Raw genomic sequence first — 56606 nt, forward strand, 5'->3', positions numbered from 1 at the left:
CAGCTCTGCATAAGCCAGGCCCCGGTCGCGCAACTCCGTCCATTCGCTGGGCAGCAGCACCAGCAACCGGTTTTGTACCTCAATGAGCTTGGCCCAGTTCTTGTCGCTGCGGTAGACCTCCTTGAGGTTGGAGAGCATGCGCGCAATGATGTCGCGCGGGGTGGCGGCCTGCAAATACAGGCCCAGTGGCACATCGTCTTCATCGACGCGGTGAAACGCCTTTTGCATGGGCTCGAGCATCTCGGCGAGCATATTGCTGGAAAACGACTGGCCCGACAGCGGGTCCAGGACGATCTGCCCTTCTGCCACGCTCACCTTGAGCAGAAAATGGCCGGGAAAGCAGATGCCATGCGCGGGCAGCTGCAAAGCGGTGGCCAGCTCCAGCCAGATGACCGCCAGCGACACCGGAATGCCGCGCCGGCGGTGCAGCACGGCATTGAGGCAGCTGTTGTCGAGCGCATAGAAGTCATTGGGATTGCCTTGAAAACCCCAATCGGCATAAAAGCGGTGGTTGAGCGCCTTGAGCCGCGTCAGCGCACTGCGGCTGCTGGCATCGCGGCTCTCCATCAGCTGGCCCAGCAGCTTGTCGACCTCGTGCAGCACCTGCTGGGTGTCCAACTGCGGGTATTCGATGCAGGCCACGGCAGCGGCCGCTTCGAGCAGCGGAAAACCATCGTCACTGCTGACCAGCGATTCGAAATGCTCCAACGGTGTGGGGATAGAAAAGCGGAAGTCCATACACATCCCAACTACAGCGCCTTCGCATACATCGCTGGCACTCTCGGGCGCTGCCAGTGCCATGGTTTCCATGTATACCACCAGATGGGCTGGCCAGCAGGGTCTGCGTGATGGAAATCACGCAAAAGCCGCATATTCCCTAATAGAGGGAACTATTCTGTCAGCGGCGCAACATAGCGCGCAGCTTCAGGCCGGACAAGGCCAGCACGCCAAAGTACAGCAGCACGGCCCCCAGCATCCACAGCGCCAGCAGGCCCACGCGCTCGAGGCGTTGCGCGCCCAGCGCGACCCAATCGGTCATCTGCGCGCCCCAGGCCAGAAAGATGGCCAGCAGCGCGACGGCCAGCGACACCCGGGCCAGAAAGATCCACCAGCCCGGCCGGGGTTGGAAGCTGCCACGCCGGATCAAGCCCACCAGCAGCCACAGCGCATTGACCACCGCACCCAGGCCGATCGACAAGGCCAGCCCGGTATGGGCCATCGTAGGCACCAGCACCAGATTCAACAGTTGCGTCAGCACCAGCACACAGATGGCAATCTTCACCGGCGTGCGGATGTCCTGGCTGGCATAGAAGCCAGGCGCCAGCACCTTGATGGCCACCATGGCCAATAGGCCCACGCCATAGCCTTGCAGCGCCAGCGCAATCTGGCTCACGTCCGAGCCCTTGAGCGCGCCGTAGTGGAACAGCACAGCCACCAGGGGCTTGGCAAAGACCAGCAGGCCGGCGGCACAAGGGGCGGCCAGCAGCACCACAATGCGCAGGCCCCAGTCGAGCATGGCGCCGTAGCGCTCATCATCACCGGCCGCCTTGGCCGATGACAGCTGCGGCGTCAGCACCACCCCCAGCGCCACGCCCAGCAACGCGGTGGGGAACTCCATCAGGCGGTCAGCGTAGAACAGCCAGGTGACGCTGCCCGGCGCCAGGTAGGAGGCAATCTGGGTGTTGATCATCAAAGAGATCTGGGCCACGCCCACGCCCAGCAGGGCGGGTGCCATCAGCGACAGGATGCGGCGCACGCCGGCATCGGACCAGGCCTGCCTGATGACCGAGGGCCGGCACGAAATACGCGGCAGCATGCCGATGCGGCGCAGCGCAGGAAACTGCACGACCAGCTGCAGCACGCCGCCGGCCATCACGCCAACGGCCATGCCATAGATGGGCTCCAGACCATGGCTGCGCATCCAGGGCGTCAGCGCCAACGCCGCCACAATCATGCTGACATTGAGCAGCACCGGCGTGAAGGCCGGCACGATAAAGCGCTTCCAGGTATTGAGCACGCCCGCGGCCAGCGCCACCAGGGACATGAAGCCGATATACGGAAACATCCAGCGCGTCATCAGCACGGCAGCGTCATAGCTGTGCGGGTTCTGGCGCAGGCCACTGGCCAGCAGCCAGACCAACGCGGGCGCGGCCACCACCCCGATGACGCAGGTCAGCGCCAAGATCCAGAACAGCACCGTGGCCACGCTGTGCACCAAGTCACGTGTGCGCTCCTCGCCTTCCTTGGTCAGGGTGGTGGCCAACACCGGCACAAAGGCCTGGCTGAAGGCCCCTTCTGCAAACAGGCGCCTGAACAGGTTGGGAATGCGAAAGGCAACGTTGAACGCGTCGGTCAGTGCGCTGGCACCAAACATGGTGGCCATCAGCAGATCGCGGGCAAGCCCTGTGATACGCGAGAGCAGCGTAAACAGGGAGACGGTGGAGGCGGCTTTGAACAGTGACACCCGGGCAGTGTAGCCGCGCCGCTGGCGGGAAATTGGCGGCAATCTGGATTTCTGAGTAAACAGCGGCTATAATGCCCGATTCACTGAAAACATCCGCAGACTCAAAGGACACTCATCATGGCATCTAAGCCAGTCAAAAAGAACCCCCGTTTGGCATCCGGCCGCAAGCGCGCCCGCCAAACCATCAAGCTGAACGCCGCCAACACCTCGCTGCGTTCCAAGTACCGTACCGCTATCAAGAACGTGGAAAAGGCTGTTGCCGCTGGCGACAAGACCAAGGCCACCGAACTGTTTGCCAAGGCGCAATCCGTGCTGGACACGATCGCCGACAAGGGCATCTTCCACAAGAACAAGGCTGCTCGCGATAAGAGCCGCATTGCTGCCAAGGTCAAGGCCCTGGCACTGGCCGCCTAAGCCCATTAGGCAATCGCACGGGCAGGATCCCCTGCCCGCCGTTTGTAACGGGTGCGCTCTCAGTGAACTAAAAAGCCGTCGCAAGACGGCTTTTTTCGTTGTACCTGCCGTTTCTTTGCAGCGCCGGGTAAGAAGGGCCACCCTGCGCCCAGCCCAGCAGACTAGGCGCCCATGCATAGCGCCCATGGGGCAGCCGATGCACCGCTGGCACGCGCACCGCACCGCACCAAGCCATGCCAAATACTGGCCCGCAAAAAAGGCCTGAAAACTCAGGCCTTGGTGGTGGTGTTGCCGGTGCTGCCGGCCGGACTGGCGGGGCCGCCAGTGTGGCCTGGCGCCTCCGGAATCAGGCAGGCATCGGTGGTCTGCAGGCCATTGTCGCGCGCAAAGTTCATCACAAAGTCCCAGGCCATCGGCTCGTGCACCTGCAACTCCCGCTTGACGATCACGCATTTGGCGCCATTCATCGTCGTGGGAACACACCAGGGCGAATAGCCCAGATGACCACCACGGCGCATGCCGCCGGGACGAAACTGGCTCATCACCCCCGCCAGACGCTCCGCCCAGTCACTGGGGCGAAAGGTCTTGCCATTCTGGGTCAGGCCCAGAATGAAAACTTCTTGAGATGTGGGAGAAACCATGGGATGGAAGCCTCTGATAGACGCCTGAGCACAGGATCACTGCCTCAGGCCAAACCCGTATTTTAACTCTTATATAAGAGATACGCACGCGCAAGGCATAAGTTCAAAACATCATCAAATGCAAGAAGTGCATAACTTTGCGCAGCATGCCAGGGCCGCCGCAGCGGATATGCCCAAGCCATAGAACCTGTTCAAAGTCTCCTCGCGCCGCGACAGTGTCTTTGCGGGATGGGATGCTAGGCGCAACACCGCAGCAATAGCTCAGCTATTGCGAGGATTTGCAACAACGCAGACCGCCCCTGCCCGGGCGGCCGCAAAGCCACTGTCCCTACGGGTTGGAGTGAAATCGGGCGATTTCTGCGCGCTGGCCCTTGCTTGCACCCCGGTGCAAGCTGCGGACCAGCCCTTCGAACTCATCCCGGTTGCACTCCAACGCGGCTGCGTAGCGACTTTGACCAGGTTCTTAGCGCTGCGTAGTCTAGCCTGCCGAGATTGGGCCTCGCCCGCGCTCTGGCTCCACTGCGATTCTGTGATGCGCATTCTTCACTAGTCTGTCGCTACGCAGCCCCTAGAATGGGACTTCCGCTGGTGCCATGCCATAGGGGCGTGGGGCCATGGCGGATTTTTTGATTCTGTTTCTTTTTTCCGGAGATTTCCATGCAAGACACCGTCAAGCCTTCTGAGCCCCATGTGATGACTACCTATGGCCGCGTGCCGGTCGCACTGGAGCGAGGCCAGGGCGTGCGTGTGTGGGATGTCAACGGCAAGGAATACCTCGATGCGCTGGGCGGCATCGCCGTCAACACGCTGGGCCACAACCACGGCAAGCTGGTCGCCGCGCTGCACGACCAGATGACCAAGTTGATCCACACCAGCAACTACTACTATGTGCCCGGCCAGGAAAAGCTCGCAGCCCTGCTGGTCGAACGCTCGAAGATGACCAATGTCTTTTTCTGCTCCACCGGTCTGGAAGCGAACGAGGCATCGATCAAGATCGCGCGCAAGTACGGCGTGGACAAGGGCATCGAAAAGCCGGTGATCGTCGTGTTCGACCATGCCTTCCATGGCCGCTCGATTGCCACGATGAGCGCTACTGCCAACCCCAAGGTTCGCAACGGCTTTGGCCCGCTGCTCGACGGTTTTCTGCGCGTGCCGGCCAATGACTTCGTCGCGCTGCAGGAAGCGACCGAAGGCAACTCCAATATTGTCGGCGTGATGATGGAGCCCATCCAGGGCGAAGGCGGCCTGCACCCAATGCGCGCCGACTTCATGAAGCAAGTGCGTGCGCTGTGCGACGCCAAGGACTGGCTGTTCATTGTCGATGAAATCCAGGCCGGCATGGGCCGCACCGGCAAGTGGTTTGCCCACCAGTGGGCCGGCATCGTGCCCGATGTGATGTCGCTGGCCAAGGGCCTGGGCTCGGGCGTGCCAGTCGGCGCGGTCGTCGCCGGCCCCAAGGCGGCCAAGGTGCTGCAGCCAGGCAACCACGGCACCACCTTTGGCGGCAACCCGCTGGCCATGCGCGCCGGTGTGGAAACCATTGCCATCATGGAAGAAGAAGGCCTGCTGGCCAATGCCACCAAGGTGGGCGACTACCTCCAGGCCGCGCTGAACGAGGCGCTGGCGGGCACGCCCGGCTTTGTCGAAGTGCGCGGCCAGGGCCTGATGATCGGCGTGGAGCTGAACAAGCCTTGCGGCGAGCTGATCACGCGCGGCGTGCAAGAAGCCGGCCTGCTGTTCAGCGTGACCGCCGACACCGTGATCCGCATCGTGCCACCGCTGATCCTGACCGAAGCCGAGGCCGATGAGATCGTCGCCAAGCTCGTACCGCTGGTCAAATCCTTCCTGGCAGGCCAATAAGGCCAGAAGAGAACGCAATGAAACACTATCTGCAATTCCAGGATTTCACGGCTGACGAATACGAATACCTGCTCAAGCGCGCGGCGCTGATCAAGCAGAAGTTCAAGGGCTATGTGACCCACCACACCCTGGCCGACCGCACCTTGGCGATGATCTTCGAGAAGGCCAGCACGCGCACGCGCGTGAGCTTTGAGGCCGGCATGTACCAGCTGGGCGGCTCGGTGGTGCACCTGACCACCGGCGACAGCCAGCTGGGCCGCGCCGAGCCCATCGAGGACAGCGCGCGCGTGATCAGCCGCATGACCGATCTGGTGATGATCCGCACCTTCGGCCAGGACAAGATCGAGCGCTTTGCAGCGCACTCGCGCGTGCCGGTCATCAATGGCCTGACCAACGAGTTCCACCCCTGCCAGATCCTCGCTGACATCTTCACCTTTATCGAGCACCGCGGCTCGATCCAGGGCAAGACGGTCGCCTGGGTGGGCGATGGCAACAACATGGCCAACACCTGGCTGCAGGCAGCCAACCTGCTGGGCTTCAAGGTCCATGTCAGCACGCCCAGCGGCTACGGCATCGACGAGCAACTGGCCTTCAGCGGCCGCGCCTACGACAAGGACTGCTACCAGCTGTTCAGCGACCCGCAAGAGGCCTGCAAGGGCGCGGACCTGGTCACCACCGATGTCTGGACCAGCATGGGCTATGAAGAGGAAAACGAAAAGCGCAAGAAGGCCTTTGCCGACTGGTGCGTGGACCTCGACATGATGGCCGTGGCCAAGAAGGACGCCCTCTTCATGCACTGCCTGCCCGCCCACCGGGGCGAAGAGGTGCAGGCCGAGGTCATCGACGGCCCGCAGTCGGTCGTCTGGGACGAGGCCGAAAACCGCATGCATGTGCAAAAGGCTTTGATGGAGTACCTCCTCATCGGCAAGCAGGGTTAAACCGCCACGCCACCGCTAGCCCTGCTTGGACTGGCTGAGCCACCTCGGCCCCTCTAGATGTAGCAATGCCCCGAACCTTTCGGTATCGGGGCATTGTTATTTCAGCGCTGATCCGGCAGATCAGGCAGCCGGAGCCGTGGTGCGGATCAGGTGGTCAAACGCGCTCAGCGCGGCAGTCGCACCGGCACCTGCGGCGATGACGATCTGCTTGTACGGCACATTGGTGCAGTCACCAGCGGCAAACACGCCGGGCAGGTTGGTGTGGCCCTTGGCGTCGATCTCGATCTCGCCAAACGGGGTCAGCTGCACGGTACCCTTGAGCCAGCCGGTGTTGGGCAGCAGGCCGATCTGCACAAAGATGCCTTCGAGCGCGACGGTCTTGATCTCGTCGTTCGTGCGGTCCTTGTAGGTCAGGCCCGTCACCTTCTTGCCGTCACCGTTCACTTCGGTGGTCTGCGCATTCAGGATGACCGTCACATTGGGCAGGCTGCGCAGCTTGCGCTGCAGCACGGCATCGGCCTTCAGCTCGGCGGCAAACTCCAGCAAGGTCACGTGCTGGACCACACCGGCCAGGTCAATGGCCGCCTCGACACCGGAGTTGCCGCCACCGATCACCGCCACGGGCTTGCCCTTGAAGAGCGGGCCATCGCAGTGCGGGCAGTAGGTCACGCCCTTGGTGCGGTAGGTATCCTCACCGGGCACATTCATGTTGCGCCAGCGCGCGCCGGTCGACAGGATCACCGTGCGGGCCTTGAGCTTGGCACCCGATTCGGTCTCGATCTCGATCAGGCCACCTTCCTGCGCTGCGGGCGTCAGGGACTTGGCAGTCTGCAGATTCATGATGTCGACTTCGTAGTCGCGGATATGGCTCTCCATCGCGGCCGCAAACTTGGGGCCATCGGTCTTGCTCACGGAGATGAAGTTTTCGATATCCACGGTGTCGAGCACCTGGCCGCCCAGACGCTCGGCGGCAATGCCGGTACGGATGCCCTTGCGTGCCGCATAGATCGCAGCGGCTGCGCCTGCGGGGCCACCGCCGACAATCAGCACATCAAAGGCGTCCTTGGCCGAAATCTTCTGCGCCTCGCGGGCTGCCGCGCCGGTATCGACCTTGGCAACGATCTCGGCGAGCTCCATGCGGCCCTGGCCAAAACGCTGGCCGTTGACGAACACGGTGGGCACGCCCATGATTTCGCGCTCTTGCACTTCCTTTTGGAACAGGCCGCCATCGATCGCGGTGTGCGTGATCTTGGGGTTGAGCACGGACATCAGGTTCAGCGCCTGCACGACGTCCGGGCAGTTGTGGCAGGACAGCGAGTAGAAGGTCTCGAAGTGCAGCGGTGTGTCGATGTTCTTGACCTGCTCGAGCAGCTCAGCGGACTCCTTCGAGGGGTGGCCGCCCACTTGCAGCAGCGCCAGCACCAGCGAGGTGAATTCATGGCCCAGCGGCACACCGGCGAAACGCACGCCGACATCGGTGCCCGGGTTGGTGATCAGGAAAGACGGCTTGCGTACATCGGCCGCATTGTCTTCGACCACCGTGATCTTGTCGTTCAGTTCTTTGATATCGGCCAGCAGCTGGCGCACTTCCTTCGACTTGTCACCGTCATCCAGGGTCGCCACCAGCTCGACGGGCTTGGTCAAGCGCTCCAAGTAGGCTTTCAGTTGGGCTTTCATGGTGTTGTCGAGCATGGGACTTCCTTCAAACTTCTCGTGGCCCGCCTTGGGGCGTTGCAGCACTTTTCAAAAAAACAAAGCCCGGGCGCCAGGCACCCGGGCGTCTACTACGTTGGAATTGCAGCAGTGATTAACAGCTTAGATCTTGCCAACCAGGTCCAGCGATGGAGCCAGGGTCTTTTCGCCTTCTTGCCACTTGGCAGGGCAGACTTCACCGGGGTGCGATGCCACGTACTGGGCAGCCTTGATCTTGCGCAGCAGGTCTTCTGCATTGCGGCCGATGCCTTCAGCGGTGATTTCCATCGCCTGGATCACGCCTTCTGGATCAACGATGAAGGTGGCACGGTCTGCCAGGCCTTGGCCTTCGCGCAGGCAGTCGAAGTTCTGGCTGATTTGCCAGGTTGGGTCACCCAGCATGGTGTACTTGATCTTGGCGATGGTGTCCGAGGTGTCGTGCCAGGCCTTGTGCACGAAATGGGTGTCGGTCGAGACGGAATAGACTTCCACGCCCAGCTTTTGCAGCTCAGCGTAGTGGTCGGCCACATCGCCCAGTTCGGTGGGGCAGACAAAGGTGAAGTCAGCAGGGTAGAAGAAGAACACAGCCCACTTGCCCAGGACGTCTTTTTCGGTCACTTCGATGAACTTGCCATCCTTGAATGCTTGCGTCGCGAAAGGCTTGATCTTGCTGTTGAGTACGGACATGGTGGTTTCCTTCTGTTGAGTAAAAAACGATTGACAGGGGTCAGTGTAGAAAGATCTTCATAATTGAGCAATTCAATTAATACAATCATTTAGATTTAAACAAGCTATTATTCAAGCACTGACCCAAGGCAGATAGCTATATGCGGGCTGGTGCCTATTTTGCAAGCCTGCGCAGTGCAGCACGCCTTGTTCGCTGCAACTTAGCACAGCGCCATGACAGCGCAGTTGCGCTGCAGCAAGCCGCATCATGCAAGCAAGGGACGGGCTGCGTCAAATGAGAACACGACTCAGCCTTACACGCAGCCAGAGCAAAAGCACGGGGGATAAGCACCGCTGGGTTTGGTTGCTTGACCTTTCGCAAGGACAATAGCCCCAACACCCGTTAATGACACAAGAGAAGGAGCCCACCATGAAAGGCGATCCCAAAGCCATCGGTTTTCTGCAAGCGCAGCTGAAAAACGAACTCACCGCGATCAACCAGTATTTTCTGCATTACCGCATGTACAAGCACTGGGGTCTGGACAAGCTGGCCAAGAAGGAATACGAGGAATCCATTGGCGAGATGAAGCATGCCGACTGGCTGATGGACCGCATCTTCATGCTCGACGGCCTGCCCAACCTGCAGGACCTGGGCAAGCTGCAGATCGGTGAAGACGTGCCGGAGGCACTGGCCTGTGACCTGCGCCTGGAGCAAGCCGCCCAAGCCACCATCAAGGATGGCATCGCCCACTGCGAAAGCGTGCGTGACTATGTCTCGCGCGACCTGCTGCAAAAGATCCTGGACGACACCGAAGAGCACATCGATTTTCTCGAAACCCAGCTGGACCTGATCGACAAGGTCGGCATCCAGAATTACCTGCAGTCCATCATGGGCGAGGTCGAATAAGCCCCGCCTCCAGCAACGCCACGCAAAAAGGACCTTCGGGTCCTTTTTGTTGTATCTGCCGCACAAACCTGCTTGCATTGATGGTTAAACAATAATCATTCAAAACTTCTATTACACTGCGCGTTCATCTTTCTTCGCACGCCAGCATCGTTTGTTTACCGATGCCAGCCAGCGCACCGGGTCACCCCACACTGCCATGCTGCGTGCACGACTATCCCTTCGCCTCGCGGTCTACAGGCCGCAGTTGGACGCCTTGGATGCCAGCACCTGCATCCACAGCGCAGCCTCCCTGCATGGCAGCGGTCAGGCCCGGTAAAGCTCAAGTGCTGACCCTTTCAGCGCGCCGTTTTCCGCGTTCAACACCCGATTACCATGTCTGACACCGCTATCCCATCAGCCGCGCCGCGTGCGCTGCACACCGCTTTACACACGGCCATGTGGGCTGCCCTGGCCTGCTGGGGCGGCAACGCATTGGCACAAAGCACGCAACCGGTAACTGCTACTCCGGCAGAAACCACGCTCGCCCCCATCACCGTGCAGGGTGAGACCGAGGCCGAGACAGCCACCGGCCCGGTCAAAGGCTTTGTCGCCAAACGCGCCATCTCGGCCACCAAGACCGACACCCCGCTGATCGAGACCCCGCAAGCGATCAGCGTGGTGACGCGCGACCAGTTTGAAGCCCAGGGCGTGACGACCCTGCGCGAGACCACACGCTATGCAGCGGGCATCAACTCCAGCTATTTCGACAACCGCGTCGACAGCTTCAAGGCGCGCGGCGGCGATGTCAGCCAGTACCAGGATGGCCTGCTGCGCACCTATGGCACCTACAACAACATCAAGGTCGAACCCTATACCTTGGAGCGGGTCGAGTTTCTGCGCGGCCCCTCTTCGGTGCTGTATGGCCAGGGCAGCGTGGGCGGCGTGCTCAACCTGACCAGCAAACGCCCGCTGGACCAGCCCCAGCGCGAGCTGCAGGTTCAGCTGGGCAGCCACAGCCGCAAGCAGATTGCCAGCGATATCACCGGCCCCATCGACGACGACGGGCGCTGGCTCTACCGCCTGGTGGCGGTGGGCCGTGACAGCAACACCCAGGTCGACCATGTCAAGGACGACCGCCTGGTCATTGCGCCGTCGCTCACTTTCAAGCCCTTTGCCGGCACCTCGCTGACCTTGCAGGCCATGTACCACAAGGACAAGAGTGGCTCGATCACCCAGTTCTTCCCCTGGCAAGGCACGCGCCTGTCCAGCCCCTACGGCCAGATTCCGACCAACACCTTCATCAGCGAGCCCAACTTTGACAAGTACGATTCCGAGAACAAGTCCTTTGGCTACCTGTTCAGCCACCAGCTGAACGACAGCTGGACCCTGCGCCAGAACCTGCGCCGCACCACCAGCGAGGTGGACTACCGCACGCTCTACACCAGCTTTGCCGCCAACGCCGCAGCGGGCCGCCCTGCCCGGCCGGTGTTCGATCCCGATGGCCGCACCGTGCAGCGCGATGCCGTCTGGCAGGTCAATGGCGGCCGCATGCTGCTGGTCGATACCCAGCTCGAAGGCAAGCTGCAGACCGGTGATGTGCAGCACACGCTGCTGGCCGGTATGGACTGGCAGCGCAATACCACCAGCCAGGCGAGCTGGCGCGCGCTGGGCACACCGCTCGATGTCTACAACCCGGTCTACGGCTCGTTCACGCCGCCCACGGCATCGCAATTGGTGCAGGCGCCCAATGTGTCGCAGCGCCAGCTGGGCTTCTACCTGCAGGACCAGCTGCGCTGGGGCGACTGGAGCGCCACGGCGGGCCTGCGCCGCGACCATGCCAAGACCGAGACCGAAGGCCGGCCCGCAGCCGCTGCCGACGATTCGGCCTGGACCAAGCGCGTAGGCTTGACCTACCAGGCCGGCGGCGGCTGGGCGCCTTATGTCAGCTATACCGAGTCCTTCCAGCCACTGGGCGGCGTGGACTTTTACGGCACGCCCTACAAACCGCAGCGCGGCAAGCAGGTCGAAGCCGGTGTGAAGTGGATTCCCGAAGGCCGGGGCATCTCGGGCTATGCGGCCGTCTACAGCCTGCGCGAGCAAAACCGCAAGACCAATGACCCGGCCAACCCGCTCAACAGCCTGCAGCTGGGTGAAGTCAAGACCCAGGGCTTTGAAGCCGAGATGACCGCCAGCCTGGCCAAAAGCTGGGACTGGACCGTCGCCTATGCCTATACCGACGCCAAGATCAGCCGCAGCAATGCGGGCGACCAGGGCCAGCGCGTGGCTGCCGTCTCGCGCCACATGGCATCGAGCTGGCTGATGCACCGCTTTGCCAGCCAGGGGCGCGGCGGCTGGAGTGTGGGCGCGGGCATGCGCTACACCGGCTCGCAGTGGTCGGGCACCAGCGCCATCGACACGCCCTCCTCGCTGCTGACCGATGCGATGGTGGCTTATGACAGCGGTGACTGGCGCCTGGCCTTCCATGCCAACAACCTGACTGACAAGGTCGTGATCACACAGTGCCTCTCACGCGGCGACTGCTTCTACGGCGAGCGCCGCAACTTCCTGCTGACTGCGACCTACCGCTACTGATCACCACCGATCACCCTGGATCGCGGGCAGCAAAATGCCCGCGCGGTGGATGCAAAAAAGGCTGCGATGACAACCGCAGCCTTTTGCCTTTCTGGCCAGCCGGACCATCAGGCAGCCACCGGCTCCGTGGTCGCCAGAAAATCCTGGCCAATGCGGCCGCCCAGCGCATGCACGCGCTCCAGAAAGCGCACCAGGAAGGCATGCAGGCCGGTGGCCAGCAGCTCATCGATGCGGCCATACTGCAGCTCGGCCAGGAGCAGGCCGGCCTGGCGCTGGGTTTCGGCCGAGTGGTCGTTGGCAACGGCCTGCAGAATCTGCACCACCTCGTACATGCTGGCATGCAAGGAGCGCGGCATGTCGCGCCGCAGGATCAGCATCTCGGCCACACGCTCGGGCGTGATCACATTGCGGTAGACCTTGCGGTAGACCTCGAAGGCCGAGACGCTGCGCAAGATCGCGCTCCAGTGGTAGAAGTCCGAGGGCTGGCTGCCCTTGCCCGGCTGGTAGGAGCCGTGGTAGTCGTTCTTGACGGCATGGAAACGCACATCCAGGAGGCGGGCCGTGTTGTCGGCCCGCTCGATGAAGGTGCCCAGGCGCAAGAACAAAAAGGCATCGTCTTGCAGCATCGTGCCCGAGACCACACCGCGCGAGAGGTGCGAGCGGTGCTTGACCCACTCGAAGAACTTGGCCGGATCGGTCTCGAACTTCTTGGCCTTGAACAGCCGGTTCATATCGAGCCAGGTCAGGTTCTGCGTCTCCCAGGCCTCGGTGGTCAAGGCGCCACGCACGGCACGCGCGTTCTCGCGCGCGGCCAGCAGGCAGCTGTAGATCGATGAGGTATTGGTCTCGTCGCGCACCATGAAGTGCAGCACCCCATCGAGGGTGATCTCGTCATGGCGCTCATAGTAGGCAGGCAGCAGCTCGCTGATGGACAGCACGCTTTGCCAGGCCTTGGTCGCTGCGGTCGCGGACTGCGGCAGCATGGAGGTCTCGTAGCTCACATTGAGCATGCGGGCTGTGTTCTCTGCCCGCTCGGTGTAGCGGGACATCCAGTAGAGGTGATCGGCGGTTCGGCTCAACATAGTGACATTCTTTCGCTAGGCAGATGGATGGCTTTCAAACAAGAACCTCCGGGTTCACTGCTGCATGCCATCCCATTCGCTGTAATCGTCCTCCGGGCCGCGCAGCACCCAGGTGTCCTTGGTGCCCCCGCCTTGCGAGGAGTTGACCACCAGCGATCCATCCTTGAGCGCCACGCGCGTGAGGCCCCCGGGCACCATCTGCACCTCCTTGCCGCTCAGCACAAAGGGGCGCAGATCGATGTGGCGCGGCGCAATGCCGCTTTCCACATAGGTGGGGCTGCTCGAGAGGCTCAAAGTGGGCTGGGCGATATAGCCATTGGGCTTGGCCTTGAGCACCGCGCGGAAGGCCTCGATCTCGGCGCGCGTGGAGGCCGGGCCGATCAGCATGCCGTAGCCGCCAGCGCCATGCACCTCCTTGACCACCAGCTCATCGAGGTGGTCCAGCACATAGGCCAGGTCATCGGGCTTGCGACACATCCAGGTCGGCACGTTCTTCAGGATGGCCTCTTCGCCCAGGTAGAAGCGGATCATCGCCGGCACATAGGGGTAGACCGATTTGTCATCGGCCACGCCCGTGCCCACTGCATTGCAGATGGCCACATTGCCCTTGCGGTAGGCGCGCATCAAGCCGGCGCAACCCAGGGTGGAGCTGGAGCGGAAAACGGTGGGGTCAAGAAAGTCGTCATCGACACGGCGGTAGATCACATCCACCCGCTGCAGACCCTGCGTGGTGCGCATGTAGACCACATCATCGCGCACCAGCAGGTCCTGGCCTTCGACCAGCTCCACGCCCATCTGCTGGGCGAGGAAGGCATGCTCAAAGTAGGCGCTGTTGTACATGCCCGGCGTCAGCACCACCACCGTGGGGTTGTTGGCCGCCTGGTTGGGCGCACTGGCACGCAAGGTGTCGAGCAGCATATCCGGGTAATGCGCCACCGGCGCCACCGCATGGCTGCTGAACAGGCTGGGAAAGAGGCGCATCATCATGCGGCGGTTTTCCAGCATGTACGACACGCCCGAAGGCACGCGCAGGTTGTCTTCGAGCACATAGTAGGTGCCGCTGCCGTCCACCTCGGCTGCGCGCACGATATCGATGCCGGCGATATGCGCATAGGTTTCCAGCGGCACATGCACGCCCCGCATCTCGGGCCGGTACTGGCTGTTGTCCAGCACCAGGTCGCGCGGAATGATGCCGGCCTTCAGAATTTCCTGGTCGTGGTAGACATCGTGGATGAAGCGGTTGAGGGCGGCCACGCGCTGCACCAGGCCCTTTTGCATCTGGGCCCATTCCTGCGAGGGGATGATGCGCGGGATCAGATCAAAGGGAATCAGGCGCTCGGTGCCCGAGCCGTCTTCGTCCTTTTCGCCATAAACCGCAAAGGTGATCCCTACGCGGCGGAATATCAGCTCGGCCTCCTCGCGCAGGGCCTGCATCTTCTCGAAGGGCTGCAGCTGCAGCCATTTGGCATAGCTTTGGTAGTGCGCTCTTTCGGCACCTGCTGCATAAGGCAGGCCCTGGTACATCTCATCGAACTTTTGCATCGCAAAATCCTTTCTGGCACCAGCAGCTTAGCAAGTTTCGCGCCACCCAAAACTAAGTACTAACCTTCATCAAGAATTAGTGCTTGATTTGTTTTGTTAATATCCAATATGCCGCTTGTCTGGCCCTGCTGGGCAGCCTGGTGGCGCCAATAGCGCGGCCGCTTTTGCCGCTCGCACAGCAGCGTCTGGGGCTGGTCGGAGCGCCAGTGCGCCGCACCGCAATGGACCGTGTTGCGCAGCACAATCTGCATCTCTTGGTAACGCTGCTGCACCCGCGCAGCCGGGTGCCTGAAGCGGTTGCGGTAGCCCGTTTGTGCCACCACCCAGCGCGGGAGCACCGCCTCCAGCAGCGGTCGCGTGGATGAGGTGTTGCTGCCGTGGTGCGGAGCCAGCATCAGATCGGCGCGCAACACCGACGGCTCGCCCGCATAGCGCTGCACCAGCGCCCCCTCCTGGGCCCGCTCAATATCGCCGGGCAACAAGGCGCTGGCCGCATGGCCGCCACGCGCGGCCGCCTCGATGCGCAGCACGCAGCTGTGGGCATTGCCCGAGCTATCCCTTGGAATGGAACTGTCTGTGGCACCCAGCTCCTGCGCCCCCGGAAACAGAACGCTGAAATGCACTCCATCCCAGGTCCACGTCTGGCCCGCAGCACAGTCTTGCCAGGGCGCTTCGGCAATGCCCAGGCGCTGCCGCTCATAGGGCAGCAGCGAGCCCAGCACGCCCACCGGCTGGAGCTGCTCCACCACCGCCTGGGCACCGCCCGTATGGTCCACATGGGCGTGGCTGAGCACCAGCAGATCGAGCCGGCCGCTGTCCAGCCCGCGCACGCCCATCGCCCGCATTGCCGGCACCACCACCCGGTCGCCTGCATTGCTGCCAGACCCGTACAACGGGCCCGCGTCATACAGCAGGCTGTGCCTGGCCGTCTGCACCACCACCGCCTGGCCCTGGCCCACATCCAGCGCCCAGAGCGCAAACTGGCCATGGGGCGGCCGCAGCGGCTGCCAGAACAACGCGGGCAGCAGGCAAGGCAGGCCCAGCAGCCGCAGGCGCCAAGGCCAGGGCAGCACCAGCCAGATGCCCCCCAGCACGGCAACGAACGCTGCCCAGCCCGGCGCTGCGGCCAGCCACAACGCGGCATGGGGCCAACTGGCCAGCCACTGCAGCGCCACCATCAAGGGCTGCAGCGCCCAGGCTGCGGCCGTCCACAACGGCCGCAGCACGGCGCCCAGCAAGGCCAGCGGCGTGACCACCCAGGTCACCCAGGGGATGGCCAGCAGATTGGCCACAAAGCCGACCAGCGACACCTGGCCAAACAGCAGCAGGGACAAGGGCGTGATCGCCAGGGTCACCACCCACTGCTCGCGCAGCAGCTTGGCGGCGGCAGCGCAGGCGCCGCGCAGGCCGCGCTGCGCCCTGCCCTGCTCGGGCAGCGCAGCGCTGCGGCTGCTGCCCCCTCGGTCTGATGCAAACAAGATACCGACTGCCAGAAAACTCAGCCAGAACCCCGCCTGCAGCAAGGCCATGGGCTGGGCCAGCACCACGCAGACACAGGTCAGCAGCCAGCGCATATGCCAGGGCCATTGCCGGCCAGTCGATGCCAGCACGGCCACCACCACCAGCATCAGCACCGTGCGCTGCGCGGGAATGCCCCAGCCGCTGAACAGCGCATAGAGCCCCGCACACAGCACCCCGCCCCACAAGGCCACATGGGGTGCCGGCAGCCACAGACACAGCGCCGGGCTGCGCCGCCAGGCCATGCGGATCAGCGCCGCCGCCACCCAGGCAAACAAGGTGATATGCAGGCCCGATATCGCCATCAGATGGGCCACGCCGGTGGTGCGGAAGACGCGCCAGTCCTCGCGGTCAATCGCACGCTGCTCCCCGGTCACCAGCGCCACCAGCACGCCGGCGATGCGCGCCTGCTCTGCCGCCTGCGCCTGGCCCGGCGGGGCAAGGCGCTGCACCATCGCATCACGCACCGCCTGCCGCCAGCGCTCTACCACATGGCCTTGGCCGGAGGCCAGCAGCTGCGGCCCCTGGGCCTGGCCGTGGCGCACATAGCCCGTGGCCTGCACGCCCTGCTCCCACATCCACATCTCGTAGTCAAAACCATGCGGATTGAGGCTGCCATGGGGGGCACGCAAACGCAGCGGCAGCCGCCAGCGCTGCCCCGCCTGCAGCAGCGGAAGATCAGCGTCTGCCGACGCAGGCGGCTCGGGCGCCACACCCGAAAAAGCCCGGTGGTCGGCACGGTACCAGGACAGGTCGATCAGCGGCGGCACTGCCACCGGCGCACCCTTCTGCCCGCCTTGCCCAACCTGCCAAGCCTGCCCGGTCTTGAGCCGAAAGCGCTGGCCGCCGGTGATCGGCAAAGGCATGGCGACGATGACGCCCTCGACCTGCAGGTCTAGCCCTTCCAACGCTGGCAGCAGCTGCTTTTGCGCCTGATGGGCGGCACGCATGCCCGCCAGGCCCAAGGCCAGCGCAGCGGCAGCCAGACAGCACAGCGCGCGATCCAGCCACGGCAGCGGCCCGCGCCAGCGGCTCAGCAGCAAGCTGGCCACGGCCCCCAAGAGCGCCAATGCCGCGTACTGCCAGACAGGCGCCAAGCTGGCCTGCTGCAGTTGCAGGGCCGTACCCGCCAGGATGCCCCAGAGCCAGGCCGCCGGTCGCCAGTAGCCCGCCCAGCCCGGCCCCACACTGCGCTGGACTGCCCGCTTGCAGGAAGAGGTCTCCATCATCTCCACATGCTAGGCAGCGCTGCCTGCAGGTCCGATCAGGGCTTGCCCTAGAGTTCGCCGGCGCCCCTCTCAGGCGACATGGGAAACGGCGCCCTGGCAGGGCATTTGTGCCACACTGGGCGCTTTGCCCCGCCTCCACTTTTGAAAGGACTCCATGAGCGTTTACGACAAACTCCAGGCCCTCGGCATCAGCCTGCCGCCACTGGCGGTGCCCGCTGCCGCCTATCTGCCCTATGTACAGACCGGCAACATGGTGTTTTTGAGCGGCCATATCGCCCGCAAGGATGGCAAGCCCTGGGTGGCGCAGTTTGGCCGCAACATCAACACCGAAGAAGGCAAGCTCGCAGCCCGCGCGGTGGCCATCGACCTGCTGGGCACCTTGCAGCATGCCGCCGGTGGTGATCTGAACCGTGTCAAGCGCGTGGTCAAGCTGATGAGCCTGGTCAACAGCACCGGTGACTTCACCGAGCAGCACCTGGTGACCAATGGCGCCAGTGAGTTGTTCGCCGAAGTGTTTGGCCCTGAAAAGGGTGCCCATGCCCGCAGCGCCTTTGGCGTCGCCCAGATTCCGATGGGCGCCTGCGTCGAGATCGAGCTGATCGCCGAACTCGCTTGACACCTGCACCACGCGATGCGGCGCCCATGCCCTGCGGGTATGGCGCCGCATTGTTTTTGCATGCCACCGCAGTCGGCCATGCCTCTAAGATGCCTGTCTTCTACCCAGCAAGGACAACACCGGCATGAGCATCTACGACCAACTCAAAGCACTGAACATTGAACTGCCGCCCGTGCGCACACCGGCTGCGGCTTACGCACCGTTTGCACAAACCGGCCAACTGGTCTTTATCAGCGGCCACACGGCCAGCAAGAACGGCCAGCCCTGGACCGGCAAGCTAGGCAAGACCATGGACACCGCCGAAGGCCAGCAGGCAGCGCGCGCGGTCGCCATCGACCTGATGGGCACCTTACAAGCAGCAGTCGGTGGCGATCTGAACCGGGTCAAGCGCATTGTCAAGCTGATGAGCCTGGTCAACAGCACGGAAGACTTCACCGAGCAACATCTGGTCACCAACGGCGCCAGCGAATTGCTGGCCCAGGTGTTTGGTCCCGACAAGGGGGCGCATGCCCGCAGCGCCTTTGGCGTCGCCCAGGTCCCCCGGGGCGCCTGTGTCGAGATCGAACTCATCGCCGAAGTGGAATAAATCTGTTGATTAATCAATAGATTTTTCGCTAAATCCCTACAAAAGCCGCAGCCATGCGGCTTTCTTATGGGCGCCGTATCATGGCAATCGCTTACCGCATTCCCCTGCCTGATTGACACACCCCATGCAAGAGCCCCACCCCGCGTCCTCCTCCAGCAACACCACCCGCGGCAACGGCGGCTTTCAGCGCCTGCGCAGCGGCTGGCTGGTGGCCACTGCCTGCTCATTGGTAGCCTGCGCCTCCACCCCCGACGAGGACAGCCAGCGCCGCTACCAGGCATCGCCCCAGTATTCCTCGGCCGACAAGCGCTTTCAGAACCCGCCCAACCCGGCGGCCAAGCCCCATGCCGGCGGCTTTCAGATCTGGTCGCGCTTTTTGTTTGGCGACAAGAGCGGCACCACTCCGCAGGACAGTATTCCGGTCCACACCGTCACCCCGGCGCAGCTGCAAGCGCTGCCCACCGATGCCAACCATGTGATTCGGCTCGGCCACTCGTCGCACCTGCTCAAGCTCCAGGGCCAGTATTGGCTGATCGACCCGGTGTTTGGTGAGCGCGTATCGCCGTTCAGCTTTATCGGCCCCAAGCGCTTCCACCCCACGCCGCTGCCCTTGCAGGACCTGCCGCCGATTGCCGGTCTCATCCTGTCGCACGACCATTACGACCACCTGGACGAGCCGACGATCAAGTTCCTGCTGGGCAAGGTCGAGCGCTACTTTGTGCCGCTGGCCGTGGGCGCGCGCCTGCGCGACATGGGTGTGGCGTCCGAGCGCATTGTCGAGCTCGACTGGTGGCAGCAGGAGCAACACGCCGGTGTCGAGGTCACCGCCACGCCCAGCCAGCATTTCTCGGGCCGCACGCTCAATGACCGCAACAGCACGCTCTGGGCATCCTGGGTGCTGCAAACCGGCGGCCAGCGCATCTACTACAGCGGCGATACCGGCTACTTTCCCGGCTTCAAGGCGATTGGCGACAAGTTTGGCGCGATGGACCTCGCGCTGATGGAAAACGGCGCCTACGACGCCTACTGGCCCTCCGTGCACATGACACCGGAAGAAACCATCCAGGCCTTTACCGATGTGCGCGGCCAGGTGCTCTACAGCGTGCACAACAGCACCTTTGCGCTGGCCATGCACGGCTGGCGTGAGCCGCTGGACCGGCTCGCGGCGCTGGCGCAGCAGCAGGGCATCCAACTGGCCACGCCAGAAATCGGCGAGGTGCTGACCGTGGGCCAGCCGCGCAGCAACAAGCAGTGGTGGGAAGCGCTGCGTTAAGCGCTTTTTTTCCCTACGTCAGCACCGCTCGCCCAAGACTTACTCCACCTCGATCTGCGCGCGCTGCGCCACATCGCGCATCAGCGGCAGCTCGCGTTCCACCCGGGCCTGCAGCGCACGGCCATTGCCCCAGGCGGGCGTCAGGCCAATGCTTTCGAGCTTTTGCTGGGTAGCGGGCTGGGCCATCACATCGGCCAAGGCAGCTTCGAGCTTGGCGCGCACCGGCTCGGGCAGGCCAGCAGGCGCCAGGAACGCAAACCAGGTGCTCATGTCAAAACCAGGGTAGCCGCTTTCGGCCACGGTCGGCACCTCGGGCAGCAAGGCCAGGCGCTGGGCGCCCAGCGCGGCAATCGGCTTGATCTTGCCGGCCTTGATGAGCGGCGTGGTCGCCACCACGGTGTCCACCGCCAACTGCACCTGGCCCCCCATCAACGCGGTCAGGCTCGGTGTGCTGCCGTTGAAGGGCACATGCAGCATGCGCATGCCGGTTGCCGTCTTGAGCATCTCGCCGGCAAAGTGCACCGACGAGGCCGGGCCGAAGGAGCCGTAGGAAAAGCGGTCCGGCGCCGCCTTCGATTGCGCCACCAGGTCCTGCAACGACGTGGCCTTGACGGCATTGTTCGCCACCAGCACCAGACCCATGTCAGCCACCAGGCCCAGCATGCTGAAGCTGCGCATCGGGTCATAGGGCAGCGCCTTGCGCACCACCGGGTTCATCGCCAAGGTGGAGCTGGCACCCAGAAACAAGGTATAGCCATCGGCAGCCGACTTGGCCACCTGGCCGCCCGCCACGGCCGTGCCTGCCCCCGGCCGGTTCTCCACAAACACCGACTGGCCCAGTTTGTCACTGAGCTGCGAGGCCAGCAGCCGTCCCAATATATCCGTGGCCCCGCCGGGTGCAAAAGGCACCACCAGCTTGATCGCACGGTCAGGGTAGCCATGCGCCAGCACTGGGCGCCATGCCAGGCCGGCAGCGCCTGCGGCCAGGTAGGTCAAAAAGCGGTGACGGGATATCGGCATGGACATGGGATCTACCTTTTTTGCGGAAAACGAGGGCAAGGGAGGGATCAGACAGGCGTTGCAGCAACGCCTTCCTGGGTGGGAGCGCAGCCTTAGAAGACGCGCCGGGTCAACGATCTACAGCGTGCTGTCAGCCCAGCAAAGGGCTGCGCACCCGGGCATGGCCGCTGGCCTGGTCATAGGCATGGCCGATTTGCAGCAGCGCCTTGTCCGACTGCGTGGGCCCGATGATCTGCAGGCCGGCAGGCAGCCCGTTGGGGCCAAACCCGGCCGGTACCGACAAGGCCGGCAAGCCCGCCATCGTGGCGCCCACCACCGTCTGCATCCAGCGGTGGTAGGTGTCCATGCTGCGGCCGCCCACGGCATGGGGCCAGTCCAGCTCGGCGTCGAACGGAAACACCTGCGCAGCGGGCAGCACGACAAAGTCATAGCGCTCGTACAGGCGGCGCAGCACCTCGTACCAGCTGCTGCGCACCTTGGCGGCGGCATAGATATCCATGCCCGACAGCGCGCGGCCGCGCTCCATCTCCCACAGCGCCTCGGGCTTGAGCAGCGCACGCTTTTGCGGGTCGTCATACAGCGCCGCATTGGCGCCTGCCACGCTGAAGCTGCGCAGATCAATCCAGGCGCGCCACAGCTGCTCCAGGTCAAAGTCGGGCAGCACCTCATCGACCGTGCAGCCGATGTCGGCAAAGGCGCCCAGCGCCGCGCGGCAGGTCTCGAGCAGGCCCGGCTCGGTGGGCAGGTGCCCGCCCAGGTCACCCAGCCAGGCGATCTTGCGGCCCCGGAAATCGCGCTCCAGGCCCTGGCCCCAGTCCTGCGCGCCTTCGCTGCGGCGCGTGAGCGGCAAGCGCGCATCAAAGCCCGCCTGCACCGACAGCAGCAAGGCCAGATCGGGAATATCGCGTGCCATGGGCCCGGCCACGCTGAACTGCTGGAAGAACACCTCATCGCCCGGGCCATGCGGCACGCAGCCCACGGAGGTGCGCAGGCCGTAGACATTGTTGAAGGCCGCCGGCGTGCGCAGCGAGCCCATCATGTCCGAGCCATCTGCCACGGGCAGCATGCGCAAGGCCACCGCAACGGCTGCACCGCCGCTGCTGCCACCGGCCGAGCGGCTCTGGTCAAAGGCATTGCGGGTGGTGCCGTAGACCGGGTTGTAGGTGTGGCCGCCCAGGCCAAATTCCGGTGAATTGCTGCGCGCCACAAAGAGCGCTCCGCCCGCGCGCATGCGCTCAAAAATCACCGCATCGCTGCTGCTGACCTGGCCCTGGAAGATCGGCGAGCCCTTGGTGGTGACCATGCCGGCGGCCGGCGAAATGTCTTTGGGCGCCTGCGGAAAACCGTGCAGCGGCCCGCGGCTCTTGCCCTGGGCCAGTTCGGCATCGAGCTGTGCGGCTTGGGCCAGCAGCGGCTCGCACGGCATGGGCGCGACCAGCGCATTCACCTGGGGGTTCAACCGGTCAATCTGGCCCCAGAAGGCCTGCAGCACCTCGGTGCAGGACAACTCGCGCCGCTGGATGGCTGCCGACAGCGCCACGGCGCTCAACTCGACGATGCTGTGGTCGGCAGGAACAGGCTGGGATGGCATGGAATGTATGTCTCTTGGATGTCAGAAAAATCCAGCATAGGCAATGCGGCCTATTTCGACAATCACAATTTTTTGCGGTTATCGTTGCGTTTTTTGCAAAGCAGACCATGACTCCCTCGCAGCACCTCCAGGACACCGCCATCCGCTACTTTCTGGAAGTCGTGCGCAGCGGCTCGGTGAGCGAGGCCGCACTGCGCCTCAATGTCTCGGCCTCGGCCGTCAGCCGCCAGATCGCATCGCTGGAGGAAGTGCTGCAGGTGCCGCTGTTCGAGCGCCGCCCGCGCGGCATGGTCGCCAGTGCGGCCGGTGAGCTCTTGGCCACCCATGCCAAGCGCCATGCCTTGGATGCCGAGCGCGTGGTGGCCGATATCGAGGCACTGCAAGGCCTGCGCCGGGGCCAGGTGCGGGTCTGCGCATCGGCCGGCTTTGCGTTTGAGTTTTTGCCTCTCGCGATGGCCACGTTTCGCGAGCAGCACCCGGGCATGCAGTTCCAGCTGGTCTCGGCCTCGCCCGCCCAGGTGACCCAGGCGGTGCGCAATGGCGAGGCCGATGTGGGCCTGACCTACAGCCGCGCCGCCGTGCGCGATATCGATGTGCAGCACCGCCAGAATTCGCCGGTCATCCTGATCATGCCACCCGGCCACCCACTGGCCCGTTTTGCCAGCGTCAGCCTGGCGCAGATGCAGCCCTACCCGCTCGCGCTGCTGGACGACGGCAATACCGCGCGCCAGCTGTTTGACATTGCCAGCGGCCAGCGCGGCCTGGTGTTTGACCCGGTGCTCGAGAGCGGGCAGTTCGATGCGCTGGTGCGCTTTGTGCTGCACGGCGGCGGGCTCACCCTGGGCGGCGAGGTCACCGTGCGCGAGTATGTGCGCCGGGGCCTGCTGCACACCGTGCCCATCCGCGAGCGCGGCATGCATGCGCGCTCCATCGAGCTGCAAACGCTGACGGGCCGCAACCTGCCCCGGGGCGTGCGCGCTTTTGTCGACCATCTGCGGGCGCTGTTGCCCGCGCCGCGCTGATCGGCGCTGCAACGGCGGGCCATGAAAAAGCCCTGCCGGGCAATGCCGGGCAGGGCTTGGTCGTGCATGACCGCGCGCTTTATTCGACGCGGAACACGGCGCTGGGCTTGAAGCCCAGGTCTGCGAGCTTGCCCTTCTTGGCGCGTCCGGCCTTGGCGTTGTTGAGGCTGCGGATCTCAAGGGTTTCCTCACGGGCCTTGCCGCCGCGCCCCAAGCCTTCGATGCGGATGCTGCGCGTGTAGACGGCCACACCGGCCAAGCGGTCCTTGTCTTCCAGGTCAATGAGCTTGAGCCCCTTGCCGCCCTTGGCCATGTGGTTGAGCTCGCCGATCTCGAAGGTGAGGATGCGGCCACCCACCGAGGCGCAGGCCACGTGGCTGGCATCGGCCAGCGGCTGGCTACCGCTGCTGCCCGAGATATGCGAGGGGGCGCAGAGCGTGTCGCCCTCGTCCAGGCTGACAAAGGCCTTGCCGCCCTTTTGGCGTGAGACCATGTTTTCCACCAAGGCCGTGAAGCCATACCCCGCGCTGCTGGCCAGCAACAAATGGGCCGACAGCGGACCGGCAAAGTAGTACTGGATCTGGGTGCCCGCTTCCAGCTCCATCAAGGTGGTCACCGGCTGGCCATCACCGCGGCCGCCGGGCAGGTTGGCCACGGCGACCGAGTAGACCCGGCCGTTGCTGCCAAAGACCAGCAGCTGGTCGACCGTGCGGCATTCAAAGGTGCCATAGAGGCTGTCACCCGATTTGAAGCTGAAGCTGTCGGCCGCATGGCCGTGGCCGGTACGCGCGCGCACCCAGCCTTTTTCCGACACGACGACGGTGACCGGCTCATCGACCACCTTGACTTCGGCAACCGCCTTTTTCTCTTCCTGGATCAAGGTGCGGCGCGCATCGGCGAACTGCTTGGCGTCCGCTTCGATCTCCTTGACCATCAGGCGCTTGAGCGAGGCGGGGTTGGCCAGAATGTCTTCGAGCTTGCCCTGCTCTGCGCGCAGCTCGCTCAGCTCCTGCTCGATCTTGATCGCTTCCAAGCGGGCGAGCTGGCGCAGGCGGATTTCCAGGATGTCGTCGGCCTGGCGCTCGCTCAGGTCAAAGCGCGCCATCAGCGCGGCCTTGGGCTCGTCGCTGGCGCGGATGATGGCGATCACCTCGTCGATATTGAGCAGAATGGTCTGCCGGCCTTCCAGGATATGGATGCGGTCGAGCACCTTGGCGAGCCGGTGCTCGGAGCGGCGCGTGATCGTCGTCTGGCGGAACTCGATCCACTCTTCCAGCATCAGGCGCAGCGACTTTTGCGTGGGCTTGCCGTCGATGCCGATCATCGTCAGGTTGACCGACGAGGAGCTCTCCAGGCTGGTGTGCGCCAGCAGGCAGGTGATCAGCTCGGACTGCGGCGTCTTGCCGGTCTTGGGCTCGAACACCAGGCGCACGGCCGCATCCTTGCTCGACTCGTCGCGCACCACATCGAGCAATGACAGCACCGTGGCCTTGAGCTGGCTTTGCTCCTGGGTCAAGGTCTTCTTGCCGGTCTTGATCTTGGGGTTGGTCAGGTCCTCGATCTCTTCGAGTACCTTTTGCGAGGAAACGCCCGGCGGCAGCTCGTTGACGACCAGCTGCCACTGGCCACGCGCCAGCTCTTCGATGGTCCAGCGCGCACGCACCTTGATCGAGCCGCGCCCCGTACGGTAGGCGTCGGCAATGTCCTTGTCGCTGCTGATGATCTGGCCGCCACCGGGGAAGTCCGGGCCGGGGATGATCTGCTGCAGGTCGAAGTCGGTCATCGCCGGCTTCTTGATCAGCGCCACGCAGGCATCGGCCACCTCGCGCAGGTTGTGGCTGGGGATTTCGGTGGCAAGGCCCACCGCAATGCCGCTGGCGCCGTTGAGCAGCGAGAACGGCAGGCGCGCCGGCAGCTGGCTGGGCTCCTGGGTGGAGCCGTCGTAGTTGGGCACAAAGTCCACCGTGCCCATGTCGATCTCGTCGAGCAGCAGGCTGGTGATCTTGGACAGGCGCGCCTCGGTATAACGCATGGCCGCTGCGCCATCGCCATCGCGGCTGCCAAAGTTGCCCTGGCCGTCGATCAGCGGGTAGCGCTGGGCAAAGTCCTGGGCCATGCGCACCAGCGCGTCATAGGCCGATTGGTCGCCATGCGGGTGAAAGCGGCCCAGCACATCACCAACGACACGGGCGCTTTTGACCGGCTTGGCCGCCGTCGCGCGGTTGGGGCCGCTGTAGCCCAGGCCCATGCGCTCCATCGCAAACAGGATGCGTCGCTGCACGGGCTTCAAGCCATCGCAGACGTCTGGCAGTGCGCGGCCCTTGACCACCGACAGCGCATATTCCAGATAGGCGCGCTGCGCGTAATTGCCCAGGTCCAGGCTGTCGCCGTCCTCGGGCACCGGGTTGGACAGCAGGTCCTGACCGTTCTCTTCACTCATAGGGGTTCAGCTTTCTTTGCTTGTGGCACGGCTGCGCGCGGCTGGCTTGGGTTCGATTGTTTATTCAGCGGCGTGGGCAGCAGGACATCAGATATCAATTTCGACCTCGTGGCCGTGCAGCTCCATCAGGTCGCGGCGGGCCGCAGCCTCGCCCTTGCCCATCAGCTGGGTCATGACCTCACGGGTTTGCAGCACATCGGTCTGGCTCAGACGCACCGGCAGCAGGCGGCGGGTGTCCGGGTTCAGCGTGGTTTCCCACAGCTGCTCGGCATTCATCTCGCCCAGGCCCTTGAAGCGGCTGACCTGGCATTTCTCGCGCGGCACACCATCCTTGGCGGCCTTGTCGAAGATGGCATGCATCTCGGCCTCGTCGAGCGCATAGACCTTGGCCGCAGGCTTTTTGCCCCGGGCAGGAATATCGACGCGAAACAGCGGCGGCCGCGCCACACAGACATGGCCCTTGTCGATGAGCTGCGGGAAATGCTTGAAGAACAGGGTCAGCAGCAGCACCTGGATGTGCGAGCCGTCCACGTCGGCATCGCTCAGGATGCAGATCTTGCCGTAGCGCAGACCGCTCAGGTCCACCTCGTCATCGGGGCCATGCGGGTCCACGCCAATGGCTACCGAGATATCGTGGATTTCGGTATTGGCAAACAGGCGGTCGCGGTCCACTTCCCAGGTGTTGAGTACCTTGCCGCGCAGCGGCAGGATGGCCTGGGTTTCCTTGTCGCGGCCCATCTTGGCGCTGCCTCCGGCCGAATCACCCTCGACCAGAAACACCTCGTTATAGGCCAGGTCGCGGCTTTCACAATCGGTCAGCTTGCCGGGCAACACGGCCACGCCGCTGCCCTTGCGCTTTTCCACCTTCTGGCCGGCGCGCTGGCGCGTCTGCGCCGCCTTGATCGCGATCTCGGCGAGCTTCTTGCCGTATTCGACGTTCTGGTTGAGCCACAGCTCCAGCGCTGGCCGCACCATGCCCGAGACCAGGCGTACGGCATCGCGCGAGTTCAGGCGCTCCTTGATCTGGCCCTGGAACTGGGGATCGAGCACCTTGGCCGAGAGCACATAGCTGGCACGGGCAAACACATCCTCGGGCATCAGCTTGACGCCCTTGGGCAGCAACGAGTGCAGCTCGATAAAGCTCTTCACGGCCTGGAACAGGCCATCACGCAGCCCGCTTTCATGCGTGCCGCCCGCCGTGGTCGGGATCAGGTTGACATAGCTCTCGCGCACCGGCTGCCCTTCATCGGTAAAGGCCACGCACCACGATGCCCCTTCGCCCTCGGCAAAATGGTCATCGCTGCGGCCGGCAAAACCCTCGCCCTCGAACACGGGGATGATCGGGTCGACCGGCAGGGTCTGCAGCAGGTAGTCCTTGAGGCCACCCTTGTACTGCCAGGTCTGCGTCTCGCGGCTCTTGTCCTGCGTCAGCTGCACGCTCACGCCGGGCATCAGCACGGCCTTGCTCCGCAGCAGGTGTACCAGCTCGCCCATCGGCAGGTGGCTGGATTCGAAATACTTGGCATCGGGCCAGACGCGCACCGTCGTGCCCTGCTTGCGGTCCCCGCTGACCATCGCGCGCACCTGCAGAGGCTCGACCACATCGCCACCGGCAAAGGCCATCGTGGCGACCGAGCCATCGCGGTGCACCGTCACCTCCATGCGGGTGGCCAAGGCGTTGGTCACCGAAACCCCCACGCCATGCAGACCGCCCGAGAAGCTGTAGGCGCCGCCCTGGCCCTTGTCGAACTTGCCGCCCGCGTGCAGGCGGGTGAACACCAGCTCCACCACCGGCGCATGCTCTTCGGGGTGCATGCCAAACGGAATGCCCCGGCCATCGTCCTCGACACTGATGGAGCCATCGGTGTGCAGATAGACGCGGATCTTCTTGCCAAAGCCGGCGAGGGCCTCGTCGGCCGCGTTGTCGATCACCTCCTGGATGATGTGCAGCGGATTGTCGGTACGGGTATACATGCCCGGGCGCTGCTTGACCGGCTCAAGCCCCTTGAGAACCCGTATCGAGCCCTCTGCGTATTCACTGGTAGACGTGTTTTTGCTTGCCATAACTTTCCATTCTAGCGGCTGCCATTGTAAATAGCTGTATAGATAAACAGGTGGAACTTGTTGACGATTCACGACGCTTGGCCGCAAAAGCCTGCAATGGGCTTGGACAGCCACCGGGCAATATGCGGGCGACAGCCGGTTTTTGGCGTTGGAGTAACAATTTCTAGAACGTGCTTACGATCTCCCCGCGCGTAGAGACCGCAATCACGTTCTTAAATAACGAGACACATCCCCTGACTATGCAAAACAACGCACAACGATTGTCCATGGCCCGCGTGCTGCTGTGTGGCGGCGCCGTAGTGACCCTGTCCATGGGCATCCGCCACGGTTTTGGCCTCTGGCTGCAGCCGATCACCCAGGAGATGGGCTGGACGCGTGAGTCCTTCGCCTTGGCGCTGGCGGTGCAAAACCTCAGCTGGGGCCTGATCGGCATCTTTACCGGCATGCTGGCCGACCGCTTTGGCGCCAGCAAGGTGCTGGTCTGCGGCGCGCTGCTGTACGCGCTGGGCCTGGCCGGCATGGCCTGGGCGCCCAATACGCTGATGTTTGCGCTCACCGCCGGCCTTTTGATCGGCATGGCGCAAACGGGCACCACCTATGCGGTGATCTATGGCGTCATCGGGCGCCAGTTGCCAGCCGAGAAACGCTCCTGGGCCATGGGGGTGGCCGCGGCCGCGGGCTCCTTTGGCCAGTTCTTCATGGTGCCGGTCGAGGGCCAGCTGATCGCCAGCCTGGGCTGGCAGAACGCGCTGCTGGTCTGCGCAATCCTGGTGCTCACCATCGTGCCGCTGGCCATTGCGCTGCGCGAGCCCAATTTCCACGCGCTCAAGCACAGTGCTGCCGGTGGCGCGCAGCAAACCATTGCCCAGGCTGTGGCAGAGGCCTTTCGCAACCCCAGCTTTTTGCTGCTGACCGCAGGCTACTTTGTCTGCGGCTTCCAGGTGATGTTCATCGGCGTGCACATGCCCAGCTACCTGAAGGACTTCGGCCTGCCGCCGCATGTGGCCAGCTATTCGCTGGCGCTGATCGGCCTCTTTAACATCTTTGGCACCTACCTGGCCGGGTCGCTCGGCCAGCGCATGGCCAAGCGCTACCTGCTCTCGGGCATTTATTTCATCCGCGCCATCGCCATCGTGGTTTTCCTGCTGGTGCCCTTGTCGCCCTGGTCGGTCTATGTCTTTGCCGCAGTGATGGGCTTTTTGTGGCTGTCCACCGTGCCGCTCACCAACGGCGCCATCGCGCAGATCTTTGGCGTGCAGCACCTGTCCATGCTCAGCGGATTTGTGTTCTTCAGCCACCAGATCGGCAGCTTCCTGGGCATCTGGTTGGGCGGCTACCTCTATGACCGCACCGGCAGCTATGATGTGGTTTGGTATGTGGCCATTGGCCTGGGCGTATTCGCCGGCCTGGTCAATCTGCCGGTCAAGGAAGAGCCCGTGCAGCGGCTGCCGCTGGCGGCCTGATAACCGAACTTTCATGCAACAGCCTGCACCACCCACCGCCCCCACTGCTGGCGCCGCGCCGCTGCGCGGCTGGCAGCGCGCCGCCATCTGGCTACTGGTGGCGGTGCTGCTGGCGCTGGTGTTCATGCTCTACGCGCAACCGGAATTCATGGTGCAGATGGCTGACCATGTCTGGGCCTGTTTCTAGCGCATGCCCCATAGCCCCGCCCCCTCGCCCTGGATCACCCGCTTTGCGCCACTGATACCTGCAGGCGCCCAGGTGCTGGACCTGGCCTGCGGCCAGGGCCGCCATGCCCGCTACCTGCAGGCCCAGGGCTTGCGGGTAACCGGCGTTGACCGCGATGGCGCGGCGCTGCAGTCGCTGCAGGCGGACACGGCGGGAGAATGGCTGCTGGCCGATGTCGAAAACGGGGCCTGGCCGCTGGAAGGCCGGGCGTTCGACGCGGTGGTCGTCACCCACTATCTGTGGCGCCCGCTATGGCCGCACATTCTGGCCAGTGTGGCGCCCGGCGGGCTGCTGCTGTACGAGACCTTTGCCCAAGGCAATGCCGCCTATGGCAAGCCTTCCCGGCCCGACTTCCTGCTGCAGCCCGGCGAGCTGCTGCAAGTCTGTGCCAGCTGGTCTGTCATCGCCTATGAGGCAGGGCTGCTGCGCAACCCGGACCGGGTGGTGCAGCGGATTGCGGCACGCCGCCCGCTGGACGGGGCGCCCATCCCGGCTGCGCTGCTGGCCTGAGCCCCGGCCCGCTTTGCATAACTTTGCGGCGCACGCAATGGCGCCCGCTCCTGCGCCAAGCCAATAGGCATGCGGTTTTCGCTTTGTCACACCTGCCACAAAGCTGGCCCAACTTCCTCCACATTTGGCTCCTATAGTTCAGTCATGGGCTCTGCGGAGAGGCGTAAACACACTCCAGTTTCTCTGTTTCACCCGCTTCTTTCTGTCCCACACCAGATCGCGGCCTGGCCGCAGAGCCTCTTTTTACAAAGGAATGCCATGAGTTCTCAACCACTTCGCCACCGTCTGCTGTGCAGCACCGCCGTGACTGCAGCCCTCTGGATCGCCACCGCCCAGGCTTACGCGGCCAGCCCCGCCAAGCCCGCGCCGTCCAAGCAAGCCATTGAGGCCTGCCAGGGCAAGAAGGCCGGCGAAGCCGTGCAACTGACACTGGACAACGGAAAAACAGCCAAAGCCACCTGCCGCATGGTCGGCAAGCAGCTGGTGGCGCAGCGCGGCGCCTCCATCGGGCCCTAAGGGCCGGTGATGACGTCCTGATCAAGCAACCCTTTTACACACCCACGCACTGTGTAAGAGAATAGCCGGGCAGGCATTGCGTCTGCCCGTTTTGCCGTTTGTGCCCACACCGCCATTGCCCCACCCGCCCTCTGTGACCACACCCCGACTTCAGCTGTTTCGCTTTACCCGTCTGCAAACGCGGGTGCTGCTGGCCATGGTGCTGCTGCTGCTGGGCCTGCTGCTGGGGTTTTTCGGCTTTTCGTACTGGAGCCTGCAGCGCGGTCTGGGCGGCTATGTGGCGCAGATCGAGCTGGGCCGGCTGGAGTACCTGGAGAGCCAGCTGCGGCGCGAGTATGCCAAGGATCCGCACTGGGTCTCGCTGACGTCGGAGCGCTGGAATGCGCTGACCCGCTTTGGCAGCCAGGCGGCCGTGCCCGTTTCGCCCCCGGCGGAGAGCGAGGCGCCGCGCCGCGCCACGATTGGCCCCATGCTGACCCAGCAATTGCGCCCCATTGAACGCCACCCCCTCTCCCAGCGTTTGGGCCTGCTCGACAACCAGGGCAAGCTGCTGGCCGGTGTGCCGCCCACACTAGGCAGCGCCAAAAACCCGCTGTTCGACAGCCAGCATATGCTGATCGGCACCTTGACGCTGAACCAGCCCGAAGACCTGAAAAACCAGATCGACAGTGCCTTTTTGAAGGAGCACCTGGTGTTCCTGGCCATCACCGGTCTGCTGGGCCTGCTGCTGGCCGGGGCCCTGTCCTGGTGGCTGAGCCGGCGCTGGATTCGCCCCATCGAGGCATTGAGCGAAGGCGCCAAGGCCTTTGCCAGCGGCCAGCTCGACTACCGCATTGCAGTCGCAGGCCACGACGAGCTGGTGGAGCTGGCCGACCGCTACAACCACATGGCCGAGCAGCTATCCCAGGCCCAGGCCCAGCAGCATGAATGGCTGACCCAGGTGGCCCATGAGCTGCGCACGCCGCTGGCCGCAGTGCGGGCCGAGATCGAGGCAGTGCAAGACGGCATCCGCAGCTTTGATTCGCAAACCGCTGCGCGCCTGCACCGCCAGATTCTGCGCTTGACCCAGCTGGTCAGCGACATGCGCGCCACCATTCCCACGGCCCTGGTCGTGCACGCGCCCGAGGCCGCCCCCGCGCTGCAGCTGACCGCCCACCTGCCCGCCACGGCCCGCCCGCTCGATATGCGGGCGCTGACCATCGAGGCCGTGGAAGCCGTGCAGATCCGCTTTGGCCAGGCCGGCATCGCACTGCCCACGGCGCAAGAGCTGCTGCATGCGCTGCCGCCCGCCTGGGTGCAGGGCAATGCCCAGCAGCTGCATCAGGTGCTGAGCAATATTCTGGAAAACAGCCTGCGCTACACCGATGCCCCCGGGCGGCTGAGCATCAGCGCCAGCTTGCACGGGCCCGCGCCCGAGTCGGGCCAGCGCTGGCTGGAGCTGCACCTCGATGACAGCAGCCCCTCCGTGCCGCCTGCAGAGCTGCCCCGCATTTTTGAACGCTTTTACCGCGTAGAGACTTCGCGCAGCCGCGCCAGCGGCGGCTCGGGCCTGGGGCTGGCGATTTGCAAAAGCATTGTGCAAGCCCATGGAGGACAATTGCAGGCCTCCATCTCGTCCTTGGGCGGGCTGCGCCTTACCTTGATCCTGCCCTTGATACACCCTGTTGCATGAACACTGCCAAACCCCGCATTTTGTACGCCGAAGACGAGGCCGATATTGCCTCGGTGGTCATCGACTACCTGCACCATGCCGGCTTCGAGGTCGAGCATTTTGCCGATGGCAGCCAGGCCATGGCGGCGCTGCGCGCACGCCCGCCGCAGCTGGCCATTCTTGACCTGATGCTGCCCGGCACCGATGGCCTGAGCATTCTGCGCGAATGCCGCGCCCGCCAGATCTGCCCCGTCATCTGCCTGACTGCCAAGGTCGAAGAAGTGGACCGCCTGGTGGGCCTGGAGATGGGCGCCGACGACTACATCTGCAAGCCATTTTCACCGCGCGAGCTGATTGCCCGCGTCAAGGTGATCTTGCGCCGCCATGCGCCGCCCGCCCCTGGTGCGCCAGCCAGCCTGGCCGCCAGCGACTGGCAGCTGGACGAGACCACCAGCCAGGCGAGCTGGCGCGGCCAGGACCTGGGCCTGACGCGGCGCGAGTTTGCATTGCTGCACATCCTGCAGCGCCACCCCGGCAAGATCTACCCGCGCAGCCAGCTGCTGGACCTGGCCTATGCCGATGCGCTGGAGGTGAGCGACCGCGCGATCGACAGCCATATCAAGAACCTGCGCAAGAAGCTGCGCACCGTCATGGGCGATGACGCGGACTGCATCCGCTCGATCTATGGCGTCGGCTTTGCCTTTGAAGGCTAAAGCCACGATTCAATCCCGCGTGCTGGGGCTCCAGAACGCCTGGCGCACGCCCGGCTTGGCCGCCAGCTGCTGCACCATCGCATCGAGCTCGTCGCCCTCCACCGATTGCGCGGCCAAGGTCGCTTCGATGACGACCTCGGCCTCGCCAAAGGGCTGGATGTCGATGTCGCCGGGCGGGTAGCCGCCGCGCTCGAGCACATCCTGCAGCATGGCCAGCGCCAGCCGCTGGTGCAGGCGCTCGGCCACGACAAACACGGCATTGGTCATTTCGGCGGAGGCCACATCCAGCGGCTTGCGGTTGATGGCGTTGACCAGCGGCCGCAGCAAGGTATTGGCCGCCAGCACCAGCACGGTGCCCAAGGCCGCCTGCACGATCAGATCGGCGCCTGCCGCAGCGCCCACTGCGGCCGATCCCCACAGTGTCGCAGCCGTGTTCAGACCGCGCACATTTCCCTCTTCGCGCATGATGACACCGGCGCCCAGAAAGCCGATGCCCGAGACCACATAGGCCATCACACGCACCGCGCCATCCGGCCCGGCAATGGTGTTGGCGCTGTCGACAAAGATGGCCGCCCCAACGGCGACCAGCACATTGGTGCGCAGCCCGGCCGTGCGTTGGCGGTACTGGCGCTCCAGGCCAATGACCGTGCCCAGCACAAAGGCCGTGACCAGGCTGATGGCCGTGTTGATCAGCGAATTGAGTTGTGTGTAGTTCAGCGCTTCGAGCATGGCGCCCTCCTCTGTAAATGATTATTTTTAACGCTGTTTATTGCCAGCCGTAGCGACGGATGTACCACTTTTTCATGACTTGCGTAAGACCCATATAGGCCAGCAACACGGCAACGAGGAACACAAAGTACAGGCCAGGCAGGGGCTCGAGCTTGAAATAAGGGGCCAGCGCACCCATGGGCAGGTAGATGCCGATGGCGACCACCACCAGGGTCATCAGGCCCACCGGCCAGGCAGCGCGGCTTTGGATAAACGGAATGCGCATGGTGCGGATCATGTGCACGATCAGCGACTGCGTGAGCAGTCCCACGACAAACCAGCCGGACTGGAACAGCGCCTGGCGCTCGGGCGTGTTGGCGCCAAACACCTTCCACATCACGACAAAGGTGGTGATATCGAAGATGGAGCTGATGGGGCCGAAGAACAGCATGAAGCGGCCCACATCGGCGGGGTTCCAGCGCTGGGGCTGGGTCAGCAGCTCGGGATCGACATGGTCAAACGGAATCGCCGATTGCGAGAAGTCATACACCAGGTTCTGCACCAGCAGCTGCATCGGCAGCATGGGCAGGAAGGGAATGAAGGCACTGGCAATCAACACCGAGAACACATTGCCAAAGTTCGAGCTCGCCGTCATCTTGATGTACTTGAGCATGTTGGCAAAGGTGCGCCGGCCTTCCTGCACGCCCTGGTCGAGCACCATCAGGCTCTTGTCCAGCAAGATGATGTCGGCCGCTTCCTTGGCCACATCGACGGCCGTGTCCACTGAGATGCCGATATCGGCGGTGCGCAGCGCAGCTGCATCGTTGATGCCATCGCCCATGAAGCCCACCACATGGCCATTGGCCTTGAGCATGCGCACAATGCGCTCCTTGTGCGCAGGGCTCAGCTTGGCAAAGATATGGGCTTCTTCGACCACCTGGGCCAGGCGCTGGTCGTCCATCTGCTCGATATCGCCGCCCAGCACGATGTGCTGCGCGTTGATGCCCACCTGCTCGCAGACCTTGGCGGTGACGGCGGCATTGTCGCCCGTCAGCACCTTGGTCTGCACACCATGCCGGGCCAGCGCCTGCAGCGCGGGCGCAGCGCTTTCCTTGGGTGGATCGATAAAGGCCAGAAAGCCGCACAACACCATGCCGGCCTCATCGGCCACGCCAAAGTTGCTCTGGCCCGCTTGCGTCTCGCGCGTGGCCACCGCCACCACGCGCAGCCCCAGGGCATTGAGCGCCTCGGCTGTTGCCACAATGCGCTTGCGCAGGCCCGCATCAAGGTCCAGCACGCCGCCTGCGGCCTGCACCATGCTGCTGACCTGCAGGATTTCCTCGACCGCACCCTTGGTGATGATCTTGCCGATGCCGGCACTGTCGCTCACCACCACCGACATGCGCCGGCGCACAAAGTCAAACGGCACTTCATCGACCTTGGCATAGGCATCGACCAGCGGGGCGCGCTCGGCATGGGCGAGCACGGCCACATCGAGCAAACTCTTGAGGCCCGTCTGGTAGTAGCTGTTCAAGTAGGCCATGTCCAGCACATAGTGCGAGACATCACCCCAGGCATCGAGGTGGCGCTCGACCGAGATGCGGTCCTCGGTCAGGGTGCCCGTCTTGTCGGTGCACAGCACATCCATCGCACCAAAGTTCTGGATGGCGTCCAGGTGCTTGACGATCACTTTCTTGCGCGACAGAAACACCGCGCCCTTGGCCAGGGTGGCGGTCACGATCATCGGCAGCATCTCGGGCGTCAGGCCAACGGCCACCGACAGCGCAAACAGCAGCGCCTCGGTCCAGTCGCCCTTGGTCCAGCCATTGATCAGCAAGACCAGCGGCACCATCACCAGCATGAAACGGATCAGCACCCAGCTGACCTTGTTGACGCCCATCTGGAACGCGGTGGGGCTGCGGTCCATCGCCGAGACCTTGCCGGCCAGCGCGCCCAGGTAGCTGTGGTTGCCGGTGGTCAGCACCACGGCCAGGCCAGCGCCCGAGACCACGTTCGTGCCCATGAACACCAGGTTGCACAGCTCCACCGGGTTGTGCTGTGCCCCATCAGGCAGCTGGGCAAATTTCTCTACCGGCATGGATTCACCGGTCATCGCCGATTGCGCCAGAAACAGGTCCTTGGCGCTCAGCAGGCGGCAGTCAGCGGGCACCATATCGCCGGCAGCCAGCTGGATGATGTCGCCGGGCACCAGCTCGCGCACGGGCAGCTCGCGTACGGCCTGCAGTGCCGACAGGCGCGAGGGCGGCGTATCCAGCTCCCGCCCTTCTTCATCCTGCGCCGTGCGGCGCAGCACGGCGGCGGTGTTGGAGACCATGGCCTGCAGGCCGGCAGCGGCCTTGTTGGCGCGGCCCTCCTGCCAAAAGCGCAGGCCGGTGGCCAGCGCCACCATGCTGCCGATCACCACCGTGGCCTTGGTATCGCCGGTCAGCCACGAGACGGCAGCCAGCACCGTCAAGAGCAGGTTGAAAGGCGTGCGAAAGCACAGCCACAGGTGCTCTGTGCGGGTCATCGCCTGGTCCTGCGCAATGGTGTTCCAGCCCGCTTGCGCACGGGCTTGCTGCACCTGTGCATCGTCCAGGCCCTGGCGGCTGGTGTTCAGGCTGTGCAGCAATGCCTGTTCAGGGGCATGGGCGGCGTCGCTCAGCCGCTCGCCCATGGCCTTGGAAATGCCGGTATCCACCGGCGTGTGGGCCAGTTGCTCCAACATGGGCAAGCGGCGGAAATGCACGCCCCAGTGGCGCGAGCGCAAAAAGTTGACGAATCCATTCTTCAGCAGGTTCAACATGACCCATCTCCCAGCCAGGGGCGCGGCTGATCCGCGCCGCATGGCGTCTGCAAGCAATACAGGCGTGCAACTGCGCGCCGCTGCGGTGCGGCGGCACATATGCACATCAGACAGAAGAAAGGTCAGCGACTGAAGGGGTCCAGCGCAGCCGATGCCGAGCAGGACTGCGCTGCGCCCTTGCCCACCGGAGCGCGGCGGCGCAGCATGGTCGCGAGCTGGCGCTGCATGCGGCAGGGCAGGCCCAGGCCGCAGCAAGGCGTAATGGCCCATGGCGCAGCCTTGCGCTGCAGTGCGCGCAAGGGGGCCAGCGAAGACATACGCAGTGGCATGAAAAGCTCCCACACCCGGCGTGGCAGCGCGCAACAAAGGCGCTCGCCACGGGGCAAGACTGGAAGATCGAATGGGATGCCGTTGGCGCGTAGGTCTAAGAAACTACGGCGCCTGACAGCTGCCCGCCTGGTTGGGCAAGGCAGCGCGCAAAGCTGGGGCGTTTGCGATTACCTTGCCTGTGGTCGGTTGGCCGCTGGCCAACAACTCGGTAAGTCCACAGGGTTACTCCTAGTAAAAAATCTGGGCGGATTGTAGACCAACGCCCCCAAAACCGCCAGTGGTTTGGAAAGCACAACGCAGTCTTTACCTGCGCTTTTCAGAACCCTCAGTCCAGCACCAGCTTGCGCTGCTGCACCAGTTGCTGGATCTGGGCGCGCGTATCGCTGATCAGCAGCGCAAACGCTTGCGGGCTGCCGCCCATGGGCACAACACCCAGCTGCGCCAGGCGCGCCTGCACGGCCGGTTGGCGCATAGCTTCTTGCGCTGCGCGGTTGAGGGTGTCGATCACGGCCGGCGGCGTGCCAGCGGGCGCTACCAGGCCAAACCAGGTAATGGCCAGGCGGTTGAGCGCCGGGTAGCCGGCCTCCGCCAGGGTGGGAACGCCCGGAAGCGCCGGCAACCGCTGCGGCGCGGCCACCGCAAAAGGCACCAGCCGCCCCGATTGCACCAGGCTGCTTGACGAGGGGTACTGGTCGCTCAGCACCTGGGTCTCGCCGGCCAGCGCACTGTTGATCACCGGGCCCTGGCCTTTGTAGGGGATGTGGCGCAGGCGTACGCCCAGCGCTTCATTCATCGCCTCAGCAATCAGGTGGCCGATGGAGCCCACACCCGCCGATCCGATCGTGTAGTGGTCGGGCTTGGCGCGCAACGTCGCCACCAGGCCCTGCAGATCGTGTACCCCCAGGCTGGGATGGGTGGAGAACACCGACGGAATCTGCGCCAGTGCCATGACCGGTGCCAGCTCTTGCAGCGGATCGCGGCGCACCGATTTGAGCATCACCGTATTGACGGCCAGGGTGCTGATGGTCCCCACGCCAAGGGTGTAGCCATCGGGCTGGGCACGGGCCACCGCCTCGGCGCCGATGAGGCCTGCGGCACCGGCCTTGTTCTCCACCACCACCGGCTGGCCCAGCGGCTCGCGAATCGCATCGGCCAGCAGGCGCGCCACGATATCGGTCGAGCCGCCCGGCGCAAAAGGCACCACCAGCTTGACCGGCTGGCTCGGGTAGGCGCGCCGCTCCTGCGCTTGCGCCGTCACAGCGCCGGCCAACGCCAGGCCCAGACAAAACAGCGCGGACAGCAGCGCAAACGCGCGCAGGAATGGAAAGCGGGACATCATGGCAGGTGGGCACGCAACATCAGAGAGGAGAATTATCCTCCCGAGCAGGAAACTGGGACTAGGTGTGAACTGTCAAGAGGTTGTTTGCAGATTTGAGCCTGGCCATCGGGGTAATTCGACCAATGCCGCTGTGAGGCCTGTGCCAGTTGTAGTAATGCTGCCAGCGATGTAAGGCTTGTGTTCGCTCAGCTGAATTCTGGTATGTCCAACCATAGGCCCACTCGCGCAGCGCCGATTGGATGAATCGCTCGGCCTTGCCGTTGGTCTGTGGCCGGTACGGCCTGGTGAACTTGTGCTGCACGCCCAAGGCGTTGCAGGCCGCAGCGAACTCCCTTGAGCGGAATGCCGCACCGTTGTCGGTCAGCAGGCGTTTGATGCTCACTCCAAGCCCCGCGTAGTACGCCACGGCGTTGCGCAGAAAGGCGACGGCTTGCGGCGTTTTCTCGTCCGGATGCATAGCGGTAAAGGCAATGCGTGCGTGGTCGTCAATGGCCACGAACAGTGTCTCCCATCCCGCACCATCGACCGAATCGCGCCGATTGCCTGTGACGCGGTGGCTGGGCCGAACGATGCGCCCGAGCTTCTTGGTATCGATGTGCAGCATGTCTCCAGGCGCATCGTGCTCATAGCGAACCACGGGCTCGGACGGCTGCAGATCGCTGAGTCGAGACAGGCCCGCACGGGCCAATACCCGGCTCACGGTGGACGCCGAGACGCCTGCGTAGCTGGCAATGCGCGACTGCAGCATGCGGCGTTTGCGTAGCTCAACAATGAGTAAGGCCTTGGACTCGCAGATGGCTTTGGGAGAGCAAATGGGCCTGGAGGAAGCATCGGCCAGGGCTGCTTCGCCGCCCGAGAGGTAGCGGCCCAGCCACTTGCGAGCGGTCTGTGCGGTGACGCCTTGAAGGGCTCCGGCCTGAGAGGCATCCAGGCCTTGCAAGGTCATCTGTTTGACCATCTCCAGTCTCCGGGCAAAGGTAAGTCGGGCATGCTTATGAGTGTTCATCCGGTTGGCTGTCCTGAGTGGGTTGGGTGTTTGGCGACTTCCAGTCTCTCAAATCCAACCCGGATGAACACCGGATACAACCTATTGAACCTTCACAACTAGGCCGCGCAGCTGGCCTGCACGCCTGGCGCCTCGTCCTGCAGCCCTTGGGATTGTGCATAGTCCATGCCCCAGTCGCGCATCGCAATCAGCACCGCTTTGAGGCTGCGCCCCATGTCGGTCAGCGCATAGTCCACGCGCGGCGGCACTTCCGCATAGACGGTGCGCGCAACAATGCCGGCCTCTTCAAGCTCGCGCAGCTGCAGGGTCAGCATGCGCTGGGTGACATTGGGAATGGCCCGGGACAGTTCGCTAAAGCGCTTGGTGCCATGGAGCAGATGGAAAAGCACAATCGGCTTCCAGGTACCGCCCATGACAGACAAGGTCACCTCCACCGCGCAACCACTTTTGCTGTTCAAACGCTTCATATTCTCTCCAACGAGCCAGTCGGCCAGGGCGCCATCCTAGCGCCAAGCCAATGCCCATGCATTGCTTACATTTTTAATACTAGACCACAAATATGTTGGTTCTGGCTTTCTGAGCCCGGCGCTTGCATGATGGCCGGGTGGCTGCGCCGTGCAGCCTAAACCGCTCTTCAAAGTGATAGCAACCCAGGAAAGAGAAACGCCATGAAAGCCATACAAGTTGCCGCCCCCGGTGGCCTGGACCACCTGCAGCTGGTCGACCTGCCAGCGCCTGCTGCGCCCCGCGCCGGCGAAATCCAGGTGCGCCTGCATGCCAGCTCGCTCAACTACCACGACCTGGCCATTGCCGCTGGGCGCTCGCCCACCGCCGATGGCCGCATCCCGATGGCCGATGGCGCCGGTGTGGTGACGGCCGTGGGTGAAGGCGTTTCCGAGTTTGCCGTCGGCGACGCCGTGGTGTCCTGCTTTTTCCCGCTGTGGCAATCGGGCAAGCAGGTGCCCTCCACCTTTGCCACCGTGCCCGGCGATGGCGTGGATGGCTTTGCGCGTGAGCACGTCACGATGGCCGCCACGGCCTTTACCCATGCACCCAAGGGCTATACGCATGAAGAAGCCGCAACCCTGACCACCGCCGGCCTCACGGCCTGGCGCGCGCTGGTGGTTGACGGCCGCATCGAAGCGGGGCAAACCGTGCTGGTGCTGGGCACGGGCGGCGTCTCCATCTTTGCGTTGCAGCTGGCCCATGCGATGGGCGCCAAGGTGATTGCGACCACCTCCAGCGCCGCCAAGGCAGAGCGTCTGCGTGCCTTGGGCGCCGACACCGTCATCAACTACCGCGACCAGCCCGAATGGGGCGATGCGGTGCTGCAGGCTACCGGCGGTCGCGGCGCCGATATCGTTGTGGAGGTGGGCGGCCCTGCGACCCTACCCCAGTCCATCCGCGCCTGCGCGCCTGGCGGCCATATTGCGCTGATTGGTGTGCTGACCGGCTTTGCCGGCGCTGTACCCACCGTGGAGCTGATGCGCAAGCAGCAAACCTTGAAAGGCCTGATCGTCGGCAGCCGCGAGCAGCAGCAAGACCTGGTGCGCGCGCTCGAGCAGCTGGCGCTGCGCCCCATCATCGACAGCAGCTACCCGCTGGAGAAAATCGCCGATGCCTTTGCGCACCAGATCAGCGCCCAGCACTTTGGCAAGATCTGCCTGCACTGGTAAGTGGTGGCGGCGGGGCAAGCGCGCTGGCGCCTGCCCCTATGCCCCCTATGCCCCCAATGGCCTCATGAAAAAACCGCCCCGGGCTTGCGCCTGGGGCGGTTCTTCATGGAAGGCGAAGCACGCTCAGTCCAGCAGCGAGATATCGCGCACTGCGCCCTTGTCGGCCGAGGTCACCAGCTTGGCATAGGCCTTCAAAGCGGTGGACACCTTGCGCGGACGGGGCTTGGCAGGCTTCCAGCCCAGCGCATCTTGCGCTTCGCGGCGCTTGGCAAATTCCTCGTCGCTCACCAGCGCATTGATCGTGCGGTTGGGGATGTCGATGAGGATACGGTCGCCGTTTTGCACCAGGCCAATCGCGCCGCCAGCCGCTGCCTCTGGCGAGCAGTGGCCAATCGACAGGCCCGAGGTACCGCCCGAGAAGCGGCCATCGGTCAGCAGTGCGCAGGACTTGCCCAGGCCCTTGGACTTGATATAGCTGGTCGGGTAGAGCATTTCCTGCATGCCGGGGCCGCCCTTGGGGCCTTCGTAGCGCACGATCACGACATCACCGGCCTTGACCTTGTCGCTCAGGATGTTTTCCACCGCCTCGTCCTGCGACTCGACCACATGGGCCGAGCCTTCGAACACCAGGATCGAGTCATCGACACCGGCGGTCTTGACCACGCAGCCGTCCAGCGCGATATTGCCGCGCAGCACGGCCAGGCCGCCTTCTTTGGAGAAGGCATGGTCGTAGGAGCGGATGCAGCCTTCGGCGCGGTCCAGATCCAGGCTGGGCCAGCGCGTGCTTTGGCTGAAAGCCACCTGGGTGGGGATGCCGGCAGGACCCGCCATGTAGAAGGTGCGCACGGCCTCGTCTTCGGTACGCACGATGTCCCACTGGTCCAGCGCGTCCTTCATGGTCTTGGCATGCACGGTGGGCACATCGGTGTGCAGCTTGCCGGCGCGGTCGAGCTCACCCAGGATGGCCATGATGCCACCGGCACGGTGCACGTCTTCGATGTGGTACTTGTTGGTATTGGGCGCCACCTTGCACAGCTGCGGCACGGTGCGTGACATGCGGTCGATGTCGGTCATCGTGAAATCGATGTCCGCCTCTTGCGCAATCGCCAGCAAATGCAGGATGGTGTTGGTCGAGCCACCCATCGCGATGTCCAAGGTCATCGCGTTCTCGAAGGCCTTGATGCCAACAGCGCGTGGCAGCAGGGTCGCTTCGTCTTGCTCGTAGTAGCGCTTGGCCAGCTCCACGATCAGGCGGCCTGCGCGCTTGAACAGTTGCTCGCGGTCCGAGTGGGTGGCCACCACAGTGCCATTGCCTGGCAGGGCCAGGCCCAGCGCTTCGGCCAGGCAGTTCATCGAGTTGGCGGTGAACATGCCCGAGCAGGAGCCGCAGGTCGGGCAGGCCGAGCGCTCGACTTCGGCCACATCGGCATCGCTCACATTGCTGTCAGCGGCCATCACCATCGCGTCGACCAGGTCGAGCTTCTTGATCTGGATGGTCTTGCTGCCGTCAGCCGCCGGCACGGCCAGGCGCACCTTGCCCGCTTCCATCGGGCCGCCCGAGACAAACACCACGGGGATATTGAGGCGCATCGCAGCCATCAGCATGCCGGGGGTGATCTTGTCGCAGTTGGAGATGCAGACCATGGCATCGGCGCAGTGCGCATTGACCATGTATTCGACCGAATCGGCAATCACTTCGCGGCTGGGCAGCGAGTACAGCATGCCGTCGTGGCCCATCGCAATGCCGTCATCGACGGCAATGGTGTTGAACTCCTTGGCCACGCCGCCTGCCGCTTCGATCTCGCGGGCGACGAGCTGGCCCAGGTCCTTGAGGTGCACATGGCCTGGAACGAACTGGGTAAAGGAGTTCACCACCGCAATGATGGGCTTGGAGAAATCGTCGTCTTTCATGCCGGTGGCACGCCACAAGGAGCGGGCACCAGCCATGTTGCGACCGGCGGTAGAGGTTTTGGAACGGTATGCGGGCATCGTGGTGTACGAATCAGTAAACAATAAGAATGCGGCCTGTCTTGCATAGTGCGGGCCTGGATATACGCCAGGGCCAGCGGGCAAGTTGGCGAGAACCTCTTGAGTGCACGCCGATGTGAGCGATGATTATCGCGCAGCTGGGCAAATGACGGAGACACTCGGGTTCCAGCCAGTAACGGCCGTAGGGGCAGCGCCCGGGCAGAAAAAAACCGCCTGCTCGGCGGTTGGTGCCCCAGCAGCCGCTGTCAGCGGCGCCGGCGGGCCGATTGGCCCAGCGCTTCTTTGGATTTTTGCAGGCGGCGCTCTTTTTTCAGCACCTCCTGCTCCATCGCCTTGCGCTTGGTGTAACCCGACCAGTCGGCCCAGGCCCACCACAGCGCAGCCAGCCCAAAGGGCGCCAGCACAGCAGTCCAGGACCAGGCCGCAACCGGGCCTATCTCCAGGTACTTCAACAACAGCAGAATGATCCCCAGGATCAGAAAATACATGGTCTCTCCATCCGCTTTGGCCCCTTGTATGTCGGTGGCGTAAAGCCCGTAAAGAATGCAAACTTGTGGAACATACTGGCGCCCCCGCAGTCTTACGCAGCGAGCCATTAGAATTAATGTACCTCATGCGCTAAGGAGATAACACGATGAACCGTATTCTGATTGCCACGGCACTGGCCTTGTCGGCCAGCGCACCTGCGTGGGCTGATCAGGCATTGGCCCAATCCAAGAACTGCATGGCTTGCCATTCGGTCGACAAGAAAGTGGTGGGCCCCGCATTCAAAGATATTGGCGCCAAGTTTGCAGGCCAGCCCGGCGCATCCAACATGCTGGCCCAGAAGATCATCAAGGGCAGCGCCGGCGTCTGGGGCCCCGTGCCCATGCCCGCCAACACCCAGGTCAGCGAAGCCGATGCCAAGAAGCTGGCCGACTGGGTACTGACCCTCAAGTAAAGAGCGCCTCGCATGCAGGTCGGGCCTGCTGGCCCACTCCGATGAAAAAACCACCTCGCGAGGTGGTTTTTTGCTGGCTGCGCAAGTGCGTCCTTTAGAACGTATTGCGCGGCGGCTCGACATGGCGCATGCGGTCTTCAATCTGGCCCAGGTAAGCGGCATTGCTGTTGTCCGACTCCTGGGCACGGGCCACCAGGTGGGCTTCCAGCTCTGCCAGGCGGGCCAGCAGTGCCGACTGGCCGGCAGCATGCTGGCTCTCCAGCACCTGGCGCAGCTCGGTAAAGCGTGATGCCTCGGCCTTGTCTGCCAGCTCGCGTTGGGCCGTCATCTCCTTGTTGTGGCGGCGCGCCTCCAGCATGACCGATCCCTGCAAGGACAGCACATAGGCAACGAAGATCACGCACAGCAGCACCGTCAGCGCCAGCATCAGCACTCCCAGCGGGGCGTGGATGGTCGTGAGGCCCAGGTTGACTTCCGATGGGGTGGACAGCACCTGCCAGTTGAGGGCCGCCAGGCCGCCGATGAGCACGGCGATGATGAGAAGAAGAATGCTGCGCATAGTGGATTTTGATGGCAAGAGTGGAATGCATAGACCATAGCACGATCTATGCACCAGCGCTTGTCAGCCAATGCTGGCAATTTCTTACCAGTTCTTCAGCTTTAACAACAGCTTGGCGCACTGGAAGGATCCAGCGCGCCATTTGTTGACATTTACCGATCAGTGGGTATCGGACAACTGGTCGAGGATCGCCGGGTTCTCCAAGGTGGAGGTGTCCTGCGTGATCGCCTCGCCTTTGGCGATCGAGCGCAACAGGCGGCGCATGATCTTGCCCGAGCGGGTCTTGGGCAGGTTGTCGCCAAAGCGGATGTCCTTGGGCTTGGCAATCGGGCCGATCTCCTTGGCCACCCAGTCGCGCAGCTCCTTGGCAATCTGCTTGGCTTCGTCGCCGGTGGGGCGCGAGCGCTTGAGCACCACAAAGGCGCAGATCGCCTCGCCCGTCATGTCATCGGGCCGGCCCACCACGGCCGCCTCGGCCACCAGGTCGGTCTTGGACACCAGGGCCGACTCGATCTCCATCGTGCCCATGCGGTGGCCCGAGACGTTGAGCACATCGTCAATACGGCCGGTGATGCGGAAGTACCCGGTCTTGGCATCGCGCACCGCGCCGTCGCCGGCCAGGTAGATGCTGCCGCCCATCTCTTCGGGGAAATAGGCTTTCTTGAAGCGCTCGGGGTCGTTCCAGATCGTGCGGATCATCGACGGCCAGGGCTTGCTGATCACGAGGATACCGCCGGTGCCGTTGGGCAGCTCCTTGCCGGTCTCGTCGACGATCTGGGCCATGATGCCCGGCAGCGGCAAGGTGCAGGAGCCCGGCACCAGCGGCGTCGCGCCCGGCAGCGGCGTGATCACATGGCCGCCGTTTTCCGTCTGCCAGAAGGTATCGACAATCGGGCAGCGCTCGCCACCGATATTGCGGTAGTACCACATCCAGGCTTCGGGGTTGATGGGCTCGCCCACCGATCCCAGAATGCGCAGGCTGCTGAGGTTCCAGTTGCGCGGGTGCACCTTGTCGTCCGAGTCAGCAGCCTTGATCAGCGAGCGGATCGCCGTGGGCGCGGTGTAGAAGATGGAGACGCCATGGCGCTCGATCATCTGCCAGAAGCGCCCGGCATTGGGGAAGGTCGGCACGCCCTCGAACACCACCTGGGTCGCGCCAGCGGCCAGCGGGCCGTAGGCAATATAGGTGTGACCGGTGATCCAGCCGATATCGGCCGTGCACCAGAACACATCGCTGGGCTTTAGATCAAAGGTCCACTCCATCGTCATCTTGGCCCAAAGGATGTAGCCGCCGCTGGCGTGCTGTACGCCCTTGGGCTTGCCGGTGGAACCGCTGGTGTACAGAATGAAGAGCGGATGCTCGGCATGGACGGCCACTGGTGCACATTCCTTGCTTTGGCCGGCCAGCGCCTCACCAAAGCTCACATCCCGGCCGTCCACCTTGTTCCAGGCTGTCTGGGTGCGTTCAAACACCAGCACTTTCTTGACGGTGTCGCAGCCCCCCATGGCCAGTGCGTCGTCGACAATGGCCTTCAGCGGCAACTCCTTGCCGCCGCGCATCTGGTAGTTGGCGGTGACGATAAGCACCGCGCCGGCGTCGATGACGCGCTCATTGACCGCCTTGGCCGAGAAGCCGCCAAACACCACCGAGTGGGTCGCACCAATGCGCGCGCAGGCCTGCATCGCCACAATGCCCTCGACGGTCATCGGCATATAGATGAGGACCCGGTCGCCCTTTTGCACGCCCTGGGCCTTGAGCGCATTGGCAAAGGCACTGACCTTGTCCAGCAGCTCACGGTAAGTGATCTTGGTCACCTGGCCATCATCAGCTTCAAAGATGATCGCTGTCTTGCTCTCCACCGGCGTGCCGATGTGCTTGTCGAGGCAGTTGGCGCTGACGTTCAACTCACCATCCTGGAACCACTTGAAGAATGGCGGCGTGCTCTGGTCCAGCACTTCGGTGAAGGGCTTGGTCCACTGCACATGCTCGCGGGCACGTTGGGCCCAAAAGCCTTCAAAGTCGGACTCGGCCTCGGCGCACAGCGCCTCATAGGCCTCCATGCTGCCGACGCGGGCCGTGGCAGACAGGCTGGCCGGTGGGGGAAATACGCGGTTTTCGACCAGAACGGATTCAATGGTTCCTTGGGCTGGGGCTGTCATGGGTGGGTCTCCTTTGCAAACATTGTAGGTATGAAAATCGCTGCTACTGTGGACCGGCGCACTTACAGGCATCTGACAAGGCTCCACTGCCTGCCACCGCTTGCGATAGACAAAACCAACCACCCGATCCAGGCGAGGAATTTTCCCAATCGCCACACTGCAGACGCAGGGCGCTGGCTACAATGCGCGACGCTCTTTTTAGCGGCATTTCCGCACGCGCTGAGCCAGCATCCGGACAGGCTGGCACGGACCTCAGCGATGGACGGCCGAAACACAGATTCCAAACCTGCTGCAGGGCACTCTCTCCACTACCCCCTCCACCATGTCTCTCCCTCAAAATGCTCCTTTGCGCCCCTTGCCGGCGCTGATTTTTGCCAGCCGCTGGCTGCAGCTGCCGCTCTACCTGGGCCTGATCGTTGCCCAGCTGGTGTATGTCTGGCATTTCCTGGTCGAGCTGCTGCACCTGGTTGAAGCGGCCTTTGGCAGCGATACTGCGCTGCGCATCCTCGTCACCTCGGTGGGATATTCGCCCGATGTCCAGATCACGGCGCTCAACGAGACCATCATCATGCTGGTGGTGCTCGGTCTCATCGATGTGGTGATGATCTCCAACCTGCTGATCATGGTCATCGTCGGCGGCTACGAGACCTTTGTCAGCCGCATGCACCTCAACCGCCACCCGGACCAGCCCGAATGGCTGGGCCATGTCAACGCCTCGGTGCTCAAGGTCAAGCTGGGCCTGTCGATCATCGGCATCAGCTCCATTCACCTGCTCAAGACCTTTATCAATGCACCCAATTACAGCGAGAAGGTGCTGATGTGGCAGACCATCATCCATGTGGTGTTCCTGCTGTCTGCGCTGGCCATCGCCTGGACCGACCGCATCCTGCACCCAGCAGGCCCTGCACACAAGGACAGTCACTGATCCATCAGCCGCTTCGCGCCCCCTCCAGCCCCGCCCCCGTGCGGGGCTTTTTCATGGGCGCTTTGGAGATCCGTATTGGCGAGAAATTCCTACAAGGCAACCTTTGGTTTTCAGATATCAGCAGTCATTTACCCTTAAAAGACAGCATCCATAGCACAAGCAACGCGATCGGTTCGCAATTGCTAAAATTGGGGTCTTTTCGGCAATGGCTCCGCATAAAATTGAAACTATATGTTTCATGTTCATGCAAAGTCCTGACCGCTTGATCCGACCATATTTGGTTTTTTATTGCTATTAAAAAAGTAGCAATCCAGAAATCAGATGCTGCAAATGGCCGTGTAGAACGCCAAATTCGCCCGGATGAAACCCGCTTTTTTTGACTTCTATATTTCCAATACGTATACTTAAAGGATGTTTTACAACCTGCAACGCAGGTAATCCGTGCCTTTCTGACAGGTGCGGATCGTCTCCGTCGGGTCTTTGGCGTCGCGCCAAAGTCCGTCAACAGGCCGGAATATTCCCGGCCCTGATGCCCCGGCGTGGTGGCCTTTTTACAGTGTCCGCCGCGCTCGCGTGATTGAAACCATCGGGTTTCAATGCGCACGAGAGACCCTGTACCCGGCTCGACCCTGGAGCCCATCGCTGCTGGCATGCACGCCCGGTACAGGCAGAAATTGTTGGTCACATTGCGTGGCCTGCCCACCCCACGAGGGCTTGCCATGGTTGTCGCTTCGACAGCCAGGCGCAGCTATCGGCATCAGGGTTGAGAGATTGACGGTCCCGTGCTGGACGACGCCCTTCATGGGCGTCTTCAGCGTTGTAGCCACTACAACTTAGGGAGGAGCCACACATGGCCAAACAAATCCGTATCGAGCACGTCTTCAAGGTGTTCGGAGATTCCCCAAAAGCCGCGCTCGAGCTGGTGCGCAAAGGCGCCACCAAACAAGAAGTCATGGAGAAGACCGGCAACTCCATCGGCGTGTTTGACGCCAACTTCACGATCGAAGCCGGTGAAATCTTTGTCGTGATGGGCCTGTCGGGCTCGGGCAAGTCCACGCTGGTGCGCATGCTCAACCGCCTGATCGAGCCCACCAGCGGCGCCATCGTCGTCGATGGCCAGGACATCAACCAACTGTCCGACAGCAAGCTGCGCGCACTGCGCCGCAAGGACATCTCGATGGTGTTCCAGTCCTTTGCACTGATGCCCCACCTCACCGTGGTGGAGAACACCGCGTTCGGCCTGGAGTTGGCCGGCGTGGCCCGCGAAGAGCGCCTCACCGCTGCCGAGCAAGCGCTCGAGCAGGTGGGCCTGGCCGGCTGGGGCGCGAGCTACCCCGATGAGCTCTCGGGCGGCATGCAGCAGCGCGTGGGCCTGGCCCGGGCGCTGGCATCGGACCCCTCGATCCTGCTGATGGACGAGGCCTTCTCGGCGCTCGACCCCATTATCCGCACGGAGATGCAGTCCGAGCTGATGCGCCTGCAGGAGATCAAGCGCCGCACCATCGTCTTCATCTCGCATGATCTGGACGAAGCGATGCGCATCGGCGACCGCATTGCCATCATGAAGGACGGCATGGTCCAGCAGGTCGGCACGCCCGACGATATTTTGCGCAACCCTGCCAACGACTACGTGCGCGCCTTTATCCAGGGCGTGGATGCCGCAGCCGTGTTCAAGGCCGCCGATATCGCGCGCCGCGCCATCACCGTCGTCAAGGAAAGCGACCAGCGCGGCGCCCGCGCCGCCATGCAGCTGCTGCAGGACGAAGACCGGGATTTCGCCTATGTCGTCTCGCCCCGCAAGCAGTACCTGGGCACTGTCTCGACCGAATCCCTGCGCAATGCCTTGAAAGGCCATGTCGGCCCGTTGGGTCTGCAGCATGCCTACCTGGACAAGGTCGAGCCCATTGCCGAAGACGCGCTGGTGGCCGACCTGTTTGGCCAGGTCGCGCAGGCCCCCTGCCCGCTGCCGGTGCTGCGTGCCGATGGGCGCTTTGTCGGCGCGATTAGCAAGAACACCCTGCTGCGCTTCTTGGACCGCGACACGCCGCCCGTGCCGCCCACCGACCCTGCGGTGATCGCCATGCAAGCGGCCACCGAGGCCGCTGCCGCTGACGCCGCCAATACCGGCAACAACGACAACAGGAGTGCCGCATGAGTACCGACAACACGCTGACCATCGCCCAGAACACTGCCGCTGCCGACCCTTGGGCCGATACCGCATCGACCAGCTCGAGCGCGGCCACCGCATGGACCTCCACCGACGCTACGGACGCGGCAGCAGCACCCGCCCAGGCCGCACCGGTGGACGACCCCTGGGTTGCCGTGGGCAATGTCTCGGGCAACACCGACTGGCTGGGCGGCCCCGACGCCGTGGGCCAGACCGCGGATGCCGCCCAGGCCGCAGCGCAGCATGCGCAGGCCGCCCATGACAGCGGTTTCCACCTGAGCCAGCTCTGGGACGGCAGCCTGCCGGTGCAGGACTGGATCAACAGTGGCCTGACCTGGGTGGTGGCCAATTTCCGCCCCTTCTTCCAGACCGTGCGCGCGCCGATTGACGCCACGCTCACCGGTGTGGAGCATTTTCTGACCGCCATCCCGATGCTCGCGATGGTGGCGATCCTGGCGCTGATCGCCTGGCAATTTGCCGGCGGCGCCCTGGCCATTGGGGCCGTGGTGTCGCTGCTGATCATCGGCATGCTGGGCATCTGGCACGAAGCCATGGTCACCCTGTCGCTGGTGCTGACCTCGCTGGCCTTCTGCATCATCATCGGTCTGCCGCTGGGCATCTTGCTGGCCAGCAGCGACCGGGCGCAGAAGTTCTTCCGCCCGGTGCTGGACGCCATGCAGACCACCCCGGCCTTCGTCTACCTGGTGCCGGTGGTGATGCTGTTTGGCATTGGCAATGTGCCAGGCGTTGTGGTGACCATCGTGTTTGCACTGCCACCGCTGGTGCGCCTGACCAACCTGGGTATCCGCCAGGTCCGGCCTGACCTGATCGAAGCGAGCCGTGCCTATGGCGCCTCGCCACTGCAATTGCTGTGGAAGGTGCAGCTGCCGCTGTCCATGCCCTCGATCATGGCCGGTATCAACCAGTCGCTGATGCTGTCGCTGTCGATGGTGGTGATTGCCTCGATGATCGCCGTGGGCGGCCTGGGCCAGATGGTGCTGCGCGGTATTGGCCGCCTGGACATGGGCCTGGCCACTGTTGGCGGCCTGGGCATTGTGCTGCTGGCTATTTTGCTCGACCGCATCACCCAGGCCATGGGCCAGCCACGCCGCGGCGTGCGCCACTGGTGGCAGACCGGCCCGGCCGGCCTCATCGCCCGCGCCCTGCACAAGCCTGAAGCCAGCCCTGCGCCCAAGCCCCTGCCCCAGGCAGCGGCCCAAAAGCAGGCACAGGCAGCCACGCAGCCCGGCCAGGACGCCGTACCTGCCGCCTAAGCCCAGGCGGGGCAGCCCACACCCGTTGGCCAAGGCTGCCCTGCTCGCCCTCTTGGCCCCCCATTTGTGCATTGATCGGCGGCACGCAGCGCGTGCCCGCCGAACCCCAAACAAGGAGCATCCATGACATCCACCGCCCATTCCTGGCAGGCCTTCGCCGCCCCCACCCGCCTGGTCAAAAGCCTGCTGACCACCAGCTTGCTGGCCGCTGGCCTCGCCGCCGCCGGCCATGCGATGGCCCAGGACCTGCCCGGCAAGGGCATCAAGGTCCAGCCGCTGCAAAGCTCGATCGCCGAAGAAACCTTCCAGACCCTGTTGGTCAACAAGGCCATGCAAAAGCTCGGCTATGACGTGCAGCCCATCCGCGAAGTGGAATATGCCACCGCCCACGTGGCGATCGGCAACGGCGACGCCACCTACATGGCCGACCACTGGGATCCGCTGCAGGCCGACTTCTACAAGAATGCCGGCGGCGCCGACAAGCTCTACCGCGAAGGCGAGTACTCGACCAGCGCCGTGCAGGGCTATCTGATCGACAAGAAGACCGCCGATGAGCACAAGATCACCAATATCGAGCAGCTCAAGGACCCCAAGATTGCCAAGCTGTTTGACACCGACGGGGACGGCAAGGCCGACCTGACCGGCTGCACCCCCGGCTGGGGCTGCGAAGGCGCAATCGAGCATCAGCTGACTGCCTACAAGCTGCGCGATACCGTCACCCATGTGCAAGGCACCTATGCCGCGCTGATGGCCGACACCATCGCCCGCTACAAGTCCGGCAAGCCCATCCTCTACTACACCTGGACGCCATACTGGGTCAGCGCCGAGCTGCGCCCTGGCCGTGATGTTGTCTGGCTGCAAGTGCCGTTCACCGCACTGCCCGGCAACCAGGCCGATCTGAAGACTGCGCTGCCCAACGGCAAGAACTACGGCTTCCCGCTCAACACCCAGAAGATCGTCGCCAACAAGAAGTTCGCCGAAGCCAACCCAGCGGCCGCCAAGCTGTTTGCAATCATGAAGCTGCCGGTCGCGGACATCAACGCGCAGAACCTGGCGATGAAGGACGGCCAGAACAAGCCTGCCGATATCGAGCGCCATGCCGACGGCTGGATCAAGGCCCACCAGGCCGAGTTTGACGGCTGGATCAAGACGGCGCTGGACGCCGCCAAGGCGCAATAAGCCAGCTGGCAACACCAGCCTGGCAGGATCTTGCCGGGCCGGTGCCTTCCCCCAGGGGCATGCCGCCATGCCCACCGCTGCAGCGCCAGCGCTGCCCCGCCCCAAGCCCCCCGCAAGCTGCACACAGACCACCCGGCACCACCGGCCGGCCCGGGCGCCGTCTTGCCCCAGGGCTGCCCATGTTCCCTCTCGGTGCACCTCTGGTGCATCGCGTATCCATCCAAGGAGAAGACCATGACTGATAAAAACCGCTTCAATCGCCCCATCCACCTGGCCTGCGCCGCCGCCATCTCCTTGATGGCCTGGGGGCCCTTCGCCCAGGCGCAAGACCTGCCCGGCAAGGGCAAGGATGTGCTGCCGCTGCTGGGCACCGTGGATGAAGAGATGTTCCAGACCCTGATCGTCTCGCGCGCGCTGGAAAAGCTGGGCTACACCGTCAAGGACCCCAAGGGGCTGGAGAACGGCACCGAGCACGTGGTGGTCGGCCAGGGCGATGCCACCTTTATGGCCAACCACTGGATTCCGCTGCACCAGGAGTTTTATGAGCGCAATGGCGGCGCCAAGGTCTTCTACCGTGAGGGCATGTTCTCGACCAATGCAGCCCAGGGCTACCTGATCGACAAAGCCACGGCCGAGAAGTACAAGATCACCGACATCATGCAGCTCAAGGACCCCAAGATCGCCAGGCTGTTTGACACCGATGGCGATGGCAAGGCCGATCTGACCGGCTGCAACCCCGGTTGGGGCTGCGAGCTGGCGATCAACAAGCACCTCAAGGGCCTGGGCCTGGAAGGCAGCGTGACCCACCGCCAGGGCAACTATGCGGCGCTGATTGCCGACACCATCGCCCGCTACCAATCGGGCAAGCCGGTGCTCTACTATGTCTGGACCCCCTACTGGGTCAACGGCGTGCTCAAGCCCGGCCAGGATGTCGTCTGGCTGCAGGTGCCCAATATCCCCAATGCCAAGGGCGATGACGACACCCGCCTGCCCAACGGCAAGAACTATGGCTTCAAAGTGAACAACCAGTACATCCTCGCGAACAAAAAATGGACCGACGCCAACCCGGCCGCCGCCAAGCTGTTTGCCACCATGCAGGTGCCCATTGAAGACATCACCGCCCAGAACCTGCTGATGCGCAACGGCGAAAACAAGACTGCCGATATCCAGCGCCATGTGGACAGCTGGATCAAGAACAACCAGGCCAAGTTTGATGGCTGGATCAAGCAAGCGCTGGCCGCCAAATAAGTTTGGCACTCGCCGTGCCCACCCGAGCCCGCTCACCCAGCGGGCTTTTTTGTGGCGTTCAGCGGCGCAAAACTACAATAGCCGCCAAACAACGCCCATGCCCCATGTCCCATCCCTGCCTCAGTTGCGGCGCCTGCTGCGCCAGCTTTCGCGTTGATTTTTCGGTCCATGAATGCGACAGCAACGGGGGGCGTGTGCCCTCGGGCCTGGCTGAAGAGGTCAACGACACCACCAGCCGCATGCGCGGCACCGACTATGCCCGCCCGCGCTGCGCGGCCTTGACCGGCACCATCGGCCAGCAAGCCGCCTGCGGCATTTATGAATGGCGCCCCTCGCCCTGCCGGGAGTTTGCCGCCGGCAGCGAGGCCTGCAACAAGGCACGCCTGCGCCATGGCATGCCGGCGCTGGAAGGCGGGCTGTACTAGCCAGCCCCCCACCGCCCGATGCGTTGCGCTACAGCGGCGCTAGAGCGGAGCGATCCGCACCACGGGCGCACTGGCTGTTTCAATCGACATGCGCAGCGGCAGAAACTGCGCAATCACCGCCATATTGCTGTACAGGTGCGCGCTGGCCTCGCTGCAGCTAAAGGCAGCGGGCTGGCCGCTTTGCCACACGGCCAGCGCCTGCAGCAGCAAGAGCTGGTCGGCCAGGTAGGCACAAACGGCAGCATCGGGCTTTTTCTGGTAATCGCGCAGGTCCTGGCAGAGCTTGCGCGCCACCGCTTCGGACGAGACGCCATGCGCGCCCAGGCACCAGAACAGCTCGGTGACATGGTCATAGCGCAAGGTGGCCTGCAGCAGATTGCCCGGGCCTTCCTCCTGGTCCACCGGCAGCAGCTCCATCGCGCGCCGGTCCCAACCGGTCAGCCGCGCCAGCTCATCAAACTCGCGCATCGCAACGCCGCGCGGCACGGCCGCGCAGACCGCCTCCACCGACACATGCTGCAGCATGCCGCGCGCCAGCAGGTCAAAAGGCTGCAAACCCTGCGCTGCCGGGCTGATGCAGGCCAGCGCCTCGCCACCACCTGCCGGGTAAAAACCAAAGCGGCGCAGCCGCATATCCAGGCCTGCCCCCATGCGCGCCACCAAGGGCGCATAGGCGCGTTCAATGAAGTGGAAATTGGGCGCCAGCGGGTTGTGCGTGCCGCCCGCCAGCTGCACCGTGCTCGCGCCATCGGCCATCAGCAGCGCCGGCAGCACCGTCTGCAGCACCAGCATGGCGCTGCCCGCGCCCGAGATCGGGAAGCGGTAGTCCCCGGCCTTGAGCGTCACCGGCGCAAACTGCAGCTCCGTCACGCCCGCAGCGATGGGCGACAGCTGCGCATCGCTGATGGTCTGCGCGGCCTGCACACAGGCCAGGTGCTGGCGCATCAGCCCCGGCTTGGAGCGCCTGGCCCGGATGCTGTGCATCGCCAGCGGCCTTTGCGTGATGACCGACAGCGCCAGCGCCGTGCGCAGCATCTGGCCACCGCCCTCGCCTTGCGAGCCGTCGATCTCGACCAGGCCCTTTTCTATGGATTGGCTTGCGATTTGCATTGGAATCGTTTCCCTCTCTCTGTTTTCTTCTTCTGATTTACCTGCGCTGGCTCAGTGACCGGACAGCGCAGCGCCCATGGTCACGCGGGGATAGGCCACTACTCGGCAGACGCGATGCACACCGGGACGCAGCTCTACCTGGCGCCGCAAGATGCGGTCGATACGCGGCGCCCAGCTGCGCTCCAGGCTCAGCGCCTCCAGCTGCGCATGCGCGGGCTTGTCACCAAACTGCACCCACCACCAGGCGAGGGCCTGCGCTGCCAGGCTGCGCAGATCCGGCGCCTTGGACTGCAAGGCGGCATACACACGGGCACGGGCAGACGCATCGGGGCGGGCACGCCATAGCGCACGCAAGGCTGCCATCTCGGCCGCATCGCAATGGCTTTGGCGCCAGGCGCGGTGCCGCGCACGGCAGTCCTTGCAGCGGCTGGCACTGGCATACAGGCTGCCTTGCACTTGCTCGTACCACCATTTCTGGTCCTGCGCGGTCCAGACACAGGCGGCGCCGCAATCACAGCAGCGGTAGCTGATATCGACGTAGTAACCGGGGAGCCAAAAAGGCGCGCCGTGGATCAGTTCAAGGCGCTGCACATCAGCAGCCAAGGCGCCATGCGGCATGGCTGGGCGTAACGCTGCTTCACGCTGCGCCTCCATGCGCGCCCAACGGCGCTGCTTGATCTCGTGTCGACGTTGCTTATTGCTCTTCATCACCCTTCTCCTCAGGGTTGCGGCCCCATGGCCGCCCCCTTTTTACCCCTTCACACACACCACCTGCTTGAGCGTGTACACCACCTCCACCAGGTCGCTTTGCGCCGCCATCACCGCGTCGATATCCTTGTAGGCCATGGGGATCTCGTCGATCACCTCGGCGTCCTTGCGGCATTCCACGCCTTCGGTGGCGCGCATCTGGTCCTCGACGGTGAACAGCTTCTTGGCCTTGGTCCGGCTCATCGTGCGACCGGCACCGTGGCTGCAGCTGTTGAAGCTCTCGGGGTTGCCTTTACCGCGCACGATAAAGCTCTTGGCCCCCATGCTTCCCGGGATGATGCCCAGCTCACCCTGGCGTGCGCTCACCGCGCCCTTGCGGGTCACAAACACCTCCTGGCCAAAGTGCGTCTCGCGTTGCACATAGTTGTGGTGGCAGTTCACCGCTTCCAGGTGCGTCTCGAACGGTTTGCTGATCACCTTCTTCAAGGCATGGATCACGCGAACCATCATCACCTCGCGGTTGGCACGCGCAAACTTCTGCGCCCAACCCACCGCTTTGACATAGTCGCCAAAGTAGGCGGCGCCTTCTTCAAAGTAGGCCAGGTCCTTATCGGGCAGGTTGCGCTGGTGCAGCTCGGCATCCTTCTTGGCCAGCTCGATGAAGTGGGTGCCAATGGCGTTTCCCACCCCGCGCGAGCCCGAATGCAGCATGATCCACACGGCTTGGTTCTCGTCCAGGCAGACTTCGATGAAGTGGTTACCGGACCCCAGGGTTCCCAGGTGCTTGTAGTTGTTGGTGTTCTTCATGCGCGGGTGCGCTTCGCAGATCTCGTCGAACTCCT

48 protein-coding genes (2 of these 48 cut by a window edge) are annotated in these 56606 nt (G+C 63.8%); 23 read left to right on the top strand and 25 right to left on the bottom strand.

The window, feature by feature from the left end; genetic code table 11:
* Both ACPEE1_RS17065 and murJ read right to left on the bottom strand, forming a co-directional pair.
* Nucleotides 1–810, bottom strand: partial view of a SirB1 family protein gene (locus ACPEE1_RS17065; RefSeq protein WP_232539562.1) — the 5' portion only. Its footprint begins 111 nt before the window's first position; the window shows 810 of its 921 coding nt (coding positions 1–810); the start codon lies at nt 808–810; the stop codon falls past the left edge of the window.
* 88 nt (nt 811–898) lie between these two features.
* On the bottom strand, nt 899–2464 hold the full coding sequence (murJ, locus tag ACPEE1_RS17070) for a murein biosynthesis integral membrane protein MurJ (protein ID WP_116927262.1): 1566 nt from the start codon (nt 2462–2464) through the stop codon (nt 899–901).
* Nucleotides 2465–2581: 117 nt separating this feature from the next.
* Between murJ and rpsT the strand changes: the two genes are divergently transcribed.
* Nucleotides 2582–2878, top strand: a complete 297-nt coding sequence (gene rpsT, locus ACPEE1_RS17075) for a 30S ribosomal protein S20 (RefSeq protein WP_021025539.1) — start codon at nt 2582–2584, stop codon at nt 2876–2878.
* Between the two features lie 269 nt (nt 2879–3147).
* Here the strand turns inward: rpsT and ACPEE1_RS17080 are convergent, their stop codons facing one another.
* Nucleotides 3148–3519, bottom strand: a complete 372-nt coding sequence (locus ACPEE1_RS17080) for a DUF3579 domain-containing protein (protein WP_116927261.1) — start codon at nt 3517–3519, stop codon at nt 3148–3150.
* A 657-nt stretch (nt 3520–4176) separates the two neighbouring features.
* Here ACPEE1_RS17080 and ACPEE1_RS17085 point away from each other — a divergent pair.
* Together ACPEE1_RS17085 and argF are read left to right on the top strand one after the other, a co-directional pair.
* Nucleotides 4177–5379: an aspartate aminotransferase family protein gene (locus ACPEE1_RS17085; RefSeq protein ID WP_182345229.1), complete on the top strand. Its 1203-nt coding sequence runs from the start codon at nt 4177–4179 to the stop codon at nt 5377–5379.
* 17 nt (nt 5380–5396) lie between these two features.
* Nucleotides 5397–6317 (top strand): ornithine carbamoyltransferase, encoded by a 921-nt coding sequence (gene argF / locus ACPEE1_RS17090; protein ID WP_182345228.1) that lies wholly within the window; start codon nt 5397–5399, stop codon nt 6315–6317.
* A gap of 120 nt (nt 6318–6437) precedes the next feature.
* On the opposite strand, the gene ahpF is transcribed toward argF, so the two are convergent.
* Both ahpF and ahpC read right to left on the bottom strand, forming a co-directional pair.
* On the bottom strand, nt 6438–8009 hold the full coding sequence (gene ahpF, locus ACPEE1_RS17095) for an alkyl hydroperoxide reductase subunit F (RefSeq protein ID WP_182345227.1): 1572 nt from the start codon (nt 8007–8009) through the stop codon (nt 6438–6440).
* A gap of 123 nt (nt 8010–8132) precedes the next feature.
* A complete protein-coding gene (ahpC, locus tag ACPEE1_RS17100; RefSeq protein WP_021025534.1) occupies nt 8133–8696 on the bottom strand; it encodes an alkyl hydroperoxide reductase subunit C in 564 nt (187 codons plus the stop codon).
* 409 nt (nt 8697–9105) lie between these two features.
* Here ahpC and bfr point away from each other — a divergent pair, with 409 nt between their 5' ends.
* Both bfr and ACPEE1_RS17110 read left to right on the top strand, forming a co-directional pair.
* Nucleotides 9106–9582, top strand: a complete 477-nt coding sequence (gene bfr / locus ACPEE1_RS17105) for a bacterioferritin (protein ID WP_116927314.1) — start codon at nt 9106–9108, stop codon at nt 9580–9582.
* Nucleotides 9583–10017: 435 nt separating this feature from the next.
* Entirely contained in the window at nt 10018–12153 is a 2136-nt protein-coding gene (locus tag ACPEE1_RS17110; protein WP_116927258.1) for a TonB-dependent siderophore receptor, read from the top strand.
* 107 nt (nt 12154–12260) lie between these two features.
* On the opposite strand, the gene ACPEE1_RS17115 is transcribed toward ACPEE1_RS17110, so the two are convergent.
* From ACPEE1_RS17115 to ACPEE1_RS17125, 3 genes are read right to left on the bottom strand one after another with little or no spacing between them, the layout of a single operon-like run.
* Complete coding sequence (locus ACPEE1_RS17115) at nt 12261–13235, bottom strand: alpha-E domain-containing protein (RefSeq protein ID WP_021025531.1); 975 nt, start codon at nt 13233–13235, stop codon at nt 12261–12263.
* Nucleotides 13236–13289: 54 nt separating this feature from the next.
* Nucleotides 13290–14777: a circularly permuted type 2 ATP-grasp protein gene (locus ACPEE1_RS17120; RefSeq protein WP_182345225.1), complete on the bottom strand. Its 1488-nt coding sequence runs from the start codon at nt 14775–14777 to the stop codon at nt 13290–13292.
* 59 nt (nt 14778–14836) lie between these two features.
* Nucleotides 14837–17521 carry a DNA internalization-related competence protein ComEC/Rec2 gene (locus ACPEE1_RS17125; protein ID WP_182345224.1) on the bottom strand — a complete coding sequence of 895 codons (2685 nt, stop codon included), beginning with the start codon at nt 17519–17521 and terminating at the stop codon, nt 14837–14839.
* Between the two features lie 157 nt (nt 17522–17678).
* Between ACPEE1_RS17125 and ACPEE1_RS17130 the strand changes: the two genes are divergently transcribed.
* From ACPEE1_RS17130 to ACPEE1_RS17140, 3 genes are all read left to right on the top strand, one after another.
* On the top strand, nt 17679–18140 hold the full coding sequence (locus tag ACPEE1_RS17130; RefSeq protein WP_021027680.1) for a RidA family protein: 462 nt from the start codon (nt 17679–17681) through the stop codon (nt 18138–18140).
* Between the two features lie 124 nt (nt 18141–18264).
* Nucleotides 18265–18726 carry a RidA family protein gene (locus ACPEE1_RS17135; protein ID WP_116927256.1) on the top strand — a complete coding sequence of 154 codons (462 nt, stop codon included), beginning with the start codon at nt 18265–18267 and terminating at the stop codon, nt 18724–18726.
* 124 nt (nt 18727–18850) lie between these two features.
* Complete coding sequence (locus ACPEE1_RS17140; RefSeq protein ID WP_116927255.1) at nt 18851–19999, top strand: MBL fold metallo-hydrolase; 1149 nt, start codon at nt 18851–18853, stop codon at nt 19997–19999.
* A gap of 39 nt (nt 20000–20038) precedes the next feature.
* Here ACPEE1_RS17140 and ACPEE1_RS17145 read toward each other — a convergent pair whose 3' ends face one another.
* Nucleotides 20039–21019, bottom strand: coding sequence for a Bug family tripartite tricarboxylate transporter substrate binding protein (locus ACPEE1_RS17145; protein WP_182345223.1), 981 nt, complete (start codon nt 21017–21019; stop codon nt 20039–20041).
* A gap of 130 nt (nt 21020–21149) precedes the next feature.
* On the bottom strand, nt 21150–22610 hold the full coding sequence (locus ACPEE1_RS17150) for an amidase (protein WP_182345222.1): 1461 nt from the start codon (nt 22608–22610) through the stop codon (nt 21150–21152).
* Nucleotides 22611–22717: 107 nt separating this feature from the next.
* Here ACPEE1_RS17150 and ACPEE1_RS17155 point away from each other — a divergent pair, with 107 nt between their 5' ends.
* Nucleotides 22718–23632 carry a LysR family transcriptional regulator gene (locus tag ACPEE1_RS17155; RefSeq protein ID WP_182345221.1) on the top strand — a complete coding sequence of 305 codons (915 nt, stop codon included), beginning with the start codon at nt 22718–22720 and terminating at the stop codon, nt 23630–23632.
* Nucleotides 23633–23711: 79 nt separating this feature from the next.
* Here the strand turns inward: ACPEE1_RS17155 and parC are convergent, their stop codons facing one another.
* Together parC and ACPEE1_RS17165 are read right to left on the bottom strand one after the other, a co-directional pair.
* Nucleotides 23712–26072, bottom strand: a complete 2361-nt coding sequence (gene parC, locus ACPEE1_RS17160) for a DNA topoisomerase IV subunit A (protein ID WP_182345220.1) — start codon at nt 26070–26072, stop codon at nt 23712–23714.
* Nucleotides 26073–26159: 87 nt separating this feature from the next.
* Nucleotides 26160–28136 carry a DNA topoisomerase IV subunit B gene (locus ACPEE1_RS17165; protein WP_182345219.1) on the bottom strand — a complete coding sequence of 659 codons (1977 nt, stop codon included), beginning with the start codon at nt 28134–28136 and terminating at the stop codon, nt 26160–26162.
* A gap of 239 nt (nt 28137–28375) precedes the next feature.
* Here ACPEE1_RS17165 and ACPEE1_RS17170 point away from each other — a divergent pair, with 239 nt between their 5' ends.
* The 6 genes from ACPEE1_RS17170 (at nt 28376) to ACPEE1_RS17195 (ending at nt 33215) form a co-directional block, all read left to right on the top strand.
* On the top strand, nt 28376–29599 hold the full coding sequence (locus tag ACPEE1_RS17170) for an MFS transporter (protein ID WP_232539561.1): 1224 nt from the start codon (nt 28376–28378) through the stop codon (nt 29597–29599).
* Nucleotides 29600–29612: 13 nt separating this feature from the next.
* Nucleotides 29613–29786 (top strand): hypothetical protein, encoded by a 174-nt coding sequence (locus tag ACPEE1_RS17175; RefSeq protein WP_182345899.1) that lies wholly within the window; start codon nt 29613–29615, stop codon nt 29784–29786.
* Between the two features lie 3 nt (nt 29787–29789).
* Entirely contained in the window at nt 29790–30335 is a 546-nt protein-coding gene (locus ACPEE1_RS17180; RefSeq protein ID WP_182345218.1) for a class I SAM-dependent methyltransferase, read from the top strand.
* 258 nt (nt 30336–30593) lie between these two features.
* Nucleotides 30594–30851 (top strand): hypothetical protein, encoded by a 258-nt coding sequence (locus tag ACPEE1_RS17185; protein ID WP_133248204.1) that lies wholly within the window; start codon nt 30594–30596, stop codon nt 30849–30851.
* Between the two features lie 133 nt (nt 30852–30984).
* Nucleotides 30985–32523 carry an ATP-binding protein gene (locus ACPEE1_RS17190; RefSeq protein ID WP_232539560.1) on the top strand — a complete coding sequence of 513 codons (1539 nt, stop codon included), beginning with the start codon at nt 30985–30987 and terminating at the stop codon, nt 32521–32523.
* Nucleotides 32520–33215 (top strand): response regulator, encoded by a 696-nt coding sequence (locus ACPEE1_RS17195; protein ID WP_182345217.1) that lies wholly within the window; start codon nt 32520–32522, stop codon nt 33213–33215. The genes ACPEE1_RS17190 and ACPEE1_RS17195 overlap by 4 nt, the downstream gene beginning before the upstream one ends.
* Nucleotides 33216–33224: 9 nt before the next feature.
* Here the strand turns inward: ACPEE1_RS17195 and ACPEE1_RS17200 are convergent, their stop codons facing one another.
* The 6 genes from ACPEE1_RS17200 to ACPEE1_RS17225 all read right to left on the bottom strand — a co-directional run bounded on the left by ACPEE1_RS17200 (nt 33225) and on the right by ACPEE1_RS17225 (nt 39871).
* The gene (locus ACPEE1_RS17200) at nt 33225–33944 is read right to left on the bottom strand and encodes an MgtC/SapB family protein (RefSeq protein WP_116927246.1); all 720 of its coding nucleotides are present in this window, start codon (nt 33942–33944) and stop codon (nt 33225–33227) included.
* A 37-nt stretch (nt 33945–33981) separates the two neighbouring features.
* The gene (mgtA, locus tag ACPEE1_RS17205; protein WP_198424351.1) at nt 33982–36729 is read right to left on the bottom strand and encodes a magnesium-translocating P-type ATPase; all 2748 of its coding nucleotides are present in this window, start codon (nt 36727–36729) and stop codon (nt 33982–33984) included.
* A gap of 122 nt (nt 36730–36851) precedes the next feature.
* Nucleotides 36852–37058, bottom strand: a complete 207-nt coding sequence (locus ACPEE1_RS17210) for a hypothetical protein (RefSeq protein ID WP_133248203.1) — start codon at nt 37056–37058, stop codon at nt 36852–36854.
* Between the two features lie 326 nt (nt 37059–37384).
* Nucleotides 37385–38395: a Bug family tripartite tricarboxylate transporter substrate binding protein gene (locus ACPEE1_RS17215; RefSeq protein WP_182345215.1), complete on the bottom strand. Its 1011-nt coding sequence runs from the start codon at nt 38393–38395 to the stop codon at nt 37385–37387.
* A 61-nt stretch (nt 38396–38456) separates the two neighbouring features.
* Nucleotides 38457–39404 carry an IS481 family transposase gene (locus ACPEE1_RS17220; RefSeq protein WP_423933322.1) on the bottom strand — a complete coding sequence of 316 codons (948 nt, stop codon included), beginning with the start codon at nt 39402–39404 and terminating at the stop codon, nt 38457–38459.
* Nucleotides 39405–39502: 98 nt separating this feature from the next.
* Nucleotides 39503–39871: a winged helix-turn-helix transcriptional regulator gene (locus tag ACPEE1_RS17225; protein WP_182345214.1), complete on the bottom strand. Its 369-nt coding sequence runs from the start codon at nt 39869–39871 to the stop codon at nt 39503–39505.
* 201 nt (nt 39872–40072) lie between these two features.
* Between ACPEE1_RS17225 and ACPEE1_RS17230 the strand changes: the two genes are divergently transcribed.
* On the top strand, nt 40073–41080 hold the full coding sequence (locus ACPEE1_RS17230) for a zinc-dependent alcohol dehydrogenase family protein (protein WP_116927243.1): 1008 nt from the start codon (nt 40073–40075) through the stop codon (nt 41078–41080).
* 123 nt (nt 41081–41203) lie between these two features.
* Here ACPEE1_RS17230 and ilvD read toward each other — a convergent pair whose 3' ends face one another.
* Nucleotides 41204–43069, bottom strand: coding sequence for a dihydroxy-acid dehydratase (gene ilvD, locus ACPEE1_RS17235; protein ID WP_116927242.1), 1866 nt, complete (start codon nt 43067–43069; stop codon nt 41204–41206).
* Between the two features lie 245 nt (nt 43070–43314).
* Nucleotides 43315–43557 (bottom strand): TIGR04438 family Trp-rich protein, encoded by a 243-nt coding sequence (locus ACPEE1_RS17240; protein ID WP_021027701.1) that lies wholly within the window; start codon nt 43555–43557, stop codon nt 43315–43317.
* Between the two features lie 146 nt (nt 43558–43703).
* Here ACPEE1_RS17240 and ACPEE1_RS17245 point away from each other — a divergent pair, with 146 nt between their 5' ends.
* Nucleotides 43704–44009 (top strand): c-type cytochrome, encoded by a 306-nt coding sequence (locus ACPEE1_RS17245; protein WP_021027702.1) that lies wholly within the window; start codon nt 43704–43706, stop codon nt 44007–44009.
* A gap of 94 nt (nt 44010–44103) precedes the next feature.
* Here ACPEE1_RS17245 and ACPEE1_RS17250 read toward each other — a convergent pair whose 3' ends face one another.
* A complete protein-coding gene (locus ACPEE1_RS17250) occupies nt 44104–44568 on the bottom strand; it encodes a LapA family protein (protein ID WP_116927241.1) in 465 nt (154 codons plus the stop codon).
* A 159-nt stretch (nt 44569–44727) separates the two neighbouring features.
* A complete protein-coding gene (gene acs, locus ACPEE1_RS17255; RefSeq protein ID WP_182345213.1) occupies nt 44728–46728 on the bottom strand; it encodes an acetate--CoA ligase in 2001 nt (666 codons plus the stop codon).
* Between the two features lie 322 nt (nt 46729–47050).
* On the opposite strand from acs, the gene ACPEE1_RS17260 reads away from it, so the two are divergent.
* The 6 genes from ACPEE1_RS17260 to ACPEE1_RS17285 all read left to right on the top strand — a co-directional run bounded on the left by ACPEE1_RS17260 (nt 47051) and on the right by ACPEE1_RS17285 (nt 53946).
* A complete protein-coding gene (locus ACPEE1_RS17260; protein ID WP_027011086.1) occupies nt 47051–47653 on the top strand; it encodes a TIGR00645 family protein in 603 nt (200 codons plus the stop codon).
* 850 nt (nt 47654–48503) lie between these two features.
* Complete coding sequence (gene proV / locus ACPEE1_RS17265) at nt 48504–49808, top strand: glycine betaine/L-proline ABC transporter ATP-binding protein ProV (protein ID WP_182345212.1); 1305 nt, start codon at nt 48504–48506, stop codon at nt 49806–49808.
* Nucleotides 49805–51094: a glycine betaine/L-proline ABC transporter permease ProW gene (proW, locus tag ACPEE1_RS17270; protein ID WP_116927238.1), complete on the top strand. Its 1290-nt coding sequence runs from the start codon at nt 49805–49807 to the stop codon at nt 51092–51094. The genes proV and proW overlap by 4 nt, the downstream gene beginning before the upstream one ends.
* Nucleotides 51095–51217: 123 nt before the next feature.
* On the top strand, nt 51218–52273 hold the full coding sequence (gene proX / locus ACPEE1_RS17275; protein ID WP_423934086.1) for a glycine betaine/L-proline ABC transporter substrate-binding protein ProX: 1056 nt from the start codon (nt 51218–51220) through the stop codon (nt 52271–52273).
* Nucleotides 52274–52507: 234 nt separating this feature from the next.
* Complete coding sequence (proX, locus tag ACPEE1_RS17280; protein ID WP_182345210.1) at nt 52508–53521, top strand: glycine betaine/L-proline ABC transporter substrate-binding protein ProX; 1014 nt, start codon at nt 52508–52510, stop codon at nt 53519–53521.
* Between the two features lie 104 nt (nt 53522–53625).
* Nucleotides 53626–53946 (top strand): YkgJ family cysteine cluster protein, encoded by a 321-nt coding sequence (locus ACPEE1_RS17285; protein WP_182345209.1) that lies wholly within the window; start codon nt 53626–53628, stop codon nt 53944–53946.
* Nucleotides 53947–53985: 39 nt separating this feature from the next.
* Here the strand turns inward: ACPEE1_RS17285 and rtcA are convergent, their stop codons facing one another.
* The 3 genes in view from rtcA to ACPEE1_RS17300 are tightly spaced (at most 51 nt apart) and all read right to left on the bottom strand, a layout consistent with a single transcriptional unit that may run on beyond the window.
* Nucleotides 53986–55056, bottom strand: a complete 1071-nt coding sequence (rtcA, locus tag ACPEE1_RS17290; RefSeq protein ID WP_232539559.1) for an RNA 3'-terminal phosphate cyclase — start codon at nt 55054–55056, stop codon at nt 53986–53988.
* Nucleotides 55057–55107: 51 nt separating this feature from the next.
* Nucleotides 55108–55764 (bottom strand): zinc-ribbon domain containing protein, encoded by a 657-nt coding sequence (locus tag ACPEE1_RS17295; RefSeq protein WP_182345208.1) that lies wholly within the window; start codon nt 55762–55764, stop codon nt 55108–55110.
* A 42-nt stretch (nt 55765–55806) separates the two neighbouring features.
* On the bottom strand, nt 55807–56606 hold the 3' portion of the coding sequence (locus ACPEE1_RS17300) for an RtcB family protein (protein ID WP_423934090.1). 421 nt of this gene lie beyond the right edge of the window; only the last 800 of its 1221 coding nucleotides appear in the window; its start codon lies off the right edge, out of view — the gene reads right to left on this strand; its stop codon occupies nt 55807–55809.

The sequence above is a fragment of the Comamonas sp. 23 genome, assembly GCF_049601575.1.
Taxonomy (GTDB): Bacteria; Pseudomonadota; Gammaproteobacteria; order Burkholderiales; family Burkholderiaceae_C; genus Comamonas; species Comamonas squillarum.

What these genes read in the sequence shown, in the direction of transcription:
- proX (WP_182345210.1), top strand. Translation starts at nt 52,508, where the DNA reads ATGACTGATAAAAACCGCTTCAATCGCCCCATCCACCTGGCCTGCGCC.
- ACPEE1_RS17230 (WP_116927243.1), top strand. Translation starts at nt 40,073, where the DNA reads ATGAAAGCCATACAAGTTGCCGCCCCCGGTGGCCTGGACCACCTGCAG.
- argF (WP_182345228.1), top strand. Translation starts at nt 5,397, where the DNA reads ATGAAACACTATCTGCAATTCCAGGATTTCACGGCTGACGAATACGAA.
- ACPEE1_RS17215 (WP_182345215.1), bottom strand. Translation starts at nt 38,395, where the DNA reads ATGTCCCGCTTTCCATTCCTGCGCGCGTTTGCGCTGCTGTCCGCGCTG.
- ahpF (WP_182345227.1), bottom strand. Translation starts at nt 8,009, where the DNA reads ATGCTCGACAACACCATGAAAGCCCAACTGAAAGCCTACTTGGAGCGC.
- ACPEE1_RS17200 (WP_116927246.1), bottom strand. Translation starts at nt 33,944, where the DNA reads ATGCTCGAAGCGCTGAACTACACACAACTCAATTCGCTGATCAACACG.
- mgtA (WP_198424351.1), bottom strand. Translation starts at nt 36,729, where the DNA reads ATGTTGAACCTGCTGAAGAATGGATTCGTCAACTTTTTGCGCTCGCGC.
- ACPEE1_RS17155 (WP_182345221.1), top strand. Translation starts at nt 22,718, where the DNA reads ATGACTCCCTCGCAGCACCTCCAGGACACCGCCATCCGCTACTTTCTG.
- ACPEE1_RS17130 (WP_021027680.1), top strand. Translation starts at nt 17,679, where the DNA reads ATGAGCGTTTACGACAAACTCCAGGCCCTCGGCATCAGCCTGCCGCCA.
- ACPEE1_RS17170 (WP_232539561.1), top strand. Translation starts at nt 28,376, where the DNA reads ATGCAAAACAACGCACAACGATTGTCCATGGCCCGCGTGCTGCTGTGT.
- ACPEE1_RS17150 (WP_182345222.1), bottom strand. Translation starts at nt 22,610, where the DNA reads ATGCCATCCCAGCCTGTTCCTGCCGACCACAGCATCGTCGAGTTGAGC.
- bfr (WP_116927314.1), top strand. Translation starts at nt 9,106, where the DNA reads ATGAAAGGCGATCCCAAAGCCATCGGTTTTCTGCAAGCGCAGCTGAAA.
- ACPEE1_RS17175 (WP_182345899.1), top strand. Translation starts at nt 29,613, where the DNA reads ATGCAACAGCCTGCACCACCCACCGCCCCCACTGCTGGCGCCGCGCCG.
- proV (WP_182345212.1), top strand. Translation starts at nt 48,504, where the DNA reads ATGGCCAAACAAATCCGTATCGAGCACGTCTTCAAGGTGTTCGGAGAT.
- ACPEE1_RS17115 (WP_021025531.1), bottom strand. Translation starts at nt 13,235, where the DNA reads ATGTTGAGCCGAACCGCCGATCACCTCTACTGGATGTCCCGCTACACC.
- ACPEE1_RS17145 (WP_182345223.1), bottom strand. Translation starts at nt 21,019, where the DNA reads ATGCCGATATCCCGTCACCGCTTTTTGACCTACCTGGCCGCAGGCGCT.
- acs (WP_182345213.1), bottom strand. Translation starts at nt 46,728, where the DNA reads ATGACAGCCCCAGCCCAAGGAACCATTGAATCCGTTCTGGTCGAAAAC.
- ACPEE1_RS17260 (WP_027011086.1), top strand. Translation starts at nt 47,051, where the DNA reads ATGTCTCTCCCTCAAAATGCTCCTTTGCGCCCCTTGCCGGCGCTGATT.
- proX (WP_423934086.1), top strand. Translation starts at nt 51,218, where the DNA reads ATGACATCCACCGCCCATTCCTGGCAGGCCTTCGCCGCCCCCACCCGC.
- ACPEE1_RS17285 (WP_182345209.1), top strand. Translation starts at nt 53,626, where the DNA reads ATGTCCCATCCCTGCCTCAGTTGCGGCGCCTGCTGCGCCAGCTTTCGC.
- ACPEE1_RS17250 (WP_116927241.1), bottom strand. Translation starts at nt 44,568, where the DNA reads ATGCGCAGCATTCTTCTTCTCATCATCGCCGTGCTCATCGGCGGCCTG.
- ACPEE1_RS17135 (WP_116927256.1), top strand. Translation starts at nt 18,265, where the DNA reads ATGAGCATCTACGACCAACTCAAAGCACTGAACATTGAACTGCCGCCC.
- ACPEE1_RS17125 (WP_182345224.1), bottom strand. Translation starts at nt 17,521, where the DNA reads ATGGAGACCTCTTCCTGCAAGCGGGCAGTCCAGCGCAGTGTGGGGCCG.
- rpsT (WP_021025539.1), top strand. Translation starts at nt 2,582, where the DNA reads ATGGCATCTAAGCCAGTCAAAAAGAACCCCCGTTTGGCATCCGGCCGC.
- ACPEE1_RS17210 (WP_133248203.1), bottom strand. Translation starts at nt 37,058, where the DNA reads ATGCCACTGCGTATGTCTTCGCTGGCCCCCTTGCGCGCACTGCAGCGC.
- ACPEE1_RS17180 (WP_182345218.1), top strand. Translation starts at nt 29,790, where the DNA reads ATGCCCCATAGCCCCGCCCCCTCGCCCTGGATCACCCGCTTTGCGCCA.
- ahpC (WP_021025534.1), bottom strand. Translation starts at nt 8,696, where the DNA reads ATGTCCGTACTCAACAGCAAGATCAAGCCTTTCGCGACGCAAGCATTC.
- ACPEE1_RS17080 (WP_116927261.1), bottom strand. Translation starts at nt 3,519, where the DNA reads ATGGTTTCTCCCACATCTCAAGAAGTTTTCATTCTGGGCCTGACCCAG.
- ACPEE1_RS17120 (WP_182345225.1), bottom strand. Translation starts at nt 14,777, where the DNA reads ATGCAAAAGTTCGATGAGATGTACCAGGGCCTGCCTTATGCAGCAGGT.
- ACPEE1_RS17225 (WP_182345214.1), bottom strand. Translation starts at nt 39,871, where the DNA reads ATGAAGCGTTTGAACAGCAAAAGTGGTTGCGCGGTGGAGGTGACCTTG.
- ACPEE1_RS17240 (WP_021027701.1), bottom strand. Translation starts at nt 43,557, where the DNA reads ATGTATTTTCTGATCCTGGGGATCATTCTGCTGTTGTTGAAGTACCTG.
- rtcA (WP_232539559.1), bottom strand. Translation starts at nt 55,056, where the DNA reads ATGCAAATCGCAAGCCAATCCATAGAAAAGGGCCTGGTCGAGATCGAC.
- ACPEE1_RS17165 (WP_182345219.1), bottom strand. Translation starts at nt 28,136, where the DNA reads ATGGCAAGCAAAAACACGTCTACCAGTGAATACGCAGAGGGCTCGATA.
- ACPEE1_RS17245 (WP_021027702.1), top strand. Translation starts at nt 43,704, where the DNA reads ATGAACCGTATTCTGATTGCCACGGCACTGGCCTTGTCGGCCAGCGCA.
- proW (WP_116927238.1), top strand. Translation starts at nt 49,805, where the DNA reads ATGAGTACCGACAACACGCTGACCATCGCCCAGAACACTGCCGCTGCC.
- ilvD (WP_116927242.1), bottom strand. Translation starts at nt 43,069, where the DNA reads ATGCCCGCATACCGTTCCAAAACCTCTACCGCCGGTCGCAACATGGCT.
- ACPEE1_RS17085 (WP_182345229.1), top strand. Translation starts at nt 4,177, where the DNA reads ATGCAAGACACCGTCAAGCCTTCTGAGCCCCATGTGATGACTACCTAT.
- ACPEE1_RS17185 (WP_133248204.1), top strand. Translation starts at nt 30,594, where the DNA reads ATGAGTTCTCAACCACTTCGCCACCGTCTGCTGTGCAGCACCGCCGTG.
- ACPEE1_RS17195 (WP_182345217.1), top strand. Translation starts at nt 32,520, where the DNA reads ATGAACACTGCCAAACCCCGCATTTTGTACGCCGAAGACGAGGCCGAT.
- parC (WP_182345220.1), bottom strand. Translation starts at nt 26,072, where the DNA reads ATGAGTGAAGAGAACGGTCAGGACCTGCTGTCCAACCCGGTGCCCGAG.
- ACPEE1_RS17140 (WP_116927255.1), top strand. Translation starts at nt 18,851, where the DNA reads ATGCAAGAGCCCCACCCCGCGTCCTCCTCCAGCAACACCACCCGCGGC.
- ACPEE1_RS17220 (WP_423933322.1), bottom strand. Translation starts at nt 39,404, where the DNA reads ATGAACACTCATAAGCATGCCCGACTTACCTTTGCCCGGAGACTGGAG.
- ACPEE1_RS17295 (WP_182345208.1), bottom strand. Translation starts at nt 55,764, where the DNA reads ATGAAGAGCAATAAGCAACGTCGACACGAGATCAAGCAGCGCCGTTGG.
- ACPEE1_RS17110 (WP_116927258.1), top strand. Translation starts at nt 10,018, where the DNA reads ATGTGGGCTGCCCTGGCCTGCTGGGGCGGCAACGCATTGGCACAAAGC.